Origin of the sequence: Pseudomonas sp. KD5, assembly GCF_012932895.1 — a bacterium.
GTDB lineage: Bacteria > Pseudomonadota > Gammaproteobacteria > Pseudomonadales > Pseudomonadaceae > Aquipseudomonas.
On sequence record NZ_JDWJ01000001.1, the window covers coordinates 414779 to 469763 of the forward strand.

General features: G+C 59.2%; 57 protein-coding genes, 5 tRNA genes and 1 pseudogene (2 of these 63 cut by a window edge). 40 read left to right on the forward strand and 23 right to left on the reverse strand.

Annotated elements, in window-relative coordinates:
* The 3 genes and pseudogenes from AF70_RS29990 to AF70_RS01760 form a co-directional block, all read left to right on the forward strand.
* Positions 1-370, forward strand: a pseudogene (locus tag AF70_RS29990) (cache domain-containing protein) (its annotated part extends 449 nt beyond the left edge of the window); the annotation flags it as partial.
* Positions 371-472: 102 nt separating this feature from the next.
* Positions 473-1228, forward strand: a complete 756-nt coding sequence (locus tag AF70_RS29995; RefSeq protein WP_371861278.1) for a methyl-accepting chemotaxis protein — start codon at positions 473-475, stop codon at positions 1226-1228.
* Between the two features lie 208 nt (positions 1229-1436).
* Entirely contained in the window at positions 1437-1595 is a 159-nt protein-coding gene (locus tag AF70_RS01760) for a metallothionein (protein WP_018925378.1), read from the forward strand.
* Positions 1596-1666: 71 nt separating this feature from the next.
* Here AF70_RS01760 and AF70_RS01765 read toward each other — a convergent pair whose 3' ends face one another.
* Positions 1667-1894 (reverse strand): DUF6555 family protein, encoded by a 228-nt coding sequence (locus AF70_RS01765; protein ID WP_018925379.1) that lies wholly within the window; start codon positions 1892-1894, stop codon positions 1667-1669.
* Between the two features lie 145 nt (positions 1895-2039).
* Here AF70_RS01765 and AF70_RS01770 point away from each other — a divergent pair, with 145 nt between their 5' ends.
* The 3 genes from AF70_RS01770 to AF70_RS01780 all read left to right on the forward strand — a co-directional run bounded on the left by AF70_RS01770 (position 2040) and on the right by AF70_RS01780 (position 4084).
* Positions 2040-2828: a helix-turn-helix domain-containing protein gene (locus AF70_RS01770; protein WP_019579971.1), complete on the forward strand. Its 789-nt coding sequence runs from the start codon at positions 2040-2042 to the stop codon at positions 2826-2828.
* 96 nt (positions 2829-2924) lie between these two features.
* Entirely contained in the window at positions 2925-3098 is a 174-nt protein-coding gene (locus tag AF70_RS01775) for a DUF1427 family protein (protein ID WP_007933035.1), read from the forward strand.
* A gap of 29 nt (positions 3099-3127) precedes the next feature.
* Positions 3128-4084: a zinc-binding alcohol dehydrogenase family protein gene (locus AF70_RS01780; RefSeq protein ID WP_028941198.1), complete on the forward strand. Its 957-nt coding sequence runs from the start codon at positions 3128-3130 to the stop codon at positions 4082-4084.
* A 69-nt stretch (positions 4085-4153) separates the two neighbouring features.
* Here AF70_RS01780 and AF70_RS01785 read toward each other — a convergent pair whose 3' ends face one another.
* Together AF70_RS01785 and AF70_RS01790 are read right to left on the reverse strand one after the other, a co-directional pair.
* Complete coding sequence (locus AF70_RS01785) at positions 4154-5188, reverse strand: purine nucleoside permease (protein WP_028941199.1); 1035 nt, start codon at positions 5186-5188, stop codon at positions 4154-4156.
* A gap of 24 nt (positions 5189-5212) precedes the next feature.
* Positions 5213-6169, reverse strand: a complete 957-nt coding sequence (locus AF70_RS01790; protein ID WP_028941200.1) for a nucleoside-specific channel-forming protein Tsx — start codon at positions 6167-6169, stop codon at positions 5213-5215.
* Between the two features lie 308 nt (positions 6170-6477).
* Here AF70_RS01790 and selD point away from each other — a divergent pair, with 308 nt between their 5' ends.
* Both selD and mnmH read left to right on the forward strand, forming a co-directional pair.
* On the forward strand, positions 6478-7512 hold the full coding sequence (gene selD / locus AF70_RS01795; RefSeq protein WP_028941201.1) for a selenide, water dikinase SelD: 1035 nt from the start codon (positions 6478-6480) through the stop codon (positions 7510-7512).
* Positions 7512-8615, forward strand: coding sequence for a tRNA 2-selenouridine(34) synthase MnmH (gene mnmH / locus AF70_RS01800; RefSeq protein WP_028941202.1), 1104 nt, complete (start codon positions 7512-7514; stop codon positions 8613-8615). The genes selD and mnmH overlap by 1 nt, the downstream gene beginning before the upstream one ends.
* Before the next feature lie 63 nt (positions 8616-8678).
* Here mnmH and AF70_RS01805 read toward each other — a convergent pair whose 3' ends face one another.
* A complete protein-coding gene (locus tag AF70_RS01805) occupies positions 8679-9353 on the reverse strand; it encodes a hypothetical protein (protein ID WP_019579976.1) in 675 nt (224 codons plus the stop codon).
* Positions 9354-9660: 307 nt separating this feature from the next.
* On the opposite strand from AF70_RS01805, the gene AF70_RS01810 reads away from it, so the two are divergent.
* The 3 genes from AF70_RS01810 (at position 9661) to hemB (ending at position 12348) form a co-directional block, all read left to right on the forward strand.
* Positions 9661-10368: a glutathione binding-like protein gene (locus AF70_RS01810; protein ID WP_018925387.1), complete on the forward strand. Its 708-nt coding sequence runs from the start codon at positions 9661-9663 to the stop codon at positions 10366-10368.
* A 23-nt stretch (positions 10369-10391) separates the two neighbouring features.
* Positions 10392-11234 (forward strand): PhzF family phenazine biosynthesis protein, encoded by an 843-nt coding sequence (locus tag AF70_RS01815; RefSeq protein WP_028941203.1) that lies wholly within the window; start codon positions 10392-10394, stop codon positions 11232-11234.
* Between the two features lie 139 nt (positions 11235-11373).
* On the forward strand, positions 11374-12348 hold the full coding sequence (hemB, locus tag AF70_RS01820; protein WP_018925389.1) for a porphobilinogen synthase: 975 nt from the start codon (positions 11374-11376) through the stop codon (positions 12346-12348).
* 15 nt (positions 12349-12363) lie between these two features.
* Here hemB and AF70_RS01825 read toward each other — a convergent pair whose 3' ends face one another.
* Positions 12364-13893 (reverse strand): FAD-dependent monooxygenase, encoded by a 1530-nt coding sequence (locus AF70_RS01825; protein WP_028941204.1) that lies wholly within the window; start codon positions 13891-13893, stop codon positions 12364-12366.
* 160 nt (positions 13894-14053) lie between these two features.
* On the opposite strand from AF70_RS01825, the gene AF70_RS01830 reads away from it, so the two are divergent.
* Both AF70_RS01830 and AF70_RS01835 read left to right on the forward strand, forming a co-directional pair.
* Positions 14054-15148, forward strand: a complete 1095-nt coding sequence (locus AF70_RS01830) for a DUF1615 domain-containing protein (RefSeq protein WP_019579980.1) — start codon at positions 14054-14056, stop codon at positions 15146-15148.
* 81 nt (positions 15149-15229) lie between these two features.
* Positions 15230-15850 carry a glutathione S-transferase N-terminal domain-containing protein gene (locus AF70_RS01835; protein ID WP_019579981.1) on the forward strand — a complete coding sequence of 207 codons (621 nt, stop codon included), beginning with the start codon at positions 15230-15232 and terminating at the stop codon, positions 15848-15850.
* A gap of 158 nt (positions 15851-16008) precedes the next feature.
* Here AF70_RS01835 and AF70_RS01840 read toward each other — a convergent pair whose 3' ends face one another.
* Positions 16009-16449 (reverse strand): CBS domain-containing protein, encoded by a 441-nt coding sequence (locus tag AF70_RS01840; protein WP_007939416.1) that lies wholly within the window; start codon positions 16447-16449, stop codon positions 16009-16011.
* Positions 16450-16799: 350 nt separating this feature from the next.
* On the opposite strand from AF70_RS01840, the gene AF70_RS01845 reads away from it, so the two are divergent.
* Positions 16800-19160, forward strand: coding sequence for a DNA polymerase II (locus AF70_RS01845; RefSeq protein WP_169342460.1), 2361 nt, complete (start codon positions 16800-16802; stop codon positions 19158-19160).
* On the opposite strand, the gene AF70_RS01850 is transcribed toward AF70_RS01845, so the two are convergent.
* The 3 genes from AF70_RS01850 to AF70_RS01860 all read right to left on the reverse strand — a co-directional run bounded on the left by AF70_RS01850 (position 19125) and on the right by AF70_RS01860 (position 21772).
* Entirely contained in the window at positions 19125-19595 is a 471-nt protein-coding gene (locus tag AF70_RS01850) for a DUF1810 domain-containing protein (RefSeq protein WP_028941206.1), read from the reverse strand. The genes AF70_RS01845 and AF70_RS01850 overlap by 36 nt on opposite strands.
* 30 nt (positions 19596-19625) lie before the next feature.
* Positions 19626-20447, reverse strand: coding sequence for an aldo/keto reductase (locus tag AF70_RS01855; RefSeq protein ID WP_028941207.1), 822 nt, complete (start codon positions 20445-20447; stop codon positions 19626-19628).
* A 176-nt stretch (positions 20448-20623) separates the two neighbouring features.
* Entirely contained in the window at positions 20624-21772 is a 1149-nt protein-coding gene (locus AF70_RS01860) for an aldose epimerase family protein (RefSeq protein ID WP_019579986.1), read from the reverse strand.
* 249 nt (positions 21773-22021) lie between these two features.
* Between AF70_RS01860 and AF70_RS01865 the strand changes: the two genes are divergently transcribed.
* Both AF70_RS01865 and AF70_RS01870 read left to right on the forward strand, forming a co-directional pair.
* Positions 22022-22771 carry a hypothetical protein gene (locus AF70_RS01865; protein ID WP_026331772.1) on the forward strand — a complete coding sequence of 250 codons (750 nt, stop codon included), beginning with the start codon at positions 22022-22024 and terminating at the stop codon, positions 22769-22771.
* A gap of 164 nt (positions 22772-22935) precedes the next feature.
* Positions 22936-23721, forward strand: coding sequence for a sulfite exporter TauE/SafE family protein (locus AF70_RS01870; protein ID WP_019648385.1), 786 nt, complete (start codon positions 22936-22938; stop codon positions 23719-23721).
* Here AF70_RS01870 and AF70_RS01875 read toward each other — a convergent pair.
* A complete protein-coding gene (locus AF70_RS01875) occupies positions 23703-24098 on the reverse strand; it encodes a VOC family protein (protein ID WP_007939410.1) in 396 nt (131 codons plus the stop codon). The genes AF70_RS01870 and AF70_RS01875 overlap by 19 nt on opposite strands.
* A 164-nt stretch (positions 24099-24262) precedes the next feature.
* Here AF70_RS01875 and AF70_RS01880 point away from each other — a divergent pair, with 164 nt between their 5' ends.
* Complete coding sequence (locus tag AF70_RS01880) at positions 24263-24808, forward strand: DUF4174 domain-containing protein (protein ID WP_019579989.1); 546 nt, start codon at positions 24263-24265, stop codon at positions 24806-24808.
* A 272-nt stretch (positions 24809-25080) separates the two neighbouring features.
* On the opposite strand, the gene ampC is transcribed toward AF70_RS01880, so the two are convergent.
* A complete protein-coding gene (ampC, locus tag AF70_RS01885) occupies positions 25081-26235 on the reverse strand; it encodes a class C beta-lactamase (RefSeq protein ID WP_306124294.1) in 1155 nt (384 codons plus the stop codon).
* A 160-nt stretch (positions 26236-26395) separates the two neighbouring features.
* On the opposite strand from ampC, the gene AF70_RS01890 reads away from it, so the two are divergent.
* The gene (locus AF70_RS01890) at positions 26396-27274 is read left to right on the forward strand and encodes a LysR family transcriptional regulator (RefSeq protein WP_019579991.1); all 879 of its coding nucleotides are present in this window, start codon (positions 26396-26398) and stop codon (positions 27272-27274) included.
* A 40-nt stretch (positions 27275-27314) separates the two neighbouring features.
* Here the strand turns inward: AF70_RS01890 and gudD are convergent, their stop codons facing one another.
* Both gudD and AF70_RS01900 read right to left on the reverse strand, forming a co-directional pair.
* Positions 27315-28658: a glucarate dehydratase gene (gudD, locus tag AF70_RS01895; protein WP_028941209.1), complete on the reverse strand. Its 1344-nt coding sequence runs from the start codon at positions 28656-28658 to the stop codon at positions 27315-27317.
* 23 nt (positions 28659-28681) lie between these two features.
* On the reverse strand, positions 28682-30028 hold the full coding sequence (locus tag AF70_RS01900; protein WP_032831192.1) for an MFS transporter: 1347 nt from the start codon (positions 30026-30028) through the stop codon (positions 28682-28684).
* A 283-nt stretch (positions 30029-30311) separates the two neighbouring features.
* Between AF70_RS01900 and AF70_RS01905 the strand changes: the two genes are divergently transcribed.
* Positions 30312-31028, forward strand: a complete 717-nt coding sequence (locus AF70_RS01905) for a FadR/GntR family transcriptional regulator (protein ID WP_019579994.1) — start codon at positions 30312-30314, stop codon at positions 31026-31028.
* Between the two features lie 110 nt (positions 31029-31138).
* Here the strand turns inward: AF70_RS01905 and yegQ are convergent, their stop codons facing one another.
* Positions 31139-32464 (reverse strand): tRNA 5-hydroxyuridine modification protein YegQ, encoded by a 1326-nt coding sequence (gene yegQ, locus AF70_RS01910; RefSeq protein WP_028941210.1) that lies wholly within the window; start codon positions 32462-32464, stop codon positions 31139-31141.
* A 175-nt stretch (positions 32465-32639) separates the two neighbouring features.
* On the opposite strand from yegQ, the gene AF70_RS01915 reads away from it, so the two are divergent.
* Positions 32640-33701: an AI-2E family transporter gene (locus AF70_RS01915; RefSeq protein WP_019579996.1), complete on the forward strand. Its 1062-nt coding sequence runs from the start codon at positions 32640-32642 to the stop codon at positions 33699-33701.
* On the opposite strand, the gene AF70_RS01920 is transcribed toward AF70_RS01915, so the two are convergent.
* From AF70_RS01920 to AF70_RS01930, 3 genes are all read right to left on the reverse strand, one after another.
* Positions 33698-33880 (reverse strand): hypothetical protein, encoded by a 183-nt coding sequence (locus tag AF70_RS01920; RefSeq protein ID WP_007940423.1) that lies wholly within the window; start codon positions 33878-33880, stop codon positions 33698-33700. The two genes, AF70_RS01915 and AF70_RS01920, sit on opposite strands and share 4 nt — an antisense overlap.
* A 101-nt stretch (positions 33881-33981) precedes the next feature.
* The gene (locus AF70_RS01925) at positions 33982-34176 is read right to left on the reverse strand and encodes a hypothetical protein (protein WP_018925407.1); all 195 of its coding nucleotides are present in this window, start codon (positions 34174-34176) and stop codon (positions 33982-33984) included.
* A 192-nt stretch (positions 34177-34368) separates the two neighbouring features.
* Positions 34369-34737 (reverse strand): hypothetical protein, encoded by a 369-nt coding sequence (locus AF70_RS01930; protein ID WP_019579997.1) that lies wholly within the window; start codon positions 34735-34737, stop codon positions 34369-34371.
* 238 nt (positions 34738-34975) lie between these two features.
* On the opposite strand from AF70_RS01930, the gene AF70_RS01935 reads away from it, so the two are divergent.
* Both AF70_RS01935 and AF70_RS01940 read left to right on the forward strand, forming a co-directional pair.
* Positions 34976-35794, forward strand: coding sequence for a shikimate 5-dehydrogenase (locus AF70_RS01935; RefSeq protein WP_028941211.1), 819 nt, complete (start codon positions 34976-34978; stop codon positions 35792-35794).
* A gap of 198 nt (positions 35795-35992) precedes the next feature.
* Positions 35993-36511: a cupin domain-containing protein gene (locus tag AF70_RS01940; RefSeq protein WP_028941212.1), complete on the forward strand. Its 519-nt coding sequence runs from the start codon at positions 35993-35995 to the stop codon at positions 36509-36511.
* Positions 36512-36700: 189 nt separating this feature from the next.
* Here the strand turns inward: AF70_RS01940 and AF70_RS01945 are convergent, their stop codons facing one another.
* Positions 36701-37348, reverse strand: coding sequence for a YceH family protein (locus AF70_RS01945; RefSeq protein ID WP_018925410.1), 648 nt, complete (start codon positions 37346-37348; stop codon positions 36701-36703).
* A 127-nt stretch (positions 37349-37475) separates the two neighbouring features.
* Between AF70_RS01945 and AF70_RS01950 the strand changes: the two genes are divergently transcribed.
* Positions 37476-37985 (forward strand): DUF1993 family protein, encoded by a 510-nt coding sequence (locus tag AF70_RS01950; protein WP_019579999.1) that lies wholly within the window; start codon positions 37476-37478, stop codon positions 37983-37985.
* Positions 37986-38055: 70 nt separating this feature from the next.
* Here the strand turns inward: AF70_RS01950 and sstT are convergent, their stop codons facing one another.
* Positions 38056-39288 (reverse strand): serine/threonine transporter SstT, encoded by a 1233-nt coding sequence (gene sstT / locus AF70_RS01955; RefSeq protein ID WP_028941213.1) that lies wholly within the window; start codon positions 39286-39288, stop codon positions 38056-38058.
* 334 nt (positions 39289-39622) lie between these two features.
* Between sstT and AF70_RS01960 the strand changes: the two genes are divergently transcribed.
* Positions 39623-40777: an MFS transporter gene (locus AF70_RS01960; RefSeq protein WP_028941214.1), complete on the forward strand. Its 1155-nt coding sequence runs from the start codon at positions 39623-39625 to the stop codon at positions 40775-40777.
* A 4-nt stretch (positions 40778-40781) separates the two neighbouring features.
* Here AF70_RS01960 and nhaR read toward each other — a convergent pair whose 3' ends face one another.
* Positions 40782-41681, reverse strand: coding sequence for a transcriptional activator NhaR (gene nhaR / locus AF70_RS01965; RefSeq protein ID WP_018925414.1), 900 nt, complete (start codon positions 41679-41681; stop codon positions 40782-40784).
* Between the two features lie 156 nt (positions 41682-41837).
* On the opposite strand from nhaR, the gene AF70_RS01970 reads away from it, so the two are divergent.
* Together AF70_RS01970 and AF70_RS01975 are read left to right on the forward strand one after the other, a co-directional pair.
* The gene (locus tag AF70_RS01970) at positions 41838-42080 is read left to right on the forward strand and encodes a hypothetical protein (RefSeq protein WP_007940414.1); all 243 of its coding nucleotides are present in this window, start codon (positions 41838-41840) and stop codon (positions 42078-42080) included.
* Positions 42081-42108: 28 nt separating this feature from the next.
* Positions 42109-42858 (forward strand): TerC family protein, encoded by a 750-nt coding sequence (locus AF70_RS01975; RefSeq protein WP_018925415.1) that lies wholly within the window; start codon positions 42109-42111, stop codon positions 42856-42858.
* A gap of 79 nt (positions 42859-42937) precedes the next feature.
* Here AF70_RS01975 and AF70_RS01980 read toward each other — a convergent pair whose 3' ends face one another.
* Positions 42938-43108, reverse strand: coding sequence for a hypothetical protein (locus tag AF70_RS01980; RefSeq protein ID WP_169342455.1), 171 nt, complete (start codon positions 43106-43108; stop codon positions 42938-42940).
* 172 nt (positions 43109-43280) lie between these two features.
* Here AF70_RS01980 and AF70_RS01985 point away from each other — a divergent pair, with 172 nt between their 5' ends.
* The 3 genes from AF70_RS01985 to AF70_RS01995 all read left to right on the forward strand — a co-directional run bounded on the left by AF70_RS01985 (position 43281) and on the right by AF70_RS01995 (position 44555).
* Positions 43281-44009, forward strand: coding sequence for a hypothetical protein (locus tag AF70_RS01985; protein WP_028941215.1), 729 nt, complete (start codon positions 43281-43283; stop codon positions 44007-44009).
* A 93-nt stretch (positions 44010-44102) separates the two neighbouring features.
* Positions 44103-44318 carry a DUF6021 family protein gene (locus AF70_RS29735; RefSeq protein WP_028941216.1) on the forward strand — a complete coding sequence of 72 codons (216 nt, stop codon included), beginning with the start codon at positions 44103-44105 and terminating at the stop codon, positions 44316-44318.
* Between the two features lie 12 nt (positions 44319-44330).
* A complete protein-coding gene (locus tag AF70_RS01995) occupies positions 44331-44555 on the forward strand; it encodes a hypothetical protein (protein WP_019580005.1) in 225 nt (74 codons plus the stop codon).
* A gap of 58 nt (positions 44556-44613) precedes the next feature.
* On the opposite strand, the gene pbpG is transcribed toward AF70_RS01995, so the two are convergent.
* Together pbpG and folD are read right to left on the reverse strand one after the other, a co-directional pair.
* A complete protein-coding gene (gene pbpG / locus AF70_RS02000; RefSeq protein ID WP_019580006.1) occupies positions 44614-45552 on the reverse strand; it encodes a D-alanyl-D-alanine endopeptidase in 939 nt (312 codons plus the stop codon).
* A gap of 261 nt (positions 45553-45813) precedes the next feature.
* Entirely contained in the window at positions 45814-46668 is an 855-nt protein-coding gene (gene folD, locus AF70_RS02005; protein WP_019580007.1) for a bifunctional methylenetetrahydrofolate dehydrogenase/methenyltetrahydrofolate cyclohydrolase FolD, read from the reverse strand.
* A 275-nt stretch (positions 46669-46943) separates the two neighbouring features.
* Here folD and AF70_RS02010 point away from each other — a divergent pair.
* The 11 genes from AF70_RS02010 to AF70_RS02060 form a co-directional block, all read left to right on the forward strand.
* Positions 46944-47020: transfer RNA gene (locus AF70_RS02010), tRNA-Arg, on the forward strand.
* Between the two features lie 32 nt (positions 47021-47052).
* Positions 47053-47128, forward strand: a tRNA-His gene (locus tag AF70_RS02015).
* Between the two features lie 57 nt (positions 47129-47185).
* Positions 47186-47270: transfer RNA gene (locus AF70_RS02020), tRNA-Leu, on the forward strand.
* 78 nt (positions 47271-47348) lie between these two features.
* A tRNA-His gene (locus AF70_RS02025) sits at positions 47349-47424 on the forward strand.
* Between the two features lie 400 nt (positions 47425-47824).
* Positions 47825-49135, forward strand: coding sequence for a trigger factor (gene tig / locus AF70_RS02030; protein WP_019580008.1), 1311 nt, complete (start codon positions 47825-47827; stop codon positions 49133-49135).
* A gap of 93 nt (positions 49136-49228) precedes the next feature.
* Complete coding sequence (gene clpP / locus AF70_RS02035; protein ID WP_018925423.1) at positions 49229-49867, forward strand: ATP-dependent Clp endopeptidase proteolytic subunit ClpP; 639 nt, start codon at positions 49229-49231, stop codon at positions 49865-49867.
* Positions 49868-49973: 106 nt separating this feature from the next.
* Positions 49974-51257, forward strand: a complete 1284-nt coding sequence (clpX, locus tag AF70_RS02040; protein WP_018925424.1) for an ATP-dependent Clp protease ATP-binding subunit ClpX — start codon at positions 49974-49976, stop codon at positions 51255-51257.
* A 232-nt stretch (positions 51258-51489) separates the two neighbouring features.
* Positions 51490-53886, forward strand: coding sequence for an endopeptidase La (lon, locus tag AF70_RS02045; protein ID WP_007940400.1), 2397 nt, complete (start codon positions 51490-51492; stop codon positions 53884-53886).
* 151 nt (positions 53887-54037) lie between these two features.
* A complete protein-coding gene (locus tag AF70_RS02050) occupies positions 54038-54310 on the forward strand; it encodes an HU family DNA-binding protein (RefSeq protein WP_002552737.1) in 273 nt (90 codons plus the stop codon).
* Between the two features lie 53 nt (positions 54311-54363).
* Positions 54364-54440, forward strand: a tRNA-Asp gene (locus AF70_RS02055).
* 102 nt (positions 54441-54542) lie between these two features.
* Positions 54543-54985: the 5' portion of a SurA N-terminal domain-containing protein gene (locus AF70_RS02060; RefSeq protein ID WP_019580009.1), read on the forward strand. 1429 nt of this gene lie beyond the right edge of the window; only the first 443 of its 1872 coding nucleotides appear in the window; the start codon lies at positions 54543-54545; its stop codon lies off the right edge, out of view.

The following is a 54985-nucleotide window of genomic DNA, read 5'->3' on the forward strand; positions in this document are numbered from 1 at the left end:
GCCGCTGCCCGGCAACAGCCAAGTGCTGGTGCCCAAGCTCGGCTACACCGAATACCTGCCGAAGTGGGACATGGCGGTCGGCACCTCGGTCAACCTCGACGGCATCGAAGCGCAAGTGGCGCTGGTTGAGATCAAGGTCCAGGAACGCATGCAAGGCGTGGTGCTGAGCATTGTCGGGATTGCCGTGGTGGTGCTGCTGGTGATCGCTGCGGCCGGGATGCTGCTGGCCAATACCATTCTGCGTCCGCTGAACCTGATGAAAGCCAACCTCGACGACATCGCGGCGGGCGAGGGCGACCTGACCCGGCGCCTGACCATCACCAGCCAGGATGAACTCGGCGAACTGGCCGGCTCGTTCAACCGTTTCGTCGACAAGATCCACGGCCTGGTGCGGCAGATCACCGAAATGACCTCGCAACTGACCGGGTTGGTGAATCAGGTTTCCGATCAGGCCCAACGCTCGGATCAGGCCATGGAGCGCCAGCGTCACGAGACCGATCAGGTGGCCACGGCGATCAACCAAATGTCGGCGGCGGCCCAGGAAGTGGCCAAGAGCGCGCAAAACGCCGCGGTCGCTGCCCAGCAGACCGACGAAGAAGGCCAGGCCGCCAAGCGCGTGGTGGCCGGTAGCATCGTGAAGATTCATGCACTGGTGAACGACATTCGCAGCAGCGGCGTGTCCCTCGACAGCCTGCAGAAAGACGTGTCGTCGATTGTCAGCGTGCTCGGGGTGATCCGTTCGATTGCCGAGCAGACCAACCTGCTGGCGCTCAACGCCGCCATTGAAGCAGCCCGCGCCGGTGAGGCCGGACGTGGTTTTGCGGTGGTTGCCGATGAAGTGCGGGCGTTGGCCAGTCGCACGCAAATCAGCACCCAGGAAATCCAGGGCATGATCGACCGCTTGCAGGCCGGCACCCAATCGGCGGTCGAGTCCATGCGCCGCTCCAGCGAGGCCGGCGACGGCACGTCGGCCCAGGCCAACGAGGCCGGCGCGTCGCTGGACGCCATGGCCCAACTGATCGGCACCATCAACTCGATGAACGCGCAGATTGCCAGCGCCGCCGAAGAGCAAACCGCCGTGGCCGAAGAGATCAACCGCAGCGTGCACCAGATCGCCGTGGCGGTGGACAGCGTCGCCGACGAGACCCAGCGCGGCGCGCAAACCTCGCGCAGCCTGGCCGATCTCGGTCAGCGCCTGGGGCAATTGGTTGGGCAATTCCGTATTTGAGTGATGTCGCTGAGAGAGTTTTGCGATCCGTAGCAGCTGCCTCGCGGGCTCGGCAGCTGCTACGGGGGAGCCACATCGCGACTACCCTCAATAGTAAGCAAACTCCGTCCAGGCATCTGTTTGAACCGGTTTCTGCAACGGGCGGTCATTTGCTTCAGGTGCCGCGCACCCGCGGCACCCGGACGACCCTAACCATGGAGTCAGACTCATGAACGACGGTACCTGCGACTGCCCGAAATGTTCCTGCAAACTGGGTGATCACCCCATCGTGCGTCACGGCAAGCACTATTGCTGTGAAGCCTGCGCCCACCATCACCAACACGGCGAAGAATGCTCCACCAAAGGCTGCAAGTGCGCTAAGCCCTGACCGCTCACCCAAAAAAGTGGAGCCGCTGCGGCTCCACTTTCAGTTTGAATATTCACCCTCCCTTTCAAAGCTCAACTCGTCGGCCGCCAGGTCACATTCTCGACGCCGAATTTTTCCGCCACTGGTTTGCTGGTCTTTTGCACCCGCTCACGGCCAAAACGCGGGATCCGGCCTATGCCGGCGTCGCAACTTGCCCAGTGCCAGGCTTCTGCGTTGTCCATTTTGTCCTGGCGGATGATGAAAGACTTGGGCTTGCCATGAAGTGTGTATTCAATGACGAAAAGTTTTGCGTTGTTCATAAAACCTGTATTCCTCCCTGTTGTAATAGAAGGATCGCCAGGCGCGCGAAAAATTCAGTCGGATTGTCAGTCGGTTACAGCGACTGGCGACACGTCGCAGGCCTCGCTACCATGGAGCCTTTCCGCCCCTCAATGATCCTAGCCTATGGCCAAGGCCGCACCCCCTGATTTAAGCGATACCGATGTGCCGGTGCAACCGCTGGCACGTACTTACCCGCGTGGGTTGTATATCGAGCCTCACGAACATGTGTGGGGCCAGTTGCTGTACGCGATGAGCGGCGTGATGTGGGTCGAGACACCCCATGAAGCACTGGTGGTGCCGCCGCAACGGGCGGTCTGGCTGCCGCCGGGTGTGCCGCACGGGATTCGCGTGGTCTCTGACTTGCAGATGCGCAACATCTACCTGCGGCCGTCATTGGCGGCTACACTGGACGACAGTGTGCAAGTGATTGAAGTCGGCGGCTTGCTGCGCGAACTGATCGTCGGGCTGGTGGAGCAGGGCGACGACGGTGCCCCGGATTACTACGACGCGCTGGTAGGCCTGGCCTTGCTGGAGCTCAAGCGCGCCCGACGTTCATTGCTGAAAATACCGCTGCCGGACGATTCCGACCGGCGACTGATGAACCTGTGTCAGGCGGTCATGGCCTCACCGTCGCTGGACATTCCCTTCGAGCAGCACGCCGAAAATGCCGGTGCCAGCGTGCGTACCCTGGCGCGCTTGTTCAAGGACGGTTTGGGCATGGGCTTCGCCGAGTGGCGGCGGCAGGTGCAACTGGCGACCGCGGCGGCTGAATTGATTCAGGGTGTACCGGTCAGCACGATTGCCCGGGAGCTGGGTTATTCGCCGAGCAGCTTCAGCGACATGTTCCGCCGGGAACTGGGCGTCGCGCCTTCGCAGTTTTGCGTGAGCCAGCAACGGGGCGGCACTGCGTAAAAAGCACTTTGGCCGACATTCAGAAGTACTTGGCCGACGTCCGTGACGACCTCTCTCTAGACTCTGCGCATACCCCCTTATGCCACGGAGTCTGTCATGAACTACCTTATCTCGTTGGGTATCGGTCTGGGCGTCGGCCTGCTCTATGGCGCGCTGGATTTTCGTTCCCCCGCACCACCGGCCATCGCGCTGGTGGGTCTGCTGGGCATGCTCGCCGGTGAGCAGTTGTGGCCCTTGGGCCGGCAACTGGTGGCGGGCTGGATCTCCTGAAACCTCTTATCCATTTGGTGGAAATGCCCATGAAAGCACTGCAATTCGACAAAACCGGCGACCTCTCGGCCCTGCGCTACGTTGAGGTGCCCACCCCCGTTCCCGGCGCTGACGAAGTGCTGGTCCAGATCAAGGCGGCGGGCCTCAATCCCAGCGATGTGAAAAACGTACTGGGGCGCTTTCCCTACACCACATTGCCGCGGATTCCCGGGCGTGATTTCGCCGGTATCGTCGTCGAAGGCCCGCAGGCGCTGATCGGCCAGGAAGTCTGGGGCACCGGCCGGGAGCTGGGCTTCTTTGCCGACGGTTCCCACGCGCAATTCGTCAAACTGCCGGCCAATGGCGTGGCGCTGAAGCCGACGCATCTGAGCTTTGCCCAGGCCGCCAGCCTCGGTGTGCCGTACACCACGGCGTGGGATGCGCTGGAACGCAGTCTTGTCACGACCGGAACGCGGTTGTTGGTGATCGGCGGCGGGGCGGTGGGCAGCGCAGCATTGGCGCTGGCCAAAGTCCGGGGCGCCCAGGTGCTGGCGGCGGCGCGGCGGCCAGAGCAGGTCAAGGATTTGCAGGCTCAGGGTTATCAGACGCTGCAACTGGATAAGCCTGAGGACCTGGGCGCACAGGTCAGCGCCGTGTATGCCGGCGGTGCCGACGTGATCTTCGACACCACCGGTTTCTGGCTACCGGCCTCGGTCCCGGCGCTGGCCGCGTTCGGTCGCATCGCAATCATCGCCGCGCCGGCGGATGGGCATGTGCAATTGCCGGCCCTGGCGCTGTATCGCAAGGGCGGTTCGGTGGTGGGGATCAATTCATTGCTGTACGGGGTTCAGGCGTGTGCGGCGATGCTCGAACAGTTCGGAAGCTTTTTCGATCAGGGCCTGTTGCCGTTGCCGGAAGGGCTAGTTGAATCGCCGTTGGCCGAGGGGCTGGAACGGTATGCCGAGGTGAATCAGGGCAGCGGTGACAAGGTGATTTTGTTGCCTTGAAATGGATGCAATTAGAAATACACCCCGGATCAAATGTGGGAGCGGGCAAGCCCGCTCCCACATATCAGATCAGGCTTCAGGCACACCTTTCTCCCAAACCGACCAATTCTTCAGAATCTCCTGCACCAACGGATTCCCCGTGCGGTACAGGTTCTCCAGTGCCGGCACAAACCCGCCCTGATCGGCGTATTTGAGCAGGTTATCCACCTCGCTCTGGCCCGGCGCCGGCCGGTCGAAGTCGGAACCGGCGCGTACCACCGCCAAACGGCGGACATCCACCAGACCTTCGCGATTGGCCCGCAGCAGTGCCTCGTAGGTGGAGTTGTCTTCCTGCTGAGTGGTGCAGTAGACACCTTCATTGTTGGTCAGCAATTTTGTCCAGACTTCCGCCCGCTCACTCAAGCGCGTCCCGGAAAACCAGGTATTGCCCGCCAGCGTGTCGCACTGGGTCACCACCGGCGGCTGATTGGCTGGCGCAGACGGGTACTTCAAGCGCCACGCCGCCGACTCCTTGCTCTCGCTCAGTTCGACTTTGTGGCTCAGGGCGAAGGCTTTGGCCTGCAACTTCGGATTGAGTTCGAAGACTTCGGTTTTGTAATCCAGCGGCGGTTTTTCGTTCGGGCCTTTGGTGTTGATGCCCAGGTAACCGGTCGGCCAGTCTTTCGGCGCGTCCCGGGAGTCCAGTTCCCACTGGGTGCCAAACTCCACCAGGTAGTGCGCCCACGCGGTGGTGCCGATGGTCCCGTGTTTCGGGCTGATGCCGGCAATCCCGGCGATCAGGAAGTAACTTTTGCGCAGGTCGAATTTCGGCGACAGCGCCAGGGCCAGGGTCGAGGCCGCCGCATTGGTCTGGCCCATGCCGGTGACCATCAGGCACACCTGTTCGGTGTTGCAGCGAATGTTCGGGTACTCGGCGGACAGGCCCGGTACTCGTACTTCCTGCTTGAGTTCCAGGCGATCAATCCAGTTCTGCGCCTCGGGAGCGAACATGGTGATCAGCATCACTTTCGGCTGGATCGGCGCTTCTACCGCCCAGGCAGAGGAAGAGAGCAGGGTGCTTGCCGCAAAACCGACAGACAGGGAAAGACGCGTCATTGCTTTCATAAAACCTCCTGATTCAAATGAGCCTTAAAACTGATAGCCAACACCGGCGTAGTAACCCCAGCCGTTGGAACGGGCGCGGAAGTCGCCATCGCCGAAATTCAACTCACTGCCGTCCTCCCAGTTGCCGCCGTTGTGGAAGTAACGGCCGACCAGGGTGAAACGCAAGTGGGTGAAGGCGTAGAGCAACACGTTGGTGGCCACGGTGGCATTGGCGGTGCGGGCCGGGTTGTCCTTGTGCAGGTCGGAGCCGAAGTCGAAGTTGGTGAAACCGATGTAGGTCAGCGAAGCGCCGTTGCTGAAACTGCTGATGGGCACGATGTATTTGAGCTGGGCGCGGTAGCCGTCCCACGAATACTCGTTGCTGGCGCCGTAGTTTTCCCACTGGTAGCGACCGTAGAAGTTGGCCGACAGATTGACCCGCGAATGGGTGTCGATGTCGGTGCCGAGGCCGCTGTACAGCGTGTTGGCACGGTTGGCGCTGTTGCTGCCGTGGTCGTAGATCCAGTCGAACGCCACGTACCATTCCTTGAACGGCCCTACAGCCAGGCTGCGGCCGGCCAGGTAGTCGATGGAAATCCGCGGTTCGTGCTCCATGAACACTGGCGAGCCGTGGTCCCATACGCCTTTGTCATGGCTGTTGCCGATGTCGAAGATCTTCGGAATGTCGATGTAGCCGTACAACTCGAACGGCCCCTTGCGGCCGAAGTACTCGTATTCCAAGTAGATGTCGTCGGCCGGTTGCGGGCCGAAACTGATGTCCTTGCTGCCGATGACGGTCAGGTCCTGATTGAACCAGTCCGACAGGTACGCGCCTTTTTTTGGTGGGTTGGCTTCAGGGCTGAGGGCTTCGCCCTGGGCGGATTCTTCGGTGGTGGCCGGTTGGGCCAACGCGGAGCTGCTGAGTAGTCCTGTAACGCTGGACAACAGCAAGGAAACAGCAAACGTGCATGAGCAAGTCACGCGACTGGAGGTGCACTGCATTAAAAGTCCCTTTTCGTGCGGATCGAAGGCCCGGTGGTGCGGGCTGATTCGGATTAAGTGGCGAACAGGCCGGTATCGGCGACTCGCAAACGTTTGCACAAGCCATACCAATTTTCTTAATACGCTGAAAAACCGGAGGAATTGGCGGTTTTGCTGTCCTTTCGGTCAAGGATTTCGCGGGGCGGGGGAAAAGAAGGGGAGTCGGACGCACCAAAGTGAGTTTCGCTGCACAAAGATCGTTCTTGCGCGGCTTCTGCCAAATGGGGTTGCTGTAGAATCCTCGCCATTGACTTCACAAGGTGCATCCCATGAGCGAGCCGATACGTCTGACCCAATACAGCCACGGCGCAGGTTGCGGCTGCAAGATTTCGCCCCAGGTGCTGGAGGTGATTCTGGCCGGCAGCGGGGCGCAGAACCTGGACCCGAAACTCTGGGTTGGCAACGCCTCGCGCGATGACGCGGCGGTGTATGCCATCGATGAAGAGCGCGGCGTGGTGTCGACCACTGACTTCTTTATGCCGATCGTCGACGATCCGTTCGATTTCGGCCGTATCGCCGCCACCAACGCCATCAGCGACATTTACGCCATGGGCGGCGATCCGTTGATGGCGATTGCGATCCTCGGCTGGCCGGTCAATGTGCTGGCGCCGGAGATTGCCCGGGAAGTGATTCGCGGCGGGCGGTCGGTCTGCGATGAAGCGGGAATCCCCTTGGCCGGTGGCCATTCCATCGACGCACCTGAGCCGATCTTCGGCCTGGCCGTGACCGGACTGGTGGAAAAGCGCCACATGAAGCGCAACGACACCGCCACCGCCGGATGCCTGCTCTATCTCACCAAACCCTTGGGCATCGGCATCCTCACCACCGCCGAGAAAAAGGGCAAGTTGCGCAATGCCGACATCGGCCTGGCCCGCGACTGGATGTGCACCCTGAACAAACCCGGAAGCCGTTTTGGCAAGCTCGATGGCGTGACCGCAATGACTGACGTCACCGGTTTCGGCCTGCTCGGGCATCTGGTGGAAATGGCCGACGGCAGCAACGTGACCGCCCGCATCGGCTATGACCGTGTGCCGCGCCTGCCGGGCGTCGAGTATTACCTCGATCAGGGTTGCGTGCCCGGCGGCACGCTGCGCAATTTCGACAGCTACGCCAGCAAGGTCGGCCGGCTCCAGGAGTTGCACAAACGCGTGCTCTGCGACCCGCAGACCAGCGGCGGTTTGCTGATTGCAGTCACGCCCGAAGGCAACGCAGCGTTCCTGGCGGTGGCGGCCGAACTTGGGCTGGCCCTTCAGCCGATCGGCGAACTGGTTGAGCGACAGACCCACGCGGTTGAGGTGGTTTGATGTCCAGAGACTTCACCGATTACCGCGACATCTTCCTCAACGACCGGCCGATGATGGATGTGCGCGCGCCGATCGAATTCCTCAAAGGCTCATTCCCCGGCGTGGTCAACCTGCCGCTGATGAATGACCACGAGCGGCAACGGGTCGGCACTTGCTACAAGCAACACGGTCAGCAAGCGGCCATCACGCTGGGGCATCAATTGGTGACCGGCGCGATCAAGGCCGAACGCATCCAGGCCTGGGCCGATTTTGCCCGGGCGCATCCGGATGGTTATTTGTATTGTTTTCGCGGTGGGCTGCGTTCGCAGATCACCCAGCAGTGGCTCAAGGACGAAGCGGGCATTGACTATCCGCGGGTCGGTGGTGGCTACAAGGCCATGCGCACCTTCTTGCTCGACACGCTCGACCAGGCCGTTGCCCAGTGCGATTTCGTTTTGCTGGGCGGCATGACCGGCACCGGCAAGACCGAGGTGCTCGCTCAATTGAGCAACGCGCTGGACCTTGAGGGTCACGCCCATCATCGCGGCTCCAGCTTCGGTAAACGCGCCACGGGCCAACCCTCCAACATCGACTTTGAAAACCGCCTGGCCGTGGACGTGCTGAAAAAACGCGCCAGCGGTATCGAGCAGTTTGTGCTCGAAGACGAGAGCCGCGCGATCGGCAGTTGCGCGTTGCCGTTGCCGCTTTATCAGGGCATGCAGCAGTTTCCGATGGTCTGGCTGGAAGACAGCCTGGAAGGGCGCGTCGAGCGGATCCTGCGCGATTACGTAGTGGATTTATGCGCCGAGTTCACCGAGGTGTATGGCGATGAAGGCTTCACGCTGTTTTCCGAGCGGATGTTGGCGAGCCTGAACAATGTCCAGAAACGCCTGGGCGGCGAACGCCATCGGCGGATGCTGACCTTGATGGAAGATGCGCTGGCGGAACAGGCCAATAGCGGCGCGGTGGACTTGCACCGGGGCTGGATCGAAGGGTTATTGCGCGAGTATTACGACCCGATGTATGTGTTTCAGCGGGAGAAAAAGGGCGCGCGGATCGAGTTTGTCGGGGAACGGAGCGCCGTTCTCGAATATCTGCGGGAGCGGGGCAAACGGCGGGGGTAATGTTGTTTTTGCTGGCCTCATCGCGGGCTTGCTCACGATGGGGGCTGGCAGGTGCCCGACCGCTTACGTCGGACAAGTCTCCTGACCGTTATTGAGCCCTTGCTTGTAGCTGTGGCTCTGCAGGCTGGCCTTGCCGTTGTGCCAGGTCAGCGTAAGCACGTACAGCGAGTCATAGTCGCTGGATGCCCAGTCATCGGTAATGCGCTGTTCTGAGCCGACGGCTTCCCCGGCGACCTTGTTGATCAGCTCGGGCAGGTAGCCATGGGACCAGGCGGTATAGATGATCGAGTTGTGATACTTGTCGCGAAGCAGTTCATCGGCCAGGTCGCTGGTGTCGTTGGCCGAAAATTCGATGTTCACCGGTAAGCCGAGCTTGATCGCGCTGGGGCTGATGGTCATCAGGGGGCGGATGTAACTGTAGGAATTATCCAGTTCGCCTTCCTCGACATTGCGCGTCGGGTTGGCGGCAAACACGTAATTGGCCTTGCCGAATTTTTCCGGCAGCAAGGTGGCCAGGTCGATGGCGCGATTCAGTCCCTGACAATTGAGCTGACCCAGGCCGCCGGCCGGTTTTTCGGCGTGACGCAAAAACACCAGTGTCTGTGTACCGTCCACCGGTTGGGCGCGGCTTTCACTGGACTCCAGCGACAAAAACAACGCGCTGGCCGCCAACAGAGCGGGCAGGAAGATAAAGGCGCGATGTTTGAAGCGGTTGGTGAGTTTCAAAGGGTTCATCATCGAATTGGTGATCTTCAGCGCATTCGGTTAAGGCTGACAAACCTTGACACCTCAAGCTCCGAGCATAGGGTGTTTTCCATGTCGTTGACCCAGTCTATTTCTAACAGGGCAATGCTCAGAGTCCGCTGAAGCCCTTTTGGTTCGATTCGAGCTTCGATCCGAGCGAGGTGCCCAGCACTTTAGCGGCAACCTTGAATGGATTGTGGGAAAGGTTATCGACAGGATGTTGCGGATTTATGGACACAGTACACATCTTAGCCCCGTCCCCCTTATGATCTTCACTCCGATTTTCCCGTGGAAGCTCCCGATGACCGATTTGTCTGCATTCCCCATCACTCGAAAATGGCCAGCCCAGTACCCGGAGTGGATTCAGCTCTATTCCTTGCCAACGCCCAATGGCGTCAAGGTTTCGATCATGCTCGAAGAGATCGGGCTGCCCTACGAGCCGCATCGCGTGGGCTTCGACACCCAGGATCAGCTGTCCCCTGAGTTTCTGTCGCTGAACCCCAACAACAAGATCCCGGCGATCCTCGACCCCCACGGCCCGGGCGACCAACCGCTGGCGCTGTTCGAGTCCGGGGCGATTCTGATTTACCTCGCCGACAAGAGCGGGCAACTGCTGGCCCAGGAGTCGGCAGCGCGTTACGAGACCCTTCAGTGGCTGATGTTTCAGATGGGCGGTATCGGGCCGATGTTCGGCCAGCTCGGTTTTTTCAACAAATTCGCCGGCAAGGACTACGAAGACAAGCGTCCGCGTGATCGCTACGTCGACGAAAGCAAGCGCTTGCTCAAGGTCCTCGATGGCCGCTTGCAAGGGCGCGACTGGATCATGGGCGAGCGCTACACCATTGCCGACATCGCGACTTTTCCGTGGGTGCGTAACCTGATCGGCTTCTACGAGGCCGGCGACCTGGTCGGCATCCAGGATTTCCCCAACGTCACCCGCGTGCTGGAGCGTTTCCTGGCAAGACCGGCGGTAATTCGCGGGCTGGAAATCCCTAAGCAATCCCTTTGAATCCCTCATCACCAAGGCAGGCAATGAGCGCGTTCGATTTCAAGCAAGTAGATGTTTTCAGCCCCGTCGCGCTCAAGGGCAACCCGTTGGCGGTTGTGTTCGGCGCAGACAAGCTCAGCGATGAACGCATGGCGGCGTTCGCGAACTGGACCAACCTCAGCGAAACCACGTTCGTGCTCGAACCTCGAGACCCCCGGGCCGACTATCGAGTGCGTATCTTCACCACCCTGCAAGAGTTGCCGTTCGCCGGTCATCCGACGCTGGGCACGTGCCATGCCTGGCTCGAGGCTGGCGGGGTGCCCAAGGGTGAGGAGATTATTCAGGAGTGTGGTGTCGGCCTGGTGCGGGTGCGTCGGCAGGGGGCGGAGCTGGCGTTTCTCGCGCCACCGCTGCTCAGGTCCGGTCCGGTGGATGCCGGACTGGTCGAGCGCGTACGGCAGGGGCTTGGGTTGGCGCCGGGGGCGATTGTGCGCACGCAATGGGTCGACAACGGTGCCGGTTGGCTGGCGGTGATGGTCGAGGACCGCCAGCAGATTCTGGACTTGCAGCCGGATCATGCACAGATGCTCGGCCTCGCCGTTGGTGTCATCGCGCCATGGCACCCCGAGAATGATGGTGCTGACGCGCAGTTCGAGGTGCGTGCATTCATCTCCGGCGACGGCATGCCGGAAGACCCGGCCACCGGCAGCCTGAACGCCGGGATCGCTCAATGGTTGCTCAGCGAAGGGTTGGCTCCGGCGTCTTATGTCGTCAGTCAGGGCCTGACCATGGGCCGCGCCGGGCGGATTCGGGTGGAGCAGGTGGGGGATGAGATCTGGATTGGTGGTTCTGTAGTGACGTGTATTACCGGAACGCTGACGATCTAACCTGTGAGAGCAGGCGGTATTCGATGCGGGCGATTGTTGCCGCCGCGGTAACGTTGTCTTGAGCGATCGAGGTTTGTGTCCCGCACCTTGCAGGGCATAAGCTTTGCGCCCTACGAATTTCGTCTCTTCAGGAAGGTCCATGTCCAGTCAGTTCCCCGAAGCACGTCCACGCCGTCTGCGCCGCAATGCGAGCCTGCGCAGCCTGTTCCAGGAAACCGAGTTCAGCTTGAATGACCTGGTGCTGCCGATTTTCGTCGAGGAAGAGATCGACGATTTCGTGCCGATCAAGAGCATGCCCGGGGTGATGCGCATTCCCGAGTCGAAACTGGCCGGCGAGATCGAGCGTTACGCCCGGGCCGGGATCAAGTCGGTGATGACGTTCGGCGTGTCTCATCATCTGGACAGCAACGGCAGCGACACCTGGAACGATAACGGCCTGGTGTCGCGCATGTCGCGCATCGCCAAAAACGCCGTGCCGGAAATGATCGTGATGTCCGACACCTGTTTTTGTGAGTACACCGACCACGGCCATTGCGGTGTGTTGCACCAGCACGAAGTCGATAACGACCAGACCCTGATCAACCTCGGCAAACAAGCCGTGGCCGCCGCCCGGGCCGGTGCCGATGTGATCGCGCCGTCGGCGGCGATGGACGGGCAGGTCCAGGCGATTCGCCGGGCGCTCGATGCAGCGGGTTTCAGCCAGACCGCGATCATGGCCTATTCGACCAAATTCGCCTCGGCGCTTTATGGCCCGTTCCGCGAAGCCGGCGGCAGTGCGCTCAAGGGTGACCGCAAAAGCTATCAGATGAACCCGATGAACCGTCGTGAAGCGGTGCGTGAGTCGTTGCTGGACGAACAGGAAGGCGCCGACGCGCTGATGGTCAAGCCGGCCGGCGCGTACCTGGACATCATCCGCGACATCCGCGAAGCCTCGCGTCTGCCGTTGTCGGCGTATCAGGTGAGCGGTGAATACGCGATGATCAAATTCGCCGCCCAGGCTGGGGCGATCGATGAAGATCGCGTCGTACGTGAGAGTCTGGGGGCGATCAAAAGGGCGGGGGCGGATTTGATCTTCACCTACTTCGCAATGGACCTGGCCCTGGCCGGGATCTAACAAATCAAAAGATCTTCAGGTGATATAAGGCCGTATCCCATGATCGCGGAAATACCGTTCGATCACCTTCGGATCGGCGCTGTAATCGGCGATCGCCACATAGGTATCGGGGCGCAGCAGGTAAAACCCGTTGCGCGCCAGTCCCACGGTTTCAAACACCGGTCGCCAGTCGAACACCTGCAACGGCAGGTGATGCGCGCTGCACCAGGCGATCATCTCGTCGCTGGTTTCGCCATACACATGCACCTGCCAGGTCAGGTATTTCAGCGATTCGAAGTTGTCCCCTTCATCGTCGTGGGCCCAGGGCAGGCGATCACCGCCGTGAATATGGCCGGTAACGCCCTCACTCAATGGCATGCCACGATAGTTGAGGGTGGTCTGTGACACCGTGCGAAACAGGAACTCCCGGACCGCCTCGAACGAGATCATTTTCGGGATCAAAAAGGGCGCCACGCGCATGCGCATTACGTCGGCAATTGGCCCATCGGCCGTGACGAAATTGAACACCCGATCAGTGGTAGCCACCAGGCGCTGGGCAAAGGCGATGCGTTCGGTTTCATAACTGTCGAGCAGTTTGGCCGTGGCGCTGCCACTTAACACCGCCGCGAGCTTCCAGGCCAGATTGATCGCGTCGCCAATCCCGGTGTTCATGCCCTGGCCACCCGCCGGGCTGTGGACATGGGCGGCGTCACCCAACAGAAACGCGCGTCCGGTACGAAAGTGATCCGCTACCCGGTGATGCACGCGGTAGGTCGAGAACCAGTTCACCTGATCGATCTGCACCTTTAAATTCTCGATGGCCCGTCTGCTGACGTCTGCAAACTGGAGGGTTTCGGCGCGCTCGGCGCGTTCGTCGCGAACCGTGCCGATCAGTCGGGCGCGACCTTCGCTGGACAAAGGAAAAATGGCGAGAAAGTCGGCTTCGTCGAGGTCCACATGCAATTCACCGTTGAACGTCGGGCCGCGGGCCTGCACATCCGCCACGTAAAAAATCTGCTGATAGGTGCCCCCCGGAAAATCGGTGTCCAGGGATTTGCGCACGATCGAGCGGGCGCCGTCACAGCCTGCGAGGTAACAGGCCTGACAGGTTTGCTGCTGTCCATCAGGTAAGCGCAGTGTCGCGGTGATGCCATCGCCGGTTTCCTCGAAACTTTGCAATTCGGTGTTGCGCTCCACCGTAATGCCAAAGGTCTCCAGGCGTTCGATCAGCAGTTGCTCGTGCTCGTCTTGCGGATAGATTTCCAGGAACGCATAGGGCGTCAAACCCTCGCCGATGGCGCTCAGCGGCAGGTGCGCGACCGGTTCGCCCTTGACCCAGAAATTCGCGGCGCACACTTTATGGCCGTTCTGCACCACGGCGTCGCTGAGGTCGAGCTGGCGATACAGCTCCAGCGTTCGGGCCTGTACTGCCAACGCGCGTGAGGTAGTACCGGGGGTCGAGGTCTTGTCGATAATCCGCACCCCAATCCCCAGCTTGCTCAGCCACAGTGCCAGGACCAGCCCGGTCGGGCCGGCGCCGATGATCAGCACGTCGCTACGGTTCATGAGCCTGTCCTCCTCGGTGTGTGGATCAAGTATGGTTCAACCGGGGGGCACTCGCAGGCTCGACAGCGGCTACGGAACAGGGAGAGGGCGGGATAGTCATAGCCTGCGCCATGCCATTGATCGTATGGTTAACCCGGCTCAACGGATTTGATGGAGCACCATGCAAGCCAATCGATTGATCATGAGCGTGGCCGCGCTGTTGGTACTGGCCGGTTGCGGCACTCAGCGCCCTCAGGAACCGCCGGCCCGCAAGCCTGCCGAGGTCAAGGCCGAGATCGTCAGCCTGCTGCCGGCCAAAACGGTCGACCGCCAGGGCTGGGCCACGGACATCTATGCGGCGTTTGCCGCGCAAAAGATTTCGCCGACCACGCAAAACCTGTGTTCGGTACTCGCGGTCGCTGAGCAAGAGTCGACGTTTCAGGCTGATCCGCCGGTGCCGGGCCTGGGCAAGATCGCCCGGGATGAAATCGACCGCCGCGCCGATAAGGCCCACATTCCCAGCTTGCTGGTCAGCGGTGCCTTGCAGGTGCGTTCACCCAACGGCAAAAGCTACAGCGACCGACTGAATGCCGCGCGCAGCGAAAAAGAGCTCAGCGCGATTTTCGATGACTTCATCGGCATGGTGCCCATGGGCCGGACCTTGTTCGGCGGCTTCAACCCGGTACACACCGGCGGGCCGATGCAGGTCAGCATCGACTTTGCCGAGCAGCAGGCGCGGGATTATCCCTACCCGGTGAACGGCTCGATTCGTCACGAAGTGTTCACCCGTCGCGGTGGCCTGTATTTCGGTATTGCCCACTTGCTCGGTTATCCGGTGAGCTATAAGCAGCCGCTGTATCGCTTCGCCGATTTCAACGCCGGTTGGTACGCCAGCCGCAATGCGGCGTTTCAGAACGCGGTCAGTCGTGCGACGGGTATCCCGCTGGCGCTGGATGGCGACCTGGTGCGCTACGACTCGATCATGCCCGGCACCACGGAACTGGCGGTGCGCACCCTCGGCAAGCAATTGGACATGCGCAACCCGACCATTCGGGATCAATTGGAGGAGGGTAAAAGTCTTCAGTTTGAGGACACCAGGCTCTATCAGCGCGTCTTCGCTTTGGCCGAACAGGCCGAAGGCCGGCCATTACCCCGGGCGGTGTTGCCGGGGATCGTGCTGCAAAGCCCGAAAATCACCCGCAAACTCACCACAGCGTGGTTTGCCAAGCGAGTCGATGAGCGTTATCAGAGCTGTATGAGGCGTGCGGGAGGGTAACCGGGCAAGCTCGCTCCCACAGGGTTCGCGCGCAGTCTTTGGCATCTGCTACAAAGAGAGAGTCGCAGAGGAGATTTAGTCATGTACCAGCTCTATGGGTATCAGAATTCGGGTGCGGCCGCCATCGAAGCCGCGCTGGAACTGTGCGAGGTTCCTTATCGCTTCATCGACGTATCATCGTCCCCGGAGGCGGTGCATGCGCTGGAGAAGCTCAACCCGCTCAAGCAGGTTCCCACTCTGCAACTGCCCGATGGCGGCGTTCTTGCCGAGAGTGCGGCCATCCTGATTCACCTGGGCCTCACGTTCCCGGAGTCGAACCTGTTGCCGGAAAATCCGATCAAGCGCGATCAGGTGATTCATGGCCTGGTGTACATCGTCAGCAATTGTTACAGCGCCATCGGTATCATCGATTACCCCGAGCGCTGGCTGGACGAGGCGGACGAGTTGTCCCGGCAAAACCTCATGGCCGGTGCCCGCCAACGCCTGCATTGGCATTGGGAGGTGTTTGCCGATCAGTTCGCCGGCAAGTTGTACCTGGACGATGGAAAACCGGGCGCGCTGGATATTCTGGCAGCGGTGGTAACGCGGTGGGCGGGTACCCGGGAACACTTGCGCATTGCGCGGCCGGGATTCTTCGCCTGGCTCGAACGCTTCGACCGCCACCCTGCATTGGCACCGGTCTTCTCGCGGCATTGGCCATAGGAACACCACCAAACACATGTTGTGGGGGGCGGGCTTATCTGTGGCGAGGGGGCTTGCCCCCGTTGGGGCGCGAAGCGGCCCCAAAAGCTTTGCGACTGCTTCGCAGCCGAACGGGGGCAAGCCCCCTCGCCACAAAAGCCCCCTCGCACAGTGTGCAATCACTCGCCGCGAATGTACTGCTCCAGCTGCCGAATCAGTTCAGCCTGTTCGGCAATGGCTTCCTTGACCAGGTCGCCGATCGACAGCAAACCCATCAGCTCACCGTCCTCCACCACCGGCAAGTGCCGCAGGCGTTTGTCGGACATGATGCCCATGCAGGTTTCGACGGTTTGATGGGTGTCCACGGTGATCACCGGCGACACCATGATGTCGCTGACCGGTGTGCCGACGGAGGAGCGCCCCTTGAGCACCAGTTTGCGCGCATAGTCCCGCTCACTGATGATGCCGACGACCTTGCCATCTTTCAGGACCGGCAACGCGCCGACGTTTTTGGCGGCCATCACCATCAGCGCTTCCAGCACCATTTGATGAGGCGCAATGGTGTGGACTGCCTGATTCTGTTGGGCCTTTAACTTGAGCAACTGGGCGACGGTTTTCATGACGGCTTCTCGGGTGTTGTCGTTGTCCTTGAAGAATCGTAGAGACAGGCTCACAGAGCAAGGTGCAAAACGGCAGATAACACGCAAATAGCGTCATTCAGTGATTTTTCTTTGTAAACGCCCGCAGCCCTCCCGGGCACCCTGCGCAATTGTGGCGAGGGAGCTTGCTCCCGTTCGGCTGCGTGGCAGTCGCAATCCGATAAACGCGGTGTGCCTGAGAGACCGTGTTGGCAGGTTTGAGGCCCGCTTCGCAGGCCAACGGGGCGGTGCGGCGTTCCGACAAGCCCCCTCGCCACACCGGCGATCACGCGTAGAATCACCACTTGAATCAGATCGTTGAGGTTGCAGTGGTGGATTTACAGCAGGGCTTCGTCCTGACCCGGCATTGGCGCGATACCCCGGCCGGCACCGAAGTCGAATTCTGGCTGGCGACCGATGCCGGTCCCCGGCGCATCCGTCTGCCGCATCAACCGTCGGTCGCGTTCATTCCACAGGCCATGCGCGAGCAAGCCGAAGCGGTGTTGCGCGGCGAAAAGAACGTCGAACTGCGGCCGTTGGCGCTGCTGGACTTCGAGCACCGCCCGGTGCTGGGCCTGTATTGCCAGCAGCACGGCCAGTTGATGCGCCTGGAAACCGCACTGCGCAAATCAGGCGTCGAGGTATTCGAAGCCGACATCCGCCCGCCGGAACGCTACATGATGGAGCGGTTCATCACCGCGCCGGTTTTGTTCGGTGGCACGGCTGGCGCCGACGGCCTGCTGCTCGACGCGCAAATGAAACCCGCCCCCGGCTATCGGCCGAATCTGCGGCTGGTCTCGCTGGACATCGAAACCACCGCGCAGGGCGAGTTGTACTCCATCGCCCTGGAAGGCTGTGGCGAGCGTCAGGTGTACATGCTCGGGCCGCCCAATGGCGATGACAGCGGGGTGGATTTCCAGCTCGAATACTGCGATTCGCGAACCCTGCTGCTGAAAAAACTCAATGAGTGGTTCGCCCGGCACGACCCCGACGCCATCATCGGCTGGAACGTCGTGCAGTTCGACCTGCGGGTACTGCACGAACATGCACGCCGCCTGGCGGTGCCGCTGAAACTGGGGCGTGGCGGCGAAGAAATGCAGTGGCGCGAGCACGGCAGCGGCAATCATTATTTTGCCTCGGCTGCCGGCCGGTTGATCATCGACGGCATCGAGTCGCTGCGTTCGGCGACCTGGAGCTTCCCCTCGTTCAGCCTGGAAAACGTCGCGCAAACCCTGTTGGGCGAGGGCAAGTCGATCGACAACCCGTACCAGCGCATGGACGAAATCAACCGCATGTTCGCCGAGGACAAGCCGGCCCTGGCCAAGTACAACCTCAAGGACTGCGAACTGGTGACGCGGATCTTCGCCAAGACCGAGTTGTTGACCTTCCTGCTGGAGCGCGCCAGCGTCACCGGTTTGCCGGCGGATCGCAGCGGTGGTTCGGTGGCGGCGTTCACGCACCTGTATATGCCGCTGATGCACCGCCAGGGCTTCGTCGCACCGAACCTCGGCAACAAACCACCGCAGGCCAGCCCCGGCGGTTTTGTCATGGACTCGCAACCGGGGCTGTACGAATCGGTGCTGGTGCTCGACTACAAAAGCCTCTATCCGTCGATCATCCGCACCTTCCTGATCGACCCGGTGGGCTTGATCGAAGGGCTCAAGCATCCCGACGACAGCGAATCGGTGCCGGGTTTTCGCGGTGCCCGTTTCTCACGGACCCGGCATTGCCTGCCGGCCATTGTCGCCCGGGTCGCCGAAGGCCGCGAAACCGCAAAGCGCGAACACAACGCGCCGCTGTCCCAGGCCCTGAAGATCATCATGAATGCCTTCTATGGCGTCCTCGGCTCCAGCGGTTGCCGCTTCTTCGATACGCGACTGGCCTCATCCATCACCTTGCGCGGGCACGAGATCATGTTGCGTACCCGCCAACTGATCGAAGCTCAGGGCCATGCGGTGATCTATGGCGACACCGACTCGACCTTCGTCTGGCTGCGTCGCCCTCACGGTCAGGTCGAAGCGGCGCAGATCGGCCACGCGCTGGTGGACCACGTCAACCAATGGTGGCGCGAGCATGTGAAGCAGGAGTACGGGTTGGAAAGTGCCCTGGAGTTGCAGTTCGAAACCCACTACAAACGCTTTCTGATGCCGACCATTCGCGGCGCCGAGGAGGGCAGCAAGAAGCGCTATGCCGGGTTGGTCACCCGCGCCGACGGCACCGACGAGATGGTCTACAAAGGCCTGGAAACCGTGCGCACCGACTGGTCGCCGCTGGCCCGGCAATTCCAGCAGGAGCTGTACCTGCGCATCTTCAAACGCAAGCCCTATCAGGATTACGTGCGTGACTATGTGCGCAAGACGTTGGCCGGTGAGTTCGATGAGCGCCTGATCTACCGCAAACGCCTGCGTCGGCCCCTGGATGACTATCAACGCAATGTGCCGCCCCATGTGCGGGCCGCGCGGATCGCCGATGACTACAACGATCAACAGGGGCGGCCGCGGCAATATCACAACGGCGGCTGGATCAGCTACGTGATCACGGTTGCCGGCCCCGAGCCGCTGGAAGTGCGCAGCGCGCCGATCGACTACGACCATTACATCACCCGACAGCTGCAACCGGTGGCGGATGCCATCCTGCCGTTCGTGGATGACGATTTCTCAACGCTGATTGGGGGGCAGTTGGGCCTGTTTTGAGTCCAGCAGCGACAGCGTCCAGTCATCCGGTATGCCGTGAAAGTACTGATCCAGCGCCTGATGGAACAGGCTGCCTTTTGGCGAAACCTGGGCGAACAGTGTCATCGATGAATGAAACTTGAGGTTGTCGGGGTGCCCGAAAATCTTGGTGATCGAACGTTGAGGAACGTCCAGCACCAATTGCGTGCAGGTACGCAAGCGCGGCCCCAGCAACGGATGCTTCAGGTACGCCACAGCTTCCTCGCTGGAGTGAATGGCAAAGTAGCGGGACATTTCGCTGTCACCCAACCCGGCAAACTGCGGAAAGATGAACCACATCCAGTGCCGGCGCTTCTGGCCGGCGCGCAGTTCATCCTGAACCCACTCGAACACAGGATCCTGCGCCTGGACGAAGCGTGGCAAATTGAAAGCGTCGAGCTGATCGGTACTTCTCATGCCGATGCCCTCTGATAGAACCGCGATGGCTCAGACCATGGCCAACCGCTGCTTGCGTTGTGGCGCGCGAAACGCTTGGTCCAGCGCCTCCAGATCCCCGACTTCAAGCTGCAATTGTGCCGCTTGCGCGTTGAGCCGCACATGCTCGGGGTGGACCGCTTTGGGGATGGCGATCACCCCGTTCTGACGCAGAATCCATGCCAGCGCTACCTGCGCAGGTGTCGCCTCGTGACGGGCGGCAACCTGCTTGAGCGTCGGATTGGCCAGCATATGCCCGCCCTGGCCGATCGGACAGTAAGCCATCACCGGCATTTGTCGCTGTTGGCTCCAGGGCAGCAGATCGAATTCGATGCCGCGTTCTTCCAGGTTATACAGCACCTGATTGGTGGCGCAGGCCGGTGAGGCCAGCTCTTCCAGATCATCCAGGTCGAAATTGGACACGCCCCAACGGCCGATCTTGCCGTCTTCGCGCAGGCGTTCGAAGGCTTCGACGGTTTCCTCAAGGGGATACTCGCCGCGCCAGTGCAACAGATAAAGATCGATGTAATCGGTATTCAACCGCCGCAGGCTGCGTTCGCAGGCCTGGGGGATGCCTCTGCGGCTGGCGTTGTGAGGGTAGACCTTGCTCACCAGGAAAACCTGGTCGCGCAGGCCTGTGATGGCTTCACCCACCACCTCTTCGGCGCCCCCTTCAGCGTACATCTCCGCGGTGTCGATCAGGGTCATGCCCAACTCGATACCCAGGCGCAGCGCTGCAACTTCCTTGGTGTGTCGGGAGCGTTCCTCTCCCATATGCCAGGTGCCTTGGCCGATGACCGGCACAGCGCGGCCGGCCAGCTCAAGAGTCCGCATGAATCCTCCTTGTCGAAGTCCGATCGATACTACAGTTGGCAGCAAAATAGCAGGGTGGTTCCGTCGCCATCATGAAAGATCACAGCCTGCGGCAGCTCCTGCGAGGGCGGGGCACACCCGCGATATCACGGGTGTATCCAGCCCCCTGGAGCTGCCGAAAGCTGCGATCTTTTGATCTACCGGGCGGAGAACCTGAACACGGTGGTCTGGGCATAGGTCTTGCCCGGATCCAGCCGCGTGGACGGGAAGCTCGGCTGGTTCGGCGAGTCCGGATAATGCTGGGTTTCCAGAGTAAAGGCACCCCAATGCGGGTAAATCTTGCCGGCCTTGCCCTTGACCGAGCCGTCGAGGAAGTTGCTGGTGTAGAACTGTACGCCAGGTTCGGTGGTGTAGAGCTGCAAGCGACGGCCGGATTGCGGATCGCTGACATCGGCGGCGAGTTTGCCCAGGTCGCCCTTGGCGTCCAGCACCCAGTTGAAGTCAAAACCGCCGTGTTTCGGTTCGGCGAATTTCAACTGCGGGTGATCGGCCTTGATGTGTTGACCGATGGCGGTCGGTTGAGTGAAGTCCATCGGCGTGCCGGCGACCGGGGCTAGTTCACCGGTGGGGATCAGTTTGCCGGTGACTGGCGTGTAACGGGCGGCGTGCAAGGTCGCCAACTGCTTCAACACATCGCCGTTACCCGCGCCGGCCAGGTTGAAATAGCTGTGGTTGGTCAGGTTCAGCACCGTGGGCTTATCGGTGCTGGCCTTGTAGTCGATGCGCAGCTCATTGTTCTCGGTGAGGCTGTAGGTGACCTCGGTTTTCAGGTTGCCGGGGAAACCCATTTCGCCATCCGAGGACAGGTACGTCAGCGTCACGCCCACCGAATCCTTGCCCTTGCTCGGTTCGGCTTTCCACACCCGCTTGTCGAAACCTTGAGCCCCGCCGTGCAGCGAATTGCTGCCGTCGTTGAGCGGCACTTGAAAGCGCTTGCCATCCAGCTCGAAGGCGCCGTTGGCCAGGCGATTGCCGAAGCGGCCGATGGTCGCGCCGAAAAACGCCGTGCCACTTTGATAACCCTGCACGTCGTCGAAACCGAGCACCACATCGTCGAGCTTGCCGTTTTTATCCGGCACTTTCAGCGACTGGAGAATCCCGCCGTAAGTAATGACCGTGGCCTGCAGGCCGTGGCTGTTGCGCAAAATGTATTGCTCGACGGGCGTGCCGTCATTGGTTTTGCCGAAGGCTTTTTGTTCGCTGGACAAACCAGTGGCGTGAGCGGAGAGGGTGGCGATCATCAGGGAGAGTCCGAGGCCGGAGAGCAGGTGTCGGGATTGAAGCATGGTTGACCTTCCTTTTTGTTGTTTTTAAGAAGTAGTCATACTAATGATCGTGCTTTAGCGCGATCAAGGAAGGATTTATAGCCTATGTCTTGAGTATTGCAATTAAAAAGTATTACTAATTAGGGGTCGCTTTCAGGGTGACCAGCGCTTACGGACCACCGGCACTGCACTTTTCCAGCTTTCACGGTTCTATCCTTGGGCAGCCTGCGGCGATCCCCACCGCCGGCCCATGCCCAAGTTCAAGAACCCATGGCTCGAGTTTTACCCCGTTTTACCCTACACATTCGCCGTCATTGCTTGCTGCTGATAAGCCTGTCGATGCTCCTCGCCAGTGGTTGCAGCCATCAGCCGGGCAACGATGTCATCAACCAGTTTCGCGATGGCAAACCCCAGGAATTCCTCCAGACCAGCGTCGACCGCATGGCGACCCTGACGATGCGCGACAACCTCGAAAGCCTCTACCTGCTGATGAACAAGCTCTACCTGCGCAACCCGCAGGAGCTGAAAAAATCCGGCTTCCTCGATGTCGGTACCGCAGAAAAACAGGTGCGCATGGCCATCGAACAGCAAGAGCCGCTGCCCACCCTCGGCGGCAAAAAAGACCTCGCGGCGCTGAGCTTCGCCATGAGCCCGGAATTCCTCGGTGACCGGGTCGGCGCATTCATCTATGCGATTGGCAGCATGCTGGTGACGGCCCATGGCAATCGGCTGGAGTTCTACATGACGGATGCGCTCAACCCGACCTTCGTCAGCAATGCCGCGCGCAACATCGAAAAAGCCACCTGGATCTTGAGCCAACGGCAAAACAGGCAAGGCGAGCCTTTGCTGTTCTCCAACGAAATTTCGGAGGAGGGCAGCAACCTGAGTTTTGCCGTGGAGTTCGGCAAAATCGTCGCGCGACTGGACCTGCTGACCCAGATGCTCGATGAGCGGTACCGGCGGATCGGCCTGAACTACGCCCAGAGTCTGCTGTTCCTGAATTTTTTGCCGGTGCAGTGAGATGTCGGATAAAGCGCAATTCTTGTGGGGTTGGTATTGAGTGGGGAGTCGCTGTTTCAAATCGGTGAATTGGCATAACGATAGACCGCATCGATATATGTGGTTATAAGAAAAATCGCTATGCTGCTGACCGGTTTGTTTCCTGCGAATTTCTGGGCGTATTAATGGATTTCGGTAATTTCGGGTTGGTCGTGGCGGGTCTGGTGGTCGGCTTTATTGTCGGCATGACCGGTGTTGGGGGCGGTTCGTTGATGACGCCAATCCTGCTGTGGTTCGGCGTTAACCCGGCCACGGCGGTGGGCACGGATTTGCTGTACGCGGCCATTACCAAATCCAGTGGTGTGCTGGTTCATCGCAAGAACAAGAACATCGACTGGGCGATCACCGGTTGGTTGACCCTCGGCAGTGTGCCGGCGGTAGCCCTGACGCTGTGGTTCCTGAGCACTTTGCAAACCTCGCCCGAGGCGATGAACGCCGTCATCAAACAGGCGCTGGGCTTCGTATTGTTCGCCACGGCGCTGGCGATTTTCTTCAAGAAACGCTTGCTCGATTTCGCTCACAAACGGGCGGGCGGTCAATACAACCCCAGCGGTTCCCGGTTGAATGCACTGACCGTGATCACCGGTCTGGTGCTAGGCACCATGGTGGCCCTGACCTCCATCGGCGCCGGCGCCTTGGGCACCGTCGCGCTGTTCATCCTGTATCCGCTGCTGCCCACTCGTCGCCTGGTCGGCACCGAAATCGCCCACGCGGTGCCCCTGACCCTGGTCGCCGGCCTGGGCCACGCGAGCATGGGCAACATGGATTGGCACGTGTTGGGCTTCTTGCTGGTCGGTTCGTTGCCTGGGATTTACCTGGGCAGCCATTTGACCGGGCGCATCTCCGATGAACTGCTGCGTCCGTGCCTGGCGACGATGCTGGTGCTGATCGGCTATAAACTGGCGTTCTGATCCGATACCGCTTCCCGAGTAAAAATCTCCAGCAGATGCCCGTCCGGGTCATCGAAATACACCCGCCGGCCACCGGCGTAATCGTTGATCTCGTTGGGCCGCTGCTTACCGGGGTCGGCCCACCACGGCTGCTTGATCGCCTGCAGGCGAGCGAAGGCCGCATCGAAGTCGTCGTCACCAATCAAGAACGCATAGTGCTGGGACGCGATGGGCGGGTCGTTGTTGTAGAAATCCAGCGACACCCCGTTATCGAACTTGACCACCAGCATCGGCCCGAACGGCTCGGGATCGGGCAGGCCGAGGAGGTCGGTCAGGTAGCGTGCCGAAACCTGTTTGTCACGGCACCAGACGATGGTGTGGTTCAGCTGAGCGCTCATGGATAAACCCTCACGATGAATCAGCTATGAGATTAGCTCAGGCTGTTGCGCAATGACCGCCCTGACCTAAGCTTGGGCAAGGCGGAACACAATCGCGGTGCATCGCCCGGAACGATCACCGCGATGCGCAATCATTAGAGCGTGGATATCAAAAGGAGATGCGCATGCTCATCAGGTCTTTGACCCTGGCTACCCTGTTGGCTTTCGTCGGTCCTTCATTCGCCGCCGATGACGATTCCCCTCTGGTTAAAGACGTGGGCCGGGCTCGACCCCTGATTGTCATCGCGCCCAGTTCAGTGGACCCGGTTTGGCTCAACCTGAAAAAATCACTGGACGACTCTGCCAACCGCAAGGGTTTCACCGATCGAAACATGGTGCTGTACACCGTGATCAATACGATGGGCCAACGGGATGGCAAAGACCTCGACCCGCAATCGACGATGGCGTTGATCCGCTCGCTCAAGCTGGGTGCTGGGGCGAAGAGCAAAATCATCCTGATCGGCAAGGATGGCGAAAAGAAGCTTGAGCAGTCGGATGCGGTCGAGTTGAAAGAGATATTCAACACCGTCGACCAGTTGCCGACGGCCGAGAAGGAAGCAACGGTACCGGTGCCAGCGCCGGTGGCTGAAGTCGCACCGGTCAAAGGTGCTAAAGGCACCAAAGGCAAACCGGCGAAGCCTGCCAAGCCGGCTGAGCAGCCGGATGATTGAATTGAGTTGAGTAGTCGTGAGAAGGCTTACCCCAATGGGCGACCCCAACAGGTCGCCCATTTTGTTTGCCAACGGAAATCTGAAACTTGGTGACCCATTGTGGTGAGGTAACCCTGTGGCGAGGGGGCTTGCCCCCGTTCGGCTGCGCAGCAGTCGTAAACCCTGCATCCCAGGCCTATCTGATGTACCGCGGTGACTGGTTCGGGGCCGCTGCGCAGCCCAACGGGGGCAAGCCCCCTCGCCACAAGTGAGTGGCTGCCGGGTTACTGGGATCAATCGGCCAGCGCACTCAATATTTTGTGAGCGATTTTGATCCGCTCCGGGTTCGGGTAGTTTTTATTGGCCAGGATCACGATGCCGATGTCCTTCGCCGGGATAAAAGCGACGTAGGCGCCGAAGCCGCCGGTTGAGCCGGTTTTGTTGATCAGCAAAGTGTCGCGTTGAGGTTGCGGTGGGGTCAGCCACTGGACTTCATGGGCCTCAAGCGCCATCTGCGACGAGTTACCGGCCAGTAGGGTGTCGAGCGTCACCGGGTAGTTGTAGAGCTCCCATCCCAACCCTTGAGTCATCTCGCCAACCCGGTAATAACCGGTGTGAGTGCTGGCGATGGCTTGCTGCAAAGGCTTTTCCAGCGACGCGGGATTCATGTTCGCCTCGACATAGCGAAGCAGGTCCGCAGCGCTGGTTTTCACGCCGTACGCTTCGGAATCCAGCGCACCCGGCTCGACCCGCACAGGCTTGTCATCCTTGCTGTAACCCTGGGCGTAAAGCGCCATCTGATCCTGCGGCACCTTGAGGTAGCTGTGCTTGAGGCCGAGTTTCGGCAGCAAGGTTTTCTCCATCAGCTCATCGAACGGCGCCCCCATGCTCTGGGCTGCCAGATAACCGAACAGCCCGAGGCTGGGGTTTGAATACTGGCGATGAGTGCCGGCGGCGTAGGTCGGTTTCCACTGTTTGAAATAGCCGAGCATCTTGTCCTGACGGTCTGCCTCGCCAGGGAATTGCAGGGGCAGGCCGCCGGCGGTGTAGGTGCCGAGTTGCAGCACGCTGATGTTATCGAACGCGCTGCCGCGCAAGGCCGGGAGTACCTGGCTGGCGTTGTCCGACAAGGACAGTTTGCCGCTCGCCTGGGCATAGGCGGCGAGGGTGGCAGTGAAGGTTTTGCTCACCGAACCGATCTCGAACAGGGTGTTTTCGGTGACGGCTTTACCGTTTTCTTTCGAGGCCACGCCGTAGTTAAAGTAATGCGGCTGACCATGGACGGTGATTGCGACCGCGAGGCCGGGGATCTTCTGTTGCTGCATCACCGGTTCGATGGCGGCTTTAACGATGGTTTCGATGCGCTCGTCAGCAAAGCTGTGGCTGGCACCGAGGAAAAGTGCGAAAGCACTGTAGGATATGAGTTTCTTCTGATTTTTTTTACGCATGATTGAGACGCTGTCCATGATTGTTCGTGGTGTTAACCGCTACACTCCGAGCGGTTTTTCAAGGCGGTCCGCTGCTGGGCGAGCCAAATCTAGGCAGTTTGGCGAAGACCGGCAAACGACGATATTTCGGATGAGCCATTAGAAAATTTTGGGGGTTGGCATGATTCGACCTCATTTGCCGCTGAATGCGCTGCGCGCTTTCGAGGCTTCGGCGCGCCATTTGAGTTTCACCCGGGCGGCCGTGGAGTTGTGCGTAACGCAGGCGGCGGTGAGCCATCAGGTCAAAAGTCTTGAAGCCCAGCTTAACGTGACTTTGTTCAAACGCCTGCCCCGCGGCCTGATGCTGACCAGCGAAGGTGAAACCCTGCTGCCGGTATTGCGCGAATCCTTCGACCGGATTGCCGAAACCCTGGAGCGTTTCGAGGGTGGGCATTTTCGTGAAGTGTTGACGGTGGGCGCCGTGGGGACGTTCGCGGTCGGTTGGCTGTTGCCGCGATTGGCGGATTTTCAGAAGAAACATCCGTACATAGATTTGCGCCTGTCGACCAATAACAACCGGGTCGATGTGGCCGCTGAAGGTCTGGATTACGCCATACGCTTTGGTGCGGGAGCGTGGCATGGGATTGAAGCGGTGCGGTTGATCGAGGCGCCGCTGTCGGTGCTCTGCGTTCCAGAGATTGCCCGGCAATTGCAGGCGCCAGAGGATCTGTTGCAGCAAACACTGTTGCGCTCCTATCGCACGGATGAGTGGCCGGAGTGGTTTCAGGCGACCGGTCTTTCGGCCCATGCCGTGCTGCCCCGGAGCATCGTCTTCGATTCCTCGCTGGCGATGATGGAGGCTGCGTTGCAAGGAGCAGGTGTGGCATTGGCGCCGCCGCTGATGTTTGCCCGGCAACTGGCGGCGGGTGCAATCGAGCAACCGTTCGCCATCGGGATCACCACCGGCAGCTACTGGCTGACCCGCTTGCAGTCGCGCCCCGAAACGTCGGCGATGGCGGCGTTCCGGGGCTGGCTGCTGCAAGCAGCCCAGATGAAATAGTGTGAACACCACTCCTTGTGGGAGCGGTGTTTCCAGAGGTTTAGCGCACCAGGCACGGCCGCTTGTTATCGAACTTCCATCCCGGAATCAGAAACTGCATCGCCACGCTGTCATCCCGCGCGCCGAGCCCCATGCCTTGGTACAGATCATGGGCCTTGGCCAGTTGATCCATGTCCAGCTCAACTCCCAGGCCAGGTTTTTTCGGCACCTGTACGCAGCCGTCGACGATTTGCAGCGGCGCTTTGGTCAGGCGCTGGCCGTCCTGCCAGATCCAGTGGGTGTCGATGGCGGTGATCTCGCCCGGCGCGGCGGCCGCGACGTGGGTGAACATGGCCAGGGAAATATCGAAGTGGTTGTTGGAATGCGAGCCCCAGGTCAGGCCCCATTCATGGCACATCTGCGCCACCCGCACCGAGCCCTGCATGGTCCAGAAGTGCGGGTCGGCCAACGGAATGTCTACCGATTGCAGCTGAATCGCGTGGCCCATTTCCCGCCAGTCGGTGGCGATCATGTTGGTCGCGGTTTTCAGGCCCGTGGCACGACGAAATTCAGCCATGACTTCGCGACCCGAGTAACCGTTTTCCGCCCCGCACGGGTCTTCGGCATAAGCCAGAACATGATGCTGATCCCGGCACAGGCGGATCGCTTCCTTGAGCGACCAGGCGCCATTCGGATCGAGGGTAATGCGCGCATCTGGAAAGCGCTCGGCGAGGGCGGTGACCGCTTCGATTTCCTCGTCGCCGCTCAACACGCCGCCCTTGAGTTTGAAGTCCTTGAAGCCATAGCGGGCGTGAGCGGCGACCGCCAGGCGCACCACGGCGTCGGCGCTCATGGCTTTTTCGTGACGGACGCGGAACCAGTCATTGTCGGCGCCCGGTTCATCGCGATAAGCCAGATCGGTTTCGTTGCGATCACCGACGTAAAACAGGTAGCCGAGCATCTTCACTTCATCACGCTGCTGGCCTTCGCCGAGCAAAGCGGCGACCGGCACGTCCAGGTGCTGGCCAAGCAAGTCCAGCAGGGCCGCTTCCAGGCCGGTGACCGCGTGAATGGTGATGCGCAGGTCGAATGTCTGTAAACCGCGACCACCGGCATCACGATCGGCGAAGGTCTGGCGCACTTGATTGAGGATCTTCTGGTACGTGCCGATCGGGCTGCCGACCACCAATGAACGCGCGTCTTCCAGAGTCTGGCGAATGCGCTCGCCACCGGGTACTTCGCCGACGCCGGTGTGACCGGCGTTGTCCTTGAGGATCACGATATTGCGGGTGAAGAACGGGCCGTGGGCGCCGCTCAGATTGAGCAGCATGCCATCGTGGCCAGCCACCGGCACAACCTGCATGCTGGTGATGATCGGGGCTTTTGCGGCTTCTTGTGGGTTCATTTTTTTGTCCTTTAAACCAATGTTCAAGCGTGATTCGGCGCTGGTTTGCCCAGTGCAACGGCCGGTGCGGGTTTCGGTTTATTGCGAGCGGCGAAGACGATGATCGCGGCGATGATCGAGGTGGCGGCCAGGCCGTAGAGCCCGCCCTGGATTGAACCGGTGTGTTCTTCCAGCAAACCGAAGGTGGTCGGCGCCACGAAGCCGCCGAGGTTGCCCACCGAGTTGATCAGCGCAATCACGCCGGCAGCGATCCGCGCATCCAGGTACGCCTGGGGAATCGGCCAGAACAGCGACGAAGCCGATTTGAAACCCAATGCGGCGAAGCAGATTGCAACGAAGGCGAAGATCGGCCCACCGGTGGTGGACATGAACATCCCCGCCGCAGCGATCAGCAGGGCAGTGGCGACCCAGGCTTGCTGGTGCTTCCATTTGCCCGACAGCGAGGCAAAGGCGTACATGCCGACGATCGACAGCAACCACGGAATCGAGTTGAACAAGCCGACCTGGATGTCGCTCAGGTCGCCCATTTTCTTGATGATGCTCGGTAGCCAGAAGGTCGCGGCATAGATGGTCAATTGAATGAAGAAGTAGATCAGGCAGAACAGGATGATCTGGCGGTCCTTGAGCAGTGTGCCCAGCGACGGTTTGATCGGCGTCGCGGCTTCGCGGGCCAGTTGTTCGTCATCGATGGCTTTGACCAGCGCGTCCTGTTCAGCCAGGGTCAGCCATTTGGCGTCGTGGGGTTTGGAGTCCAGCCAGCACCAGACGAACACGCACAACCCGACCGAGAACATGCCCTCGATGAAGTACATCCACTGCCAGCCGTGCATGCCCAAACCGTTGATTTGCAGCAGCAGCCCCGACAGCGGGCCGGAGATCAGCGAAGCAATCGCCGAACCGCTGAGGAAGATCGCAATCGCCTTGCCACGCTCCACGCCAGGCAACCAGCGGGTGAAGTAATAGATCACCCCGGGAAAGAACCCGGCTTCAGCCACGCCGAGCAGAAAACGCAGGATGTAGAAGTGGGTTTCGTTCTGGATGAACGCCATACAGGCGGCCACCAGGCCCCAGGTCAGCATGATGCGGGTCAGCCAGATTCGTGCGCCGACTTTTTGCAGGAGGATGTTGGAGGGTACTTCGAACAGCGCGTAACCGATGAAGAACAGGCCGGCACCGAGGCCGTAGGCGGCGGCGCCAATCCCTAAGTCATGTTCCATGTGGGCGCGGACGAAGCCGATGTTCACACGGTCGATGTAGTTGACGATGAACATGATCACGAACAGCGGCAGGACGTGGCGTTTCACTTTTGAGATGGCGGACTTCAGGACCGAATCGGCGCCATCGTTCATCCCGGGTATGGATGTATTCACTTGTTTTTCTCCCACTCGTTATTTTTATGCGGGGTGTGGCTGGGTGTAGCGTTGTTGATAGACATCATACAACTGGCTTTTTTGATTCGACAAGCACTGTTGTCCAATAAAATGGCTATTTTTCGGGTGGTTTCTATGCTTTTTTGGGTCGGGTGTGGGGTTGTGATGGTGTTCGAGTGGTCAATTTGTTGAGTGTTGTCATACAAGCTTGAGGCTGTTTTCTGGGGATTCCAATCGATTCCGGTGCTACGATCCGGATAGCCCTGTTTTACGGATAATCACCATGCAAGAAGACATCGACGCACCCGCCCGCAAGCGCGCTCACAACCTGGCTCATGATCTGGTGGCCAAGCTGACCCAGAGCATCCTGCTCGGCCAGATGCTGCCGGGGGACAAGCTGCCGTCGGAGAACTCGATTGTCCAGGAGCATGGGGTCAGCCGTACGGTGGTGCGCGAGGCGATTTCGAAATTGCAGGCTTCAGGGCTGGTGGAAACCCGTCACGGCATCGGCACCTTTGTCATCGAGCGCGCGCCAGAGCAGGGGTTGCGGCTGAATGTCGATACCGCGCTGGGGGTGCGCAGCATTCTGGAGTTGCGCATGGGCCTGGAAACCCAGGCCGCCGCGCTGGCGGCGGTGCGTCGTACCGATCAGCAATTGGCGCAGATGCGTGAAGCGCTGGATGACTATCAGAGTTTGCTGGCCAACAATGACAGCTGCGTCGAGGCCGACAAACGTTTCCACCTGCTGATCGCCGAAGCCACCGGCAATGTATGCTTCACAGAGATCATGCAGCACTTGGGCAATGCGATGATTCCCCGCACCCGCGTCAATGCCGCCGAGCGCGGGTCAGCGGACTTGAGCAAGCTGGGGCAACTCGCCAACCTCGAACACGAGGCGATTCTCAACGCCATCAAGCGCCAGGATCCGGATGCTGCGCGGGCGGCGATGTGGTTGCACCTGACCAACAGCCGCGACCGCTTTTCGGCGGGCGGCACCTGATTCGTCAGTGCGTAGGAGAGAGCGGTGCGGCGATCCGACTTGCCCGCGAAGAATACACCGCGTTTTTTCAGGTATTACGCGTCATCGTTCTTCGCGGGCAAGCCTCGCTCCTACAGGGGCGCTATATCGCGCATCAGCAATCCATAACGCAAATCCACCGCATCCGGAATCGGCAAATACACCGTGTGCCCATCCCCAGGCGCCACTTCAATCGCCTCGCCCCTGAGGTTCTGCAGTTGATGCAGGTCGAAGTGGAAGTTGCCCTTGGGCGTCATCAGTTCCATGTGATCGCCCAGGCCAAAACGATTCTTCACCCGTACCTCGGCCAGCCGGTCGCGGCGTTCGCCGGTCAACTCCCCAACGAACTGTTGGCGCTCTGAAACCGAGCTGCCGTTCTGGTAGTTCTGGTATTCGTCATGCACGTGCCGGCGCAGAAAACCTTCGGTGTAGCCGCGCTGAGCGAGGGACTCCAGATCAGTCATCAAGCTGCGATCGAACACTCGGCCAGCCACCGCATCGTCGATCGCGCGGCGATAAACCTGGGTGGTGCGCGCGCAATAGAAATGCGATTTGGTCCGGCCTTCGATCTTCAGTGAATGCACGCCCATCTGTGTCAGGCGCTCGACGTGCTGGACGGCACGCAGGTCCTTGGCGTTCATGATGTAGGTGCCGTGTTCATCCTCGAATGCCGGCATCAGTTCGCCGGGGCGATTGGCCTCTTGCAACAGGAACACCTGATCGGTCGGCGTACCGAGGCCCAGGGTAGGTTCGGGTGAGTAGTGCTGGACGATTTCACCCAGTTGATTTTCGCTGGCCGGTGTCGCCGAGTATTTCCAGCGGCAGGCATTGGTGCAGCTGCCCTGATTGGCGTCACGCTTGTTCATGTAGCCCGACAACAGGCAGCGCCCGGAATAGGCCATGCACAACGCGCCGTGTACGAACACTTCCAGCTCCATCGCCGGGACGTGCTGGCGGATTTCGGCGATTTCTTCCAGCGACAGTTCGCGGGACAGGATGATCCGGCTCAAGCCCTGTTGCTGCCAGAACTCGACGCTGGCCCAGTTCACCGTGTTGGCTTGCACCGACAGGTGGATCGGCATCTGCGGGAAGTGCCGGCGCACCAGCATGATCAGGCCAGGATCGGACATGATCAGCGCGTCCGGCGCCATGCCGATCACCGGTTCCAGATCCTTGAGGAACGTTTTCAGCTTGGCGTTGTGCGGGGCGATATTGACCACCACATAAAAACGCTTGCCCTGAGCCTGGGCCTCGGCGATGCCGAGCGCGAGGTTGGCGTGATCGAATTCGTTGTTACGCACCCGCAGGCTGTAGCGCGGTTGGCCGGCGTATACCGCATCGGCGCCGTAGGCGAAGGCATAACGCATGTTTTTCAGGGTGCCGGCAGGGGCGAGCAGTTCCGGGGGGATGAGTGGCATGGCGCAAGTCATGGCAGTGTCGATCGCAAAAGCCGGCAAGGGTAAGCGACCTGCACGAGGGGTTTATTGATCTGGATCTATGCTTGACCAACAAACAGATGGCACTCGCGACAACCGTGGCGGACTAAACATAAGGACGCGAATTTTCGCCTCTGCGCATTGGCATGGACCGGACATGAACGAAACGAAGCTCCAGAACACTTCGCTGATGGTCTTGCTGGCTGTGGTGACCGTTGCCTTCGTCTGGATTCTGCTGCCGTTCTACGGTGCGGTGTTCTGGGCGGCCATCCTCGGCATTCTTTTTGCGCCCTTGCAGCATCAGTTGCAGCTGAGATTCGGTTGGTCACGCAACCTGACCGCCCTGTGCACCTTGAGTCTATGTGTGCTGATTGCGATCCTGCCGGTAATCATCATCAGTACCTTGCTGGTTCAGGAGGGCGCGGCGCTTTATGGTCGAATCGAAAGCGGCGAACTGGACATTGCCGGGCATGTGTCGCAGTTCAAGCACAGCCTGCCGCTGTACTTTCAGCACTTGCTCGATCGTTTCGGCATGGGTGAGCTGAGCGGGCTTCGCGAGAAAATCATCAAGAGCATGATGCAAGGCAGTCAGTTTCTGGCGTCTCAGGCGTTCAGTTTTGGCCAGGGGACGTTCGATTTCGTGGTGGGTTTTTTCATCATGCTGTATCTGCTGTTTTTCTTTCTGCGGGACGGGTCTGAACTGGCGCGCAAAGTGCGCGCGGCAATACCGCTGGAAGATAACCAGAAGCGTCGCTTGCAACTCAAATTCAATCGGGTGGTGCGGGCCACGGTGAAGGGCAGTTTGCTGGTGTCGATCACGCAAGGGGCGTTGGGCGGGTTGATTTTCTGGTTTCTGGATATCCCGAGCGTGCTGCTCTGGGCGGTGTTGATGGCATTCCTGTCGCTGTTGCCAGCGGTGGGGGCGGGCATCGTCTGGGTGCCGGTGGCGGCGTACTTCCTGCTCAGCGGTGCGATCTGGCAGGGCACGGTGCTCGCGTTGTTCGGGGTGTTCGTGATCGGGTTGGTGGACAACGTGCTGCGGCCGATCCTGGTGGGCAAGGACACCAAAATGCCTGACTACCTGATTCTCATCTCGACCCTGGGCGGCCTGGCGATTTTCGGCCTGAACGGTTTTGTCATCGGCCCGTTGATTGCCGCGTTGTTTATGTCGAGCTGGGCGATTTTCGTCGATACCAAACAGCGAGTTCAGCTGCCTTAAGCGCTGAGCTGGCCTGAGCCGATACGTTGCGACAGGGCTTGGGCGTCGGGAAGCGAAGTGAGCGGACCGCTGATCGGTTCGCCGTCCTGTACGAGATACCAGCAGGCAAGCAACCCTAGCGCTCTGAGCGGTGCGGGAACGGCGCTGCCGATAACGGACATAATCTGAACCTGAGCCATAAGTACCTCCATCAATCTATGGGGTTACCTTACGGATCGGACGCTTGAGTGGAAAATCAACGCTTTCGATAGTCGTCATTGATGCCAGTGAGTGTTGGCGATCAGTCCACGACTTGATCGAGCATATGCACGACTTCCTGCTCATTGAGCAGGCCTTTACGCACCAGGTTTTCCGCCAGCAGCGAGAGAAACTTGGCGCTGCGGTGGCCTTCCAGGTGCTTGAGCTCGGTCAGTGCGTTGTACACCTTGCTGGATGTGCACAAGCCGACAATGCGGTGCGGGTTTTGTGTGGGCATGAAGTCGTCCTTGTTTTTATCGACCTGTTGTTTATGGACAGATCAAGCTTGCGGGCCTGTCATGACATAAATATGACCGACTTTACCTGCCGGTACTGTCCCGATAGCGACCTTGACGAGATTTATTCAGACTCCGCTCGCTTTGCGGCCACAAAAAAGGCCCCGCTGTTGAGGCGGGGCCTGATGAGTCAGTTACCAGCGATCGTCACGGTAATAACCATGGGGATGGCCATAGTAGCCGCGCGGTGGGCCATAGTAGCCGCGTGGTGGACCGTAATAAATCGGTGCCGGGCGGTAGTACATCGGTTGTTGGACGTAGACCGGCGCCGGTTGGTAGTAAACGGGCGGTGGCTGTACGTAAACCGGCTGAGGCTGAACGTAAACCGGTTGCTCTACATACACCGGCCGGTCGCGGCCGATAATTGCCGAGCCGATGATTGCCGAGCCGACGATCGCACCAAACACAGCCGGACCTTCCCAGCCACGACCACCTGCTTCTGCCTGCCCTGCGATAGCGAGAGCACCAATCAGCAAGGCTACTGTGGGGATTTTACGGATCATGATGAGTCCTCGGTTCTTCGACCCGGCGCTTGCGTCTGCAATAGACACAAGTTGTCGCGGGGATACTTCTAAGACAGCAATTTTTTGAAAATCAGCACAGCCGTTGGGTAAATTTTGTGTAAGGTCTGTACCGGTTTCTTTACGGTGCTGTCTGGTACAGACATACCCTTATGATCGACCACAATCAGGTGGAATTGTTAATTCCGTCCATCTGAAAGTGCTACTGAAGGAGATTCGGATGCAGATGAACCCCAACAAAGACACCCAGTTGTGCATGTCACTCTCGGGGCGCCCCGGCAATTTCGGCCTGCGGTTTCACAATCATCTGTACGAACAACTGGGGCTGAATTTTTACTACAAAGCCTTCAGCAGCCAGGACCTGACGGGGGCTGTCAGCGGTATTCGTGCGTTGGGCATTCGCGGTTGCGGCGTGTCGATGCCGTTCAAGGAGGCCTGCATCGCGCTGGTCGATGAGCTGGATGCATCGGCCGAGGCTATTCAGTCGATCAACACTATCGTCAACTCCAACGGCCACCTCAAGGCCTACAACACCGATTACATCGCCGTCGCCCAGTTACTCGAAACCCACCAGGTGCCCAAGGATTCGACCTTTGCCCTGCGCGGCAGCGGCGGCATGGCCAAGGCCGTGGCCAGTGCTTTGCGCGATGGCGGCTACAAAAACGGCCTGATCGTGGCCCGTAACGAACGCGCCGGGCGTGCCCTGGCCGAATCGCTGGGTTACCAATGGCAGGCGGAACTGGGCGCTCAACGTCCGCAGATGCTGATCAACGTCACGCCAATCGGCATGACCGGCGGCCCGGAAGCCGATCAACTGGCGTTTCCCCCTGAAGCCATCGCTGCCGCCGAAACGGTCTTCGATGTGGTGGCGATTCCCTCGGAAACACCGCTGATCGTGCGTGCTCGTGCTGAAGGCAAACGAGTCATCACCGGGCTCGAAGTGATTGCGATCCAGGCGCTGGAACAGTTTGTGCTGTACACCGGCGTACGGCCGACCGATGAACAGTTTCAAAAGGCCGTGGCGTTTGCCCGGAGCTGATCATCCCCAAATGTGTTGGCTGTACTGGCCCCTTCGCGGGCAAGCCACGCTCCTACAGGTTCTGCGCTGACCTTGTGGGAGCGTGGCTTGCCCGCGATTGCCGTGACTCGGTCTCCAGCCATTGCCGCGAATATCCCGGCCTATACTGCTCGCCAGCAAGCGAAGACTTGCTCTCCAGTCACCGTGACCGAGGTTCCCATGCATCCCGCCATTCTCAACCTGAATCAGGTCGAACTTGTACCGCTGCCCGAAGGTTTTGCCCCCACCGGTGAAGCCGCCGGCCGCTATCAACAACGCCAGGCCCGCATTGGCCAGCAACTGGGCGCGCAAAAGCTGGGTTATCGGTTGTATGCCCTGGAGCCAGGCATGCGCGGCAGTCCGTTTCATAGCCATCGGGTCAACGAAGAGATGTTCTACATCGTGGCCGGGGAAGGGGAGGTTCGCCTTGGCACCGAACGCTTTCCGATCCGCGCCGGGGACGTGATCGCCTGCCCGGCGGGAGGGCCTGAAACCGCGCATCAGATCATCAACAACAGCCAGGGCGAGTTGCGCTACCTGGCGGTCAGCAGCCAACAATCACCGGACATTTGCGAATACCCGGACTCCGGAAAATACGTGGTGATGGACGATTTCAAGGTCGATGCCAAGGGCAATGCGTCGGGCTTCGTCGCCGTCGCTAGGCAGGCTGATGGCGTGGATTATTGGGACGGGGAGTAGTCATTCAACGTTGAGCACATTCCTGTAGCAGCTGCCGAGCTTGCGAGGCTGCGTTCGGCGGCGCAGCCGTCGTAAACCCTGCATACACGTTTTTCCTGAAACACCGATTCGTCTGAATTCACGACGGCTCCGTCCGAATGCGGCCCACACCGAACGCAGCCTCGCAAGCTCGGCAGCTGCTACAGGGCCTTATTCGAGGCGCGCCAGGCGTTCTTCCAGTGCCGCGATCCGCGCTTCGAGCTCTTCGATTCGCTCAACCGACACACCGCCACCGGTGCCACGTTCCACCGGGTTCTGTCGGGCCGCGAGGATCGCTTCGATATCCGCCGGATCACCCAGCGCATGCATGTAACGATCTTCGCGCTGGCCGGCCTGGCGCGGAATCAACAGCGCCAGGCCTCGGGCGATCAAGCGCTCCAGTTGATGCACCACCTGTTCGGCATCTTCGAAGTCATGCATGCGGCCGCTGCGGGTCAGCAGTTCGTTGACCGTCTGCGGACCGCGCAGGAACAACAGCCCCGTCAGAATCACCTGGGCCGGCACCAGTTCCAGCGCCTTGTCGACCCGATGTTCCCAACGATCGGCACGGCTGCCCATCACCAGCCGGGTGAAGCCGCGACCTTCCAGGGCGCGCAGGCTCTGGCCAACCTGGCCCTGGCTGAGGTTCATCACCGGTTCGCGGCTGGTTTTCTGGTTGCAGGCAATCACCAGGGCATTGAGGGTCAGCGGATAGGTTTCCGGGCTGGTGGCCTGTTTTTCGATCAACGAGCCCAAAATGCGGATTTCCGTGCTGTTGAGCCGCGGTTCGTCGAAGGTCGTCTCTTGTTCAGTGCTCATCGCGCTTTTCCCTAGGCAGTCGAGCCGCCTAGCCTAATCCTTGCTGGATAAAAGACAAGTCGCAGGGCGCGCCGGCATGGCTATAATCGCTCCACGTTTTTTACTCCTGTCACCACACGAGACTGCCATGACTATTTCCCTGTACGCCGCATCCGTTCCGGTTTTCCAGCAAATGCTCAACGCCCTGAGCAACAACCTGAGCAAGGCCGAAGCCCACGCTACCGCGAAAAACATCGACCCGAACGCATTCCTGCAGGCCCGTCTGTACCCGGACATGTTCCCGCTGGTGCGTCAGGTGCAGATCGCCGTTGATTTCGCCAAGGGCGTTTCGGCGCGTCTGGCTGAAATCGAACTGCCGAAATACGACGATACCGAAACCACCTTCGCCGAACTGCAAGCGTTGATCGCCAAGGTTCTGGCCTTCATCGGCGAGATCAAACCCGAGCAAATCAACGGCAAGGAAGGCATCGAAATCGTGACCCGTCCTGGCACCCCTAAAGAGAAGCGCTTCACTGGCCAGGCTTACCTGCTGAGCTACGGTCTGCCGCAGTTCTTCTTCCATGTCACCACCGCCTACGCGCTGCTGCGTCACAACGGTGTGGAAGTGGGCAAGCGCGATTACATGGGCGCGTTCTAAACCACCCAGGTACAAAAAAGCCCGCCAAGGTGTAAGCCTTGGCGGGCTTTTTCGTTTTTGTCGGTGCGTTCTACGCCAAACGCTGCGCCTTCAACTCTTCACCCTGGCAAGCCGCCGCGGTGAACAGCACGTCGGTGGAGGAGTTCAGCGCGGTTTCCGCCGAGTCCTGCAACACACCGATGATGAAGCCGACCGCCACCACCTGCATGGCGATTTCGCTCGGGATGCCGAACAGGCTGCACGCCAGCGGAATCAGCAACAACGAACCGCCCGCCACGCCCGAGGCGCCACAGGCACAAATTGCCGCGACGACGCTGAGCAGAATGGCCGTCGGAATATCCACGGCGATGCCCAGGGTGTGCACGGCGGCCAGGGTCAGTACAGTGATGGTGATCGCCGCGCCGGCCATGTTGATGGTCGCGCCGAGCGGGATCGATACCGAATAGGTGTCTTCGTGCAGGCCCAGGCGTTTGCTCAACTCCAGGTTGACCGGAATGTTCGCCGCCGAGCTACGGGTGAAGAAGGCGGTGATGCCGCTCTCGCGCAGGCAGGTGAGTACCAGCGGATACGGGTTGCGGCGCAGTTTCCAGAACACGATGACCGGGTTCATCACCAACGCAACGAATAGCATGCAGCCCAGCAGTACCGCCAGCAGGTGCATATAGCCGATCAATGCGCCGAAACCGGAAGTGGCGAGGGTCGAAGCCACCAGACCGAAGATACCCAGCGGCGCAAAGCGAATCACCAGGCGCACGATCACGGTCACGCCATTGGACAGGTCGTCCAGCACTTCGCGCGTCGTCTCGCCAGCATGGCGGATCGCAATGCCCATGCCGATCGCCCACGCCAGAATGCCGATGAAGTTGGCGTTCATCAGTGCGCTGACCGGGTTGTCGACCACGCTCAGCAACAGACTTTGCAGCACTTCGCTGATGCCGCCCGGCGCGGTGACCGCAACGTCCTGGGTCGACAGCACCAGGCTCGACGGAAACAGCGTACTGGCGATCACTGCAACCACGGCTGCGGCGAAGGTGCCCAGCAGATACAGAAACAGGATCGGCCGGATATGGGTTTCCTGGCCGTGCTTATGGTTGGCAATCGAGGCCATGACCAGCACGAACACCAGGATCGGCGCGACAGCCTTGAGCGCCGACACGAATACTTTGCCAATGAAGGCGGTGGACTTCGCCACCTCAGGCGCGAACAGGGCCAGGGCAATCCCGGCGATCAGGCCGATGATGATTTGCGTGACCAGGCTGCTGCGTTTCAGACGTTGCAAAAGAGAAGGGGATGAAGCGGTCATAACGGTATCTCTGATTTTATTAGGGTGCAGGGTTCCTTGGCTCATGCAGCAAAAAGCCGGGCAGGCTACATGGAGGGAACCGAAGGAGTCGCCACATCAATGCCAATCAATGGCCGATGAGCAAGGTGTCAATCTCGCGGGTCGCGGACTTTAGCACAGCGTAGCCGCGATCCTTCAGACCTGTGACGATCTGCCACTCGATTGTTCAACGCGATTTGCAGGTTCGTGCAACTTCGTTTGGAAACACTCTGTTAAGCTTCGCCATCCTCATTTTCTAGTTCTGCCAGTGGGCCTCCGGGCTGTCGCTGGTGTCGTCGTTTTCCTGGAGTTCTGCATGCTGTTGCCCATTCTTCTGTTGTCCGCCGCCGGTTTCACGGTGCTGACCACGGAATTCATCATCGTCGGCCTGTTGCCGGCAATCGCCCGTGACCTGGACGTCAGCATCCCTCAAGCAGGTTTGCTGGTGACCCTGTTCGCGTTCACCGTGGCCGCGTTCGGACCGTTCCTGACGGCGTATTTCGCAAGGTTTGAACGGCGCAAACTGTTCATCAGCGTGTTGATCATGTTCGGCCTGGCGAACACGCTGGCGGCATTTGCGCCGAACATATGGGTGATGGCCATTGCCCGGTTGATTCCGGCGCTGGGGTTGCCGGTGTTCTGGGCGTTGGCCAGTGAAACCGCGGTAGACATCGTCGGGCCGGACTACGCCGGGCGGGCGATTGCCAAGATTGGTTTCGGCATCGTCTGCGCAACGGTGTTCGGCATTCCGGTCGGCACGCTGATTTCCGACGCATTCGGCTGGCGCAGTGCCTTTGGCATTCTGGCGGTGATCGCGTTTGCCAAGGCGCTGCTGCTGTTTATCTATTTGCCGAAAACCAGCCTGCACCAGCATCAGGTGAGCTTCCGTTCGCAGTTCAAGATCCTGCGCAGCCCGCTGATGCTGGGTCATGTTCTGCTGTCGATCCTGGTGTTCAGCGGCATGTTCACCGCCTACACCTACCTGGCCGACATTCTTGAACGCCTCGCCGGTTTCAACGGCACCGTGGTCGGCTGGTGCCTGATGGGCTTCGGCGCGGTCGGGCTGATCGGCAACTCGCTGGGCGGTCGCGCGGTGGATCGTCACCCGCTGATCGCTTCTGTGACGTTTTGCGCGTTCATGATTGCCGGCATGGTGACGCTGGTGCCGAACATTCACTCGCCACTGGGGCTGGCGGCGGCGATGGGGATTTGGGGTGTGACCCAGGCGGCGTTATTCCTGGTCAGTCATGTGCGGTTGATGAAGGCTGCGCCTGAAGCGCCGGCCTTTGCTGCGTCGCTGAACATTGCCGGGGCCAACCTCGGGATCGGCCTGGGCGCCATGGTAGGCGGCCGGGTGATCGACAGTGTGGGCCTGGGCGGACTGGGTTTCGCCGCAGCCGGTTTTATCCTGGTTTCGATTCTCCTGGCCATGGCGCTGATGACCTTCAAGCCTCGCGAAATCTGCGCCTGAGGCTTCACATCTCGGTGAACAGCTCGCGTCGGGCACCTTCGGTAATGGCGACAATGCCGGGGTGCTTGACCTTGCGTTCCACCGAAATGGCGTAGAACGACTCGCGCACCGCGTCGGTCTGGCCGATCAACTCCACGCCGCATTGGCGTTTCACCTCGTCGGCAATCACGCTCGGGCCGATGAATATCCCGCTACCGGATTGGCCGAAAGCCTGCATCAAAGCGCTGTCGTCGAACTCGCCGACGATTCGCGGCTGGATCTGCTGTTCGGCAAACCAGCGTTGCAAGCGACTGCGCACCACGGTTTCCGGCCCGGGAATCAACAACGGGGCGCCGTGCAGGCTGCGGGGGAAATCCTGGCCGTATCGCGCCGTCAGTTCAGCGGTGGCAAAGAAGCTGATACCGCATTCGCCGAGCTTCTGGCTGTAGCCCTTGATGTCCAGATGCGAGGGCATCGGGCTGTCGGAAATCACCAGGTCGAGGCGTTGAATCGCCAGGTCGGCGAGCAATCGTTCCAGTTTGTCTTCGCGGCAGGTGATGCGTAGCGGTTCGCTCAACTCCATGGTCGGCGCGATCAGGCGATAGACGATGGATTTGGGCACCACGTCGGCGACGCCCACCCGAAACAGAATCTGTTGCTCATTGGGCTGCGCCCGCAGCATCAGTTCCAGCTCGCCCCCGAGTTGAAACATCTGCTCGGCGTAGGGCAGGGTCTGACGCCCGGCTTCGGTGAGTTCCAGTTGCCGCCCGACCCGGCGAAACAATTCGATGCCATAGGTTTGTTCGAGCAGGGAAATCTGCCCGCTGATGGTCTGTGGCGTCAGGTTCAACTGCTCGCAGGCGCGCACGATGCTGCCGGTCTTGGCCACCACCCAGAAATAATGCAGCTGTCGATAATTCAGCATTCATGCTCCCCGTAGCGTGTGTTTTGCTATGGATTCGTAAAAACCGAAGTATAACCGCTGAAAATACGAATTTTCCTGAAGTGTTTGCCTCTTTAGACTGCCTCGCTATCGACGGATCGCCTTTTGGGTTCTGTCTGTTCTATCGAGGAAAGCATCATGAAGCTTAAAACCACCGCGCTGCTGATCACCTCTTTACTGGTGTTGGCCGGTTGCGATCAGGCCGAGAAAAGTGCTCAGCAATTGATGGGCAAGGCCGCCGAAAGCGCCAAACAGGCGATTGACGATACCCACAAAGCAGCCGAACAAGCGTTGAGCGAAGCCACGAGTGGCCTGATCAGCAAGAAAGAACAACCGGCCAAAGAGACGGGCAAAACCGACTCTTCGTCCCAGGAAATCTAAACCGCCTACAACGAGTCAGGACTGACCCATGGAATACCTTTTAGAACTCGCTGCAAGCCCCACCGCCTGGGTCGCCCTGGCCACGTTGGTGGTGATGGAAATCGTGCTCGGCATCGATAACCTGATCTTCATCTCGATCCTCACCAATAAGCTGCCCGAACAGCATCGCCAGAAGGCGCGGCGCATTGGTATCGGCATGGCGTTGATCCTGCGCCTGGCGCTGTTGAGCACCATCGCGTTCATCGTCCAGTTGACTGAACCGGTGATCGACATTCTCGGCCACGCGTTCTCCTGGAAGGACATGATCCTGATCGCCGGCGGCCTGTTCCTGTTGTGGAAGGCGACCACCGAGATTCATCACAGCATGGACCCGTCGCCGGAAGATCCGACATCGGCCACCTCGACCGTGACACTGGGCTTTGCCGCCGCCATTGGTCAGATCCTGATGCTGGATATGGTGTTCTCCATCGACAGCATCATTACTGCTGTGGGCATGACCGAGCATTTGCCGATCATGATCATCGCGGTGGTGGTATCGGTCCTGGTGATGTTGCTGGCTGCTGACCCGCTGGCCAAGTTCATCAACGACAACCCGACGGTGGTGATGCTGGCGCTGGGCTTCTTGATCATGATCGGCATGACGCTGATCGCCGAAGGTTTCGGCGCCCACGTACCGAAAGGCTATGTCTATGCGGCCATGGCGTTCTCGGCGACGATCGAAGGCTTGAACATGCTGTCGCGGCGGGCCAAACAGAGGCGCGTAGCCGCAGAAGCTTAATCGCCGATAAACGAAACGGCCGCCTGAACTCGCAAGAGTCCAGGCGGCCGTTTTTGTTTGTGCGACTGAAAGGCGCCAGTCAGTGCGCGGTGGCGGGGCGTGTAGCCGGTTTATCGGATTTGGCCACGGGCGCCGATTGAACCGGGTGGTGATGGTGCCGACGGGTAATGCGCAAAACGCCCCACAACATGGCGGCAGCCACTGCCAGCCAGCCGGAAATCAACATCACAATGGTCATTGTCAGGCTCATCAGTGCCTCCTCTTTGCCCTGCAGCGGGCGCACGCTCTTCCTTGGTAAAGGACAGTCTAGCCGTTGCTGTGTTTCAGGCTATTGACCAAAGGTCGCCTGTCATCAACCCGTTCGCTCTATCAAATGCAAACAACTGCGGGTTTAAGGCTATACCGTTGTCGCGCGGCATCCTATGATCGACGGCCAAGCCGGCTGCGTGAGCGCCTGGCGTCTGAACAAGAGAGTGATGATGGTGCGGGTATTTTCTCGAATTCGATCTTTGGCACTGATCGTTGGCTGCGTTGCCGGCCTGGCTGGCTGTGCGGGGAGCGTAGCGCCTGAGATCAAGCGTCTGCCGGAGCGTGTCGAACTCAGCGGTACGTTCTACCGCGGGCAAAGTTATCAAAGCGGGCCTCAAGTGCTGGCCAGCCTGTTGTCCCAGCAAGGCATCGTGATGACTCCGGGGCTGCTCGAAAAGCCCCTGAATTTACCGGGTGCCGAAGACCGGTTGCAGCAGAACATGCAAAACCTCGCCCGCGAATATGGAATGGTGGTCTATCCCCTCGACAGCCAATTGCCGGCGCTGCTGACCCAGGTCGCGGCCGGTTATCCGGTGATGGTGCGCATCACCGAAGGCTCGGCGTTCTGGGCCGGGCCGCGATACGCCATTCTTGCCGGTTACAACCGTCAGAAGCAGACCGTGTTGCTGCGCACCGGGATGGATCGTCGGTTGCTGATGGGGTTCGGCGCCTTTGAGTCGGCGCTCGAGAATGCCGGCGGTTGGGCCGTTTTGATTCAGAAGCCGGACCAGATTCCGGCCAACGTCGATCAACAGCGCTGGCTGAAAGCGGCGAATGATCTTGCCCAGTCGGGTCAGGAGCAGGCGGCAGCCAGGGCGAAGAAGGCGCTGACCGCGCAGTAGGTTCCGCTCGTCATCTGCAGGGCACGACTCAGTGATTTTGGTCTCTTATATAAAGAGCCCGGATTCTCGCCGGGTCGTGACCAGGAGGCGCCCATGGCTCATCCCAATACCCCCGACGGCCCGCACTCGTCCGAGCATTCGTCCGATAATGAGTTGGGGTTCGACCCCGATTCTCCGGACGTCGCGGATCCTCAGGTCGACCCCATCGGACCTGCCAGGGCGCCCAGGGACGTAAAACCGGGTGAGGAGGGCAAGAAGAAGCCGGCCAAGCCTTACGACCCGCTCGGTAATCTGAGACCCAAGTCTTAGTGAGAGGTGCATATGTCTACCGATTCGAGCTTCGATGACAAACATCCGGACTCTCCCGACAGTGTTCCAACAACCCTTGAGCCGGACGTGGACCCGGTGATGGACCCAGACAGCCCGTTAAGGGATCCCTTGGCCAGGCCGATGGTGGTGCCGACGAAGCATCCGCAGGGCTGGCGAGACCCGAGTGCAGGGGATGGCATCCCGGATGACGATCAGATGCCGTTGCCCAATGACTGACCGCTGGACAAAAAAAGCCCCGAATATTCGGGGCTTTTCATTTACGGATGTTTCGACCTTATTTTGAGGCTTCAATCACACCGCTCTGGCGATGCTTGAGGTTCTTGTCGGACTTGTACTGCAGGGCTACGGACGGCACGTTGGCGCTCTTGCCGGTTTCGACCCAGTTGCGAATACGGGTCGCATCGGCAAAGTGTGTGTATTTGCCGAAGGCATCGAGAATCACCAGCGCAACCGGACGGTTGCCCATGCTGGTCACCAGTACCAGGCAGTGACCGGCCTCGTTGGTAAAACCGGTTTTCGTCAGCTTGATGTCCCAGTTCGGCTTGTTGATCAAATGGTCGGTGTTGTGGAACCCCAGGCTGTAGTTGGGTTTACGGAAACTGACGGTTTTTTCCTTGGTAGTGCTCAGCTCGGTCAGCAGCGGGTACTTGTGCGCGGCGATCAGCAGTTTGCTCAGGTCGCGGGCGGTGGACACGTTGCGCGGGGAGAGGCCCGTCGGTTCGACGAAGTGGGTGCTGGTCATGCCCAGCGCCTTGGCTTTGGCATTCATGGCGGCAATGAACGCGACATAACCGCCCGGATAGTGATGCGCCAGCGTCGCAGCGGCACGGTTTTCCGATGACATCAGGGCAATCAGCAGCATCTCGCGGCGCGTCAATTCGCTTTTGAGTTTGACCCGGGAGAACACGCCTTTCATTTCCGGGGTGTCGCTGATGTTGACGGGAATGTATTCGTCCATGTTCTGTCGCGCTTCCACGACCACCAGGCCGGTCATCAGTTTGCTGACGGAGGCGATGGGTACGACGACATCAGGGTTGCTGGCATAAATGACTTTATTGGTTTGCAGATCCATCAGCAAAGCGCTGCCGGACGCGATCTTCAGTTGTGAATTGTCTCGTGGTGCCGCGGTGGTTTCAGCGGCGTTGACCGTTGGCGTGATGAAAGTCCCTGTAACTGCAAAAACTAGGCTCAGGATGGAAAGACGGATTTTCACGCTGGCAGACTCATAAAGGGTGGATATGCCGTTCTGTAACGGGCTGTTTCTTAAAAACGACGCATTTTAGGAGTATGTGCCAGGAAAGCCATAGGCGCCTGTAAGACAGGGGGTAAAAGTGAAGAATATTTAATGCTGTAACCCTTTCTTTACTATTTGGCTTTGCAGTTGTCCGACCTCTGTGATCGAGCTGTTTGCTACGGGCAAAAAGAACCCCGCGATGGGCGGGGTTCTTTTGGGTGCAGCATGGTGAGAGTGAACTCAGCTGTGCAGTGTTTCTGCGGCGTACAACGTGTTTTCCAGCAGGCAGGCGCGGGTCATCGGGCCGACGCCGCCCGGTACCGGAGTGATCCAGCCGGCACGGGCCAGGGCGGATTCGTAAGTCACGTCGCCGACCAGTTTGCCGTCTTCCTGACGGTTGATGCCGACGTCGATCACGATCGCGCCTTCCTTGATCCACTCACCTTTGACCAGGCCCGGCTTGCCGGCGGCAACCACTACCAGGTCGGCGCGACCGACCTGGCTGGCCAGATCCTTGGTGAAGCGGTGGGTGACAGTCACGGTGCAACCGGCCAGTAGCAGTTCCATCGCCATCGGACGACCAACAATGTTGGAAGCCCCGACAATGACCGCGTCCATCCCGTAAAGATTGACACCGGTGCTTTCCAGTAGCGTCATGATGCCTTTGGGCGTGCACGGGCGCAGCAGCGGAATGCGCTGGGCCAGGCGACCGACGTTATAAGGGTGGAAACCGTCGACGTCCTTGTCGGGACGAATGCGCTCCAGCAATTTGGAGGCGTCCAGGTGTTCAGGTAGAGGCAGCTGAAGCAGAACGCCGTCGATTGCCGGGTCGTCGTTCAGGCGATCGATCAGATCGGTCAGCGCTTCTTGAGTGGTGTCGGCAGGCAGGTCATAGGCTTGGGATAGGAAGCCGACCTCTTCACAGTCTTTACGCTTGTGCGAGACATAAACCTGAGAGGCAGGATCGCTGCCGACCAGGATCACCGCGAGGCCGGGCGTGCGCAGGCCTTGCTGGCGACGCTCGGCAACTCGTTTGGCGATCTGCTGGCGCAGGCTGGCGGCGATCGATTTGCCGTCGATTAGTTGTGCAGTCATTGCGCGTGATTAACCATCGAGAGGGGAAAAAAAGAGAGCGCATTCTCGCATGTCACGAGGTGAGGGCAAAGGCGCTTGGTCTGCAAATTCCCCTAACTCCTTTAATTAAATGAATTTTTTTCAAAAAGGATTTGACGACCTTCAGGGGGCTCTATACTATTCGTCGCACTTGTCGGGCACAGCCTAGCACTGGTTAAGAAGGTCGAGCGGAGTTACGGTTTCGCAAGACTGAAAAGCACTTAGTTTGTAGTCCTTCAAGGGTACAGATTAACAAGGCGCCCGTAGCTCAGCTGGATAGAGCATCCGCCTTCTAAGCGGATGGTCGCAGGTTCGAGTCCTGCCGGGTGCGCCATTAGGCAGCATTGGCACAAGTAGCGCGATATGGTGGGCGTAGCTCAGTTGGTAGAGCACGGGATTGTGACTCCCGTTGTCGTGGGTTCGATCCCCATCGTCCACCCCATATTTCGAAAGGCGCCAGATTAATAGTCTGGCGCCTTTGCTTTAACAGCTTCAACCCGCGGATGTGGTGGAATTGGTAGACACACTGGATTTAGGTTCCAGCGCCGCGAGGCGTAAGAGTTCGAGTCTCTTCATCCGCACCAAATAAAGCTTCACTCATGCCGCTTGGCATGATTGAGGTTCAACAAAGAAGTTGTTTGGCTTCTTTGTCACGCAATATGGTGGGCGTAGCTCAGTTGGTAGAGCACGGGATTGTGACTCCCGTTGTCGTGGGTTCGATCCCCATCGTCCACCCCATATTCCGAAAGGCGCCAGATTTAACAGTCTGGCGCCTTTTTTGTTTCAGTGGTTTGAGTGTCGGCGGCTGCAGGTTGTGGGCCGCAGGGGCAGGTCGCTTCGTCGTATTTATGTTTCTCGATGATGCCTGATTTGCCCGCCGATCCCCTCGCGGGGTTGGCTGTCAGGGACGGATTGCCGATTCCTTCTATATATAGGAAGGTGGGTGCAGAGCCCTGGCTTGATTGGCTGTATTTGCTAACAGGGCGAGGCACAACCGTTTGTCCCCGCCTATAAATTGCCTGCTGTTTTTTTACCCGTTTTCAGTAGGGTGACTTCTTGAGTTTGACCCACTAGAATGCATGCCCTTGATTCTGGGGTCGGAAACGGCCGGCTAACGTCTGTGCAACGAGGAATATCCATGCAAGTTTCTGTTGAAAATACTTCTGCTCTTGAGCGCCGCATGAGCATCACCGTGCCGGCTGAGCGCATCGAGACTCAGGTCAACAAGCGTCTGCAGCAGACTGCCCAAAAGGCCAAGATCGCTGGCTTCCGTCCAGGCAAAGTGCCAATGAGCGTGATCCGTCAGCGTTTCGGGGCTGATGCGCGTCAAGAAGCTGTGGGCGACGTGATCCAGTCTTCCTTCTACGAAGCTGTCGTCGAGCAGAAGCTGAACCCGGCTGGTTCGCCTTCGATCGAACCTAAAACCCTGGAAGCGGGCAAGGACCTGGAATACGTAGCTGTATTCGAAGTGTTCCCTGAGTTCACCGTTGCCGGTTTCGAAGGCATCACCGTCGAGCGCCTGAGCGCCGAAGTGGCTGACGCCGATCTGGACAAGATGCTGGAAGTCCTGCGCAAGCAGAACACCCGTTTTGAAGTAGCCGATCGCGCTGCCCAGAACGAAGACCAGCTGAACATCGATTTCGTCGGCAAGGTCGACGGTGAAGTGTTCGCAGGCGGTTCTGCCAAGGGTACTCAGCTGGTGCTGGGTTCCGGCCGCATGATCCCTGGTTTCGAAGACGGTCTGGTTGGCGCTAAAGCCGGCGAAGAGCGCGTTCTGAACCTGACCTTCCCAGAGGACTACCAGAACCTCGACCTGGCAGGCAAAACTGCTGAGTTCACCGTGACCGTGAACACCGTTTCCGAGCCTAAACTGCCAGAGCTGACCGAAGAGTTCTTCGCTCAATTCGGCATCAAGGAAACCGGTCTGGAAGGCTTCCGCACCGAAGTTCGCAAGAACATGGAGCGCGAACTGCGTCAGGCGATCAAATCCAAGGTCAAGAATCAGGTGATGGACGGTCTGTTGGCCACCAACCCGATCGAAGTGCCTAAGGCTCTGCTGTCCAACGAAGTCGACCGTCTGCGCGTGCAGGCTGTTCAGCAGTTCGGTGGCAACATCAAGCCTGACCAACTGCCGGCCGAGCTGTTCGAAGAGCAAGCCAAGCGCCGCGTCGTGCTGGGTCTGATCGTGGCTGAAGTGGTCAAGCAATTCGACCTCAAGCCTGACGAAGCCCGCGTTCGCGAGATGATTCAGGAAATGGCTTCGGCCTACCAAGAGCCTGAGCAGGTTGTGTCCTGGTACTACAAGAACGACCAGCAACTGAACGAAGTCCGTTCGGTTGTGCTGGAAGAGCAAGTTGTGGATACTGTTCTGCAGAAAGCTAGCGTGACCGACAAATCGGTCTCTTACGAAGAAGCGGTCAAGCCGGTAGAAGCTCCACAAGCCGACTGATTGGTTTTGCGGTAAGAAGTACACACCATAAGCCAGCCTTCGTGCTGGCTTATGCGTATTCAAGACATAACTATTTGGGAGTGACTGCGAGACATGTCCCGCAATTCTTATTATCAGAGCTCTGACATCCAGGCCGCAGGCGGTCTGGTCCCGATGGTTATCGAGCAGTCTGCCCGTGGCGAACGTGCCTATGACATCTACTCGCGCCTGTTGAAGGAGCGAGTGATCTTCCTGGTAGGTCCGGTAGAAGACTACATGGCCAACCTGGTTGCGGCGCAACTGCTGTTCCTTGAAGCGGAAAACCCGGACAAGGACATCCATCTTTACATCAACTCACCAGGCGGTTCGGTGACTGCGGGCATGTCGATCTACGACACCATGCAGTTCATCAAGCCAGACGTTTCCACCACCTGCATCGGTCAGGCCTGCAGCATGGGTGCCTTCCTGCTTGCCGGTGGTGCTGCCGGCAAGCGTTTCTGCCTGCCGAACTCGCGCATGATGATTCACCAGCCGTTGGGCGGCTTCCAGGGTCAGGCGTCGGATATCGACATCCATGCCAAGGAAATCCTCCACATTCGTTCGCGTTTGAACCAGCTGTTGGCTCATCACACCGGTCAGAGCCTCGAAACCATCGAGCGCGATACCGAGCGCGACAACTTCATGAGCGCTGAGCGTGCGGCTGAATATGGCCTGATCGACTCCGTGATCGACAAGCGTAAAATGCCCGCCTAAGCAGCCCAAATGTAGGTGGTCGGGGTAACTGACCGCCTGCGGGCTTGAAAAAGCCTGCAATTGCCTTCATCTTGTGTTGCAAGCCTATCGGATTTGGATCGATCGAATGACTGACACCCGCAACGGCGAGGACAACGGCAAACTGCTCTATTGCTCCTTCTGTGGCAAAAGCCAGCATGAAGTACGCAAATTGATTGCCGGCCCCTCGGTCTTTATCTGCGACGAGTGCGTCGACCTGTGCAATGACATCATCCGTGAGGAGGTGCAGGAAGCCCAGGCCGAAAGCAGCGCGCATAAATTGCCTTCGCCTAAAGAAATCAGCGGCATCCTTGATCAGTACGTGATTGGTCAGGAGCGTGCGAAAAAGGTTCTGGCCGTAGCGGTGTACAACCACTACAAGCGTCTGAACCAGCGCGACAAAAAGAATGACGACGTCGAACTCGGCAAAAGCAACATCTTGCTGATCGGCCCGACAGGCTCGGGTAAAACCCTGCTTGCCGAAACTCTGGCCCGCTTGCTGAACGTTCCGTTCACCATCGCCGACGCAACCACCCTCACCGAGGCAGGTTATGTGGGTGAAGATGTCGAGAACATCATTCAGAAGCTGCTGCAGAAGTGCGATTACGACGTAGAAAAGGCCCAGATGGGCATTGTCTACATCGATGAGATCGACAAGATCTCGCGCAAGTCTGACAACCCGTCGATCACCCGGGACGTTTCCGGTGAAGGCGTGCAGCAGGCCCTGCTCAAGTTGATCGAAGGCACGGTCGCTTCCGTTCCGCCTCAAGGTGGTCGCAAGCATCCGCAGCAGGAATTCCTTCAGGTCGACACCCGTAACATCCTGTTCATCTGTGGTGGTGCGTTCTCCGGTCTGGAAAAGGTTATTCAAAACCGTTCCACCCGTGGCGGCATCGGTTTCAACGCAGAAGTGCGCAGCAAGGAAGAAGGCAAGAAAGTCGGTGAATCCCTGCGTGAAGTCGAGCCTGACGATCTGGTCAAGTTCGGTCTGATCCCGGAATTCGTCGGTCGTCTGCCGGTACTTGCCACGCTGGACGAGCTTGATGAGGCTGCGCTGATGCAGATTCTCACCGAGCCAAAAAATGCTCTGACCAAGCAGTATGCCAAGCTGTTCGAGATGGAAGGCGTGGACCTGGAATTCCGGGCCGACGCGCTGAAATCGGTCGCCAAACGTGCCCTGGAACGCAAAACCGGTGCCCGTGGCCTGCGCTCGATTCTCGAAGGTGTATTGCTCGACACTATGTATGAAATCCCCTCGCAGTCCGAGGTGAGTAAAGTAGTGATCGACGAAAGCGTTATAGAAGGCAAGTCCAAGCCTCTGTATCTCTATGAGAACAGTGAGCCGACTGCCAAGGCAGCGCCAGACGCCTAAGCGTCACACTGCTGGAATAAAGAAGGGGCCTTCGGGCCCCTTTGCTATTGTGGGAGAGGGGGCAGCTAACCTGAATTTCTGGATGCGCCGGGATAAATGCAGGCGCTACCGTAAGCTCTGATTTTTTAAGTGATTCTTTTATCCGCTTGTTTTTTTTGAAAACAGCCCCCATCTTGGTTTCAAGCTTACTTCCATCTGTTTACGGCCTTATGGCCGCCGTAGAGGCGAAATCATGAAGACGACCATCGAATTGCCTCTCCTGCCATTGCGTGATGTCGTGGTTTATCCGCACATGGTTATCCCGCTGTTCGTGGGGCGCGAGAAATCCATCGAAGCTCTCGAGGCAGCGATGACGGGCGACAAGCAGATCCTTCTGCTGGCTCAGCGGAATCCTGCTGACGACGATCCCGGTGAAGAAGCACTTTATCGCGTAGGCACCATTGCTACCGTTCTGCAGCTGCTCAAGCTGCCTGACGGCACCGTCAAGGTTCTTGTCGAAGGCGAGCAGCGGGGCGCCGTGGAGCGCTTCAGCGAAGTCGACGGCCACTGCCGTGCCGAAGTCTCGCTGATCGACGAAACCGAAGCGCCTGAGCGCGAATCGGAAGTGTTTGTCCGCAGTCTGCTGGCTCAGTTCGAACAATATGTGCAGCTGGGCAAGAAAGTCCCCGCTGAAGTCCTGTCGTCGCTCAACAGCATCGACGAGCCAGGTCGCCTGGTCGACACCATGGCCGCGCATATGGCCCTGAAGATCGAGCAGAAGCAGGAAATCCTCGAAATCATCGATTTGTCGGCCCGGGTCGAGCACGTTCTGGCGTTGCTGGATGCCGAGATCGATCTGCTGCAAGTCGAAAAACGCATTCGCGGCCGCGTTAAGAAGCAAATGGAGCGCAGCCAGCGCGAGTACTACCTGAATGAGCAGATGAAGGCCATTCAGAAAGAGCTGGGCGACAGCGACGAAGGCCACAACGAAATCGAAGAGCTGAAAAAGCGCATCGATGCCGCCGGTCTGCCGAAAGATGCGTTGGCCAAGGCTCAGGCCGAACTGAACAAGCTGAAGCAAATGTCGCCAATGTCCGCGGAAGCGACCGTGGTGCGTTCGTACATCGACTGGCTGGTTCAAGTGCCATGGAAAGCCCAGAGCAAAGTGCGCCTGGACCTGGCCCGTGCCGAGGACATTCTCGACGCCGACCACTACGGTCTGGAAGAAGTCAAAGAGCGGATCCTTGAATACCTCGCCGTGCAGAAGCGCGTGAAGAAGATTCGCGGCCCGGTATTGTGCCTGGTCGGTCCTCCAGGGGTGGGTAAAACCTCTCTGGCGGAGTCGATTGCGCATGCCACCAACCGCAAATTCGTCCGTATGGCCCTCGGCGGCGTGCGCGATGAGGCGGAAATTCGTGGTCATCGCCGGACTTATATCGGTTCGATGCCAGGAAGATTGATTCAAAAGATGACAAAGGTGGGCGTCCGTAACCCGCTGTTCCTGCTCGATGAAATCGACAAAATGGGCAGCGACATGCGTGGCGATCCGGCGTCGGCGTTGCTGGAAGTGCTCGACCCCGAGCAAAACCACAACTTCAACGATCACTATCTGGAAGTCGACTACGACCTGTCCGATGTGATGTTCCTGTGCACCTCCAACTCGATGAATATTCCACCGGCGCTGCTGGACCGGATGGAAGTGATTCGTCTGCCGGGTTACACCGAAGACGAGAAGATCAACATTGCCGTCAAATACCTTTCGCCCAAGCAGATTGCTGCCAACGGACTGAAAAAAGGCGAACTGGAATTCGACGCCGAAGCGATCCGCGACATCATCCGCTACTACACCCGCGAAGCCGGTGTACGTGGGCTGGAGCGCCAGATTGCCAAGGTTTGCCGCAAGGCGGTCAAAGAGCATGCTCTGGAAAAACGCTTCTCGGTGAAGGTGACTGCCGAGATGCTGGAACACTTCCTGGGCGTGCGTAAATTCCGTTACGGCCTGGCTGAGCAGCAGGATCAGATCGGTCAGGTCACCGGCCTGGCGTGGACCCAGGTGGGCGGCGAATTACTGACCATCGAAGCCGCAGTCGTGCCGGGTAAAGGCCAATTGATCAAGACCGGTTCTCTGGGTGACGTGATGGTCGAATCGATCACCGCAGCCCTGACCGTTGTCCGCAGCCGTGCGAAGAGCCTGGGGATTCCCCTGGACTTCCACGAGAAGCGCGACACCCATATCCACATGCCTGAAGGGGCTACCCCGAAAGACGGCCCTAGCGCCGGTGTAGGCATGTGCACGGCCCTGGTGTCGGCATTGACTGGCATTCCTGTAAGAGCGGACGTCGCCATGACCGGCGAAATCACCTTGCGTGGTCAGGTGCTGGCGATCGGTGGCTTGAAGGAAAAACTGCTGGCTGCTCACCGTGGCGGAATCAAGACGGTGATCATTCCTGAAGAGAACGTACGCGATCTGAAGGAAATTCCTGACAACATCAAGCAAGATCTACAGATTAAACCCGTTAAATGGATTGACGAGGTCCTGCAAATTGCGCTGCAATACGCGCCGGAACCCTTACCGGATGTGGTTCCGGAGATCGTTGCAAAGGATGACAAACGCGAGTCTGACTCTAAGGAAAGAATTAGCACGCATTAGTACGCATTTGCCTGGGGGGCTTCCTTGACAGTTTTTTAGAGCCCTTGTTATAAAGCGGCTCTTAAGTGTCTGTAGGCCATTCAGCACTCGTTTTTTTTGCTTTCACCAAAAAACTTAGAATCAAACTCAAATAGATATAAGGGGACTTAGAGTGAACAAGTCGGAACTGATTGATGCTATCGCTGCATCCGCTGATATCCCGAAAGCTGCTGCTGGCCGTGCGCTGGACGCTGTAATCGAATCCGTCACTGGCGCTCTCAAGGCTGGTGATTCTGTTGTTCTGGTTGGTTTCGGTACTTTCTCCGTGACTGATCGTCCAGCTCGCATCGGTCGTAACCCACAGACCGGTAAGACGCTGGAAATCGCAGCAGCCAAAAAGCCAGGTTTCAAAGCCGGTAAAGCACTGAAAGAAGCTGTCAACTAAGTTCGATTCAGGTTTTTGCCTATCCGGGTCGGGGTCATTCCTGACTTGGCAGCGGAGCGGTAGTTCAGTCGGTTAGAATACCGGCCTGTCACGCCGGGGGTCGCGGGTTCGAGTCCCGTCCGCTCCGCCAGTTACGAGAAGGCGCATCCTCGGATGCGCCTTTCTTCTATCCGGATTCTACCCACGCTCCACGGTTGCCTAATTTTGAAGTTCAACCGTTTCTGGGGGACGCATGCTGCAGAATATCAGGGACAATTCACAAGGCTGGATTGCCAAGACCATCATCGGGGTCATCGTTGCACTGATGGCTTTGACCGGTTTCGACGCTATTTTCAAGGCCACGACGCACAAAAATGACGCGGCCAAGGTCAACGGCGAAGAAATCAGCCAGAACGAGCTGAGCCAGGCGGTCGATATGCAACGCCGTCAGCTCATGCAACAGCTGGGCAAGGATTTCGATGCTTCCTTGCTCGACGAAAAAATGCTGCGCGAATCGGCCCTCAAAGGCTTGATCGATCGCAAACTGCTGCTGCAAGGCGCAGAAAAATCGAAATTCGCTTTCTCCGAAGCCGCTTTGGATCAGGTGATCCTGCAAACGCCTGAATTCCAGGTGGACGGCAAGTTCAGCCCCGAGCGTTTCGACCAGGTGATCCGTCAACTGGGCTACAGCCGTCT

Excerpts from the sequence above, each read along its gene's own strand:
- AF70_RS01875 (WP_007939410.1), bottom strand. The coding sequence starts at position 24,098 with ATGAGCGCTCAGCTGAACCACACCATCGTCTGGTGCCGTGACAAACAG.
- AF70_RS29995 (WP_371861278.1), top strand. The coding sequence starts at position 473 with ATGGAGCGCCAGCGTCACGAGACCGATCAGGTGGCCACGGCGATCAAC.
- AF70_RS01840 (WP_007939416.1), bottom strand. The coding sequence starts at position 16,449 with ATGAAAACCGTCGCCCAGTTGCTCAAGTTAAAGGCCCAACAGAATCAG.
- AF70_RS01810 (WP_018925387.1), top strand. The coding sequence starts at position 9,661 with ATGACCGATTTGTCTGCATTCCCCATCACTCGAAAATGGCCAGCCCAG.
- AF70_RS01985 (WP_028941215.1), top strand. The coding sequence starts at position 43,281 with ATGATCGACGGCCAAGCCGGCTGCGTGAGCGCCTGGCGTCTGAACAAG.
- AF70_RS01890 (WP_019579991.1), top strand. The coding sequence starts at position 26,396 with ATGATTCGACCTCATTTGCCGCTGAATGCGCTGCGCGCTTTCGAGGCT.
- AF70_RS01925 (WP_018925407.1), bottom strand. The coding sequence starts at position 34,176 with ATGCCCACACAAAACCCGCACCGCATTGTCGGCTTGTGCACATCCAGC.
- AF70_RS01975 (WP_018925415.1), top strand. The coding sequence starts at position 42,109 with ATGGAATACCTTTTAGAACTCGCTGCAAGCCCCACCGCCTGGGTCGCC.
- AF70_RS01930 (WP_019579997.1), bottom strand. The coding sequence starts at position 34,737 with ATGATCCGTAAAATCCCCACAGTAGCCTTGCTGATTGGTGCTCTCGCT.
- sstT (WP_028941213.1), bottom strand. The coding sequence starts at position 39,288 with ATGACCGCTTCATCCCCTTCTCTTTTGCAACGTCTGAAACGCAGCAGC.
- AF70_RS01920 (WP_007940423.1), bottom strand. The coding sequence starts at position 33,880 with ATGGCTCAGGTTCAGATTATGTCCGTTATCGGCAGCGCCGTTCCCGCA.
- AF70_RS01790 (WP_028941200.1), bottom strand. The coding sequence starts at position 6,169 with ATGCAGTGCACCTCCAGTCGCGTGACTTGCTCATGCACGTTTGCTGTT.
- AF70_RS01880 (WP_019579989.1), top strand. The coding sequence starts at position 24,263 with ATGCTCATCAGGTCTTTGACCCTGGCTACCCTGTTGGCTTTCGTCGGT.
- AF70_RS01760 (WP_018925378.1), top strand. The coding sequence starts at position 1,437 with ATGAACGACGGTACCTGCGACTGCCCGAAATGTTCCTGCAAACTGGGT.
- AF70_RS01815 (WP_028941203.1), top strand. The coding sequence starts at position 10,392 with ATGAGCGCGTTCGATTTCAAGCAAGTAGATGTTTTCAGCCCCGTCGCG.
- AF70_RS01765 (WP_018925379.1), bottom strand. The coding sequence starts at position 1,894 with ATGAACAACGCAAAACTTTTCGTCATTGAATACACACTTCATGGCAAG.
- AF70_RS01970 (WP_007940414.1), top strand. The coding sequence starts at position 41,838 with ATGAAGCTTAAAACCACCGCGCTGCTGATCACCTCTTTACTGGTGTTG.
- mnmH (WP_028941202.1), top strand. The coding sequence starts at position 7,512 with ATGTCCAGAGACTTCACCGATTACCGCGACATCTTCCTCAACGACCGG.
- AF70_RS01770 (WP_019579971.1), top strand. The coding sequence starts at position 2,040 with ATGGCCAAGGCCGCACCCCCTGATTTAAGCGATACCGATGTGCCGGTG.
- selD (WP_028941201.1), top strand. The coding sequence starts at position 6,478 with ATGAGCGAGCCGATACGTCTGACCCAATACAGCCACGGCGCAGGTTGC.
- hemB (WP_018925389.1), top strand. The coding sequence starts at position 11,374 with ATGTCCAGTCAGTTCCCCGAAGCACGTCCACGCCGTCTGCGCCGCAAT.
- AF70_RS01805 (WP_019579976.1), bottom strand. The coding sequence starts at position 9,353 with ATGATGAACCCTTTGAAACTCACCAACCGCTTCAAACATCGCGCCTTT.
- AF70_RS29735 (WP_028941216.1), top strand. The coding sequence starts at position 44,103 with ATGGCTCATCCCAATACCCCCGACGGCCCGCACTCGTCCGAGCATTCG.
- AF70_RS01780 (WP_028941198.1), top strand. The coding sequence starts at position 3,128 with ATGAAAGCACTGCAATTCGACAAAACCGGCGACCTCTCGGCCCTGCGC.
- AF70_RS01830 (WP_019579980.1), top strand. The coding sequence starts at position 14,054 with ATGCAAGCCAATCGATTGATCATGAGCGTGGCCGCGCTGTTGGTACTG.
- AF70_RS01935 (WP_028941211.1), top strand. The coding sequence starts at position 34,976 with ATGCAGATGAACCCCAACAAAGACACCCAGTTGTGCATGTCACTCTCG.
- AF70_RS01775 (WP_007933035.1), top strand. The coding sequence starts at position 2,925 with ATGAACTACCTTATCTCGTTGGGTATCGGTCTGGGCGTCGGCCTGCTC.
- gudD (WP_028941209.1), bottom strand. The coding sequence starts at position 28,658 with ATGAACCCACAAGAAGCCGCAAAAGCCCCGATCATCACCAGCATGCAG.
- folD (WP_019580007.1), bottom strand. The coding sequence starts at position 46,668 with ATGACTGCACAACTAATCGACGGCAAATCGATCGCCGCCAGCCTGCGC.
- AF70_RS01940 (WP_028941212.1), top strand. The coding sequence starts at position 35,993 with ATGCATCCCGCCATTCTCAACCTGAATCAGGTCGAACTTGTACCGCTG.
- AF70_RS01855 (WP_028941207.1), bottom strand. The coding sequence starts at position 20,447 with ATGCGGACTCTTGAGCTGGCCGGCCGCGCTGTGCCGGTCATCGGCCAA.
- lon (WP_007940400.1), top strand. The coding sequence starts at position 51,490 with ATGAAGACGACCATCGAATTGCCTCTCCTGCCATTGCGTGATGTCGTG.
- tig (WP_019580008.1), top strand. The coding sequence starts at position 47,825 with ATGCAAGTTTCTGTTGAAAATACTTCTGCTCTTGAGCGCCGCATGAGC.
- AF70_RS01950 (WP_019579999.1), top strand. The coding sequence starts at position 37,476 with ATGACTATTTCCCTGTACGCCGCATCCGTTCCGGTTTTCCAGCAAATG.
- AF70_RS01995 (WP_019580005.1), top strand. The coding sequence starts at position 44,331 with ATGTCTACCGATTCGAGCTTCGATGACAAACATCCGGACTCTCCCGAC.
- nhaR (WP_018925414.1), bottom strand. The coding sequence starts at position 41,681 with ATGCTGAATTATCGACAGCTGCATTATTTCTGGGTGGTGGCCAAGACC.
- AF70_RS01825 (WP_028941204.1), bottom strand. The coding sequence starts at position 13,893 with ATGAACCGTAGCGACGTGCTGATCATCGGCGCCGGCCCGACCGGGCTG.
- AF70_RS01850 (WP_028941206.1), bottom strand. The coding sequence starts at position 19,595 with ATGAGAAGTACCGATCAGCTCGACGCTTTCAATTTGCCACGCTTCGTC.
- AF70_RS01860 (WP_019579986.1), bottom strand. The coding sequence starts at position 21,772 with ATGCTTCAATCCCGACACCTGCTCTCCGGCCTCGGACTCTCCCTGATG.
- yegQ (WP_028941210.1), bottom strand. The coding sequence starts at position 32,464 with ATGCCACTCATCCCCCCGGAACTGCTCGCCCCTGCCGGCACCCTGAAA.
- clpX (WP_018925424.1), top strand. The coding sequence starts at position 49,974 with ATGACTGACACCCGCAACGGCGAGGACAACGGCAAACTGCTCTATTGC.
- AF70_RS01980 (WP_169342455.1), bottom strand. The coding sequence starts at position 43,108 with ATGAGCCTGACAATGACCATTGTGATGTTGATTTCCGGCTGGCTGGCA.
- clpP (WP_018925423.1), top strand. The coding sequence starts at position 49,229 with ATGTCCCGCAATTCTTATTATCAGAGCTCTGACATCCAGGCCGCAGGC.
- AF70_RS01915 (WP_019579996.1), top strand. The coding sequence starts at position 32,640 with ATGAACGAAACGAAGCTCCAGAACACTTCGCTGATGGTCTTGCTGGCT.
- AF70_RS01865 (WP_026331772.1), top strand. The coding sequence starts at position 22,022 with ATGGCTCGAGTTTTACCCCGTTTTACCCTACACATTCGCCGTCATTGC.
- AF70_RS01905 (WP_019579994.1), top strand. The coding sequence starts at position 30,312 with ATGCAAGAAGACATCGACGCACCCGCCCGCAAGCGCGCTCACAACCTG.
- AF70_RS01960 (WP_028941214.1), top strand. The coding sequence starts at position 39,623 with ATGCTGTTGCCCATTCTTCTGTTGTCCGCCGCCGGTTTCACGGTGCTG.
- AF70_RS01785 (WP_028941199.1), bottom strand. The coding sequence starts at position 5,188 with ATGAAAGCAATGACGCGTCTTTCCCTGTCTGTCGGTTTTGCGGCAAGC.
- AF70_RS01870 (WP_019648385.1), top strand. The coding sequence starts at position 22,936 with ATGGATTTCGGTAATTTCGGGTTGGTCGTGGCGGGTCTGGTGGTCGGC.
- ampC (WP_306124294.1), bottom strand. The coding sequence starts at position 26,235 with ATGCGTAAAAAAAATCAGAAGAAACTCATATCCTACAGTGCTTTCGCA.
- AF70_RS01835 (WP_019579981.1), top strand. The coding sequence starts at position 15,230 with ATGTACCAGCTCTATGGGTATCAGAATTCGGGTGCGGCCGCCATCGAA.
- AF70_RS01945 (WP_018925410.1), bottom strand. The coding sequence starts at position 37,348 with ATGAGCACTGAACAAGAGACGACCTTCGACGAACCGCGGCTCAACAGC.